Raw genomic sequence first — 57,114 nt, forward strand, 5'->3', positions numbered from 1 at the left:
TGAATAAATAAAAAACGGGGCTCCGAAAAGCCCCGCAAAAATACAATTTTTTAGTGAAATTATTAATCCCTTCCGCCAAGAAACAGTGACAGGTAATAGAGCAATGTAGCCAGGGAACCCAATGCCGCCACAACATAGGTCATTGCCGCCCATTTCAGCGCATCCTTTGCCATACCATATTCCTGTGTATTTACAATGTTGCGATCCTGTATCCAGGCCAGGGCGCGCTTGCTTGCATCAAATTCTACCGGCAGCGTAACGAACGCAAACAGGGTAAATATTCCATAACAGGCGACAAAAACTATCAGTGCTACGTTAATTCCAAATGCGCCAAGAAATGCGCTGCCGAAAAGCATAATGAAAAAGACTACATTGATAATCTTCGCACTCGCATTCTGAATAGGCACCATTGCCGACCGAAACTGAAGCATGCTGTAGGCGGTTGCATGCTGAACTGCATGACCGCATTCGTGGGCAGCAATAGCTGCGGCTGCCGCACTCCGACCGTGATACACCTCATCACTCAGGTTTACTGTTTTGTTCGCTGGATTATAGTGATCGGTAAGCTTACCTTTCACAGAAATCACCTCTACATCGTGTATCCCATTATCGGCGAGCATCAATTTGGCGATCTCTGCTCCTGACAAATCCTTTTCCAGGTGTATTTTGCTGTATTTTTTGAATTTACTTTTCAGACGGTAACTGATCGCCATACTGGCAATCCCGAAAACTATAAAAATGATCCACAACATATTCTGTTCAATTTATGGTTCTTATTCTTTCAATAATAGAAGTGGAAGAATATCCTTCCGTAAAAGGAAGCGTCTTCACCTCGCCTCCTGCTGCTATAACAATATCCGCACCAACTATATTTTCTGTCAAATAGTCATCTCCCTTAACCAAAATGTCAGGTTTAACCCGTTTGATCAGGTCATACGGGGTATCTTCATCAAACAGGATCACCGCATCCACAAATTCAAGTGATGCGAGTAGTCTTGTGCGGGAATAGGCATCATTAATTGGCCTGTTAGATCCTTTCAGTCGCCGTACAGAGTCATCGGTATTCACACCAATAATCAGATGATCACCAAGTTGACGTGCGGCTTCAAGGTAATCAAGATGGCCCACGTGCATGATATCGAAGCAACCATTCGTAAATACGATCTTTTCATGGTCGCCTTTCCATTGCCTGATCAATTGGTCCGCCTCCCCGGTGGTAAGAATTTTATGGCTGGTGGACATTGGGTTATTTTTTCATTAGCTGGCTTCCTATTAAAGATAATGCTCCCGTCACAATTATCACAACAGTTTGCCACGCATGAAAAATAAATGTAAATGCCCCCGCTTTGTTTTCCGGGATGGCATACAACATGATGAGACCCAGCGGCACCAGTACGTGGAAGCTTCCGGCCCCGCCTGGCAAAGGGATTGCCATCGCTATTCCCCCGATCACAAATATTGTAAGGGCTGCAAAAATACCCAGATGAGCTGTTTCCGGGAACGCCAGCATTACGAAATACATCATCAGATAATATAATACCCAGATCGCTACCGAATACAGTATGAACAGGAACCGGCTCTCAAGTCTGAAAACACTCATTACGCCACTTTTCATTCCTCGCAGCACCCTTCTGGCATGTGAAACCATACGGAGTGCAAAATAACGACGGGTCCTGAAGATGTAGCGAATAATAAAATAAATAGCAATCAGGAAGATAACAGCTCCTGCGGCTATCATATAAGGGAAATTGCTTCCACCCTCACCCGAATTTGACAACTCACGAATCTCTTCGGAACGGAAGAAATACATGAGTGTATCAAGTTCAACCACGAACGCCACGGCGATCAGGGTGATCAGAAAAAACAAATCGATCACGCGCTCGGCTACAACTGTACCCAGCGAAACATCAACAGGCGTCTTGTTCAGACGGTATAGATTGTAGCAACGCGACACTTCGCCGCCTCTCGGTATGACCAGGTTAATGAAATATCCCACCATGACCGACATAAAACCCTGCAGAAGCGTAAAGCGATGTCCCATGGGGAACAACAGCAATTTCCACCGTTCAGCGCGGATCGCATGGCTCAGAAGAGCCGCGACGGCAGAAAGAAGAAGAAACGGCTTGTCGGCCTTCCCCCATACAGATACAATGTAATCCCACCGGCTCTCGCCCTCGGCAACGTCGATATTTGTGTAGGAAAGCCATAACAGAAAACCCGTTATGGCCAGCATCAGGATATACTTTAGTGAATTCTTAATCCTTGGGTTCATACAGGATTATTGAAGAAGCTGATTGTTTTCGTCCGGAAAGATAATACTTGGTTTGAATTTTTTTGCTTCTTCGAAGTCCATAGACGCATAGGAAATAATAATTATAATGTCGCCCACCTGCGTTCTTCTTGCCGCGGGACCATTCATACAAATCTCACCACTTCCCCGTTTCCCCTTGATAACATAGGTTTCAAGACGCTCACCGTTATTCACATTCACGATCTGCACTTTCTCTCCGGGAATAAGATTGGCCGCATCTATCAGATCCTCATCAATCGTAATACTCCCGACGTAATGCAGTTCCGCCTGCGTTACCTTCACCCTGTGGATCTTGGATTTTAATACTTCAATATACATTTTATTATTCCTTCTCAATTAAAATGTTGTCGATCAACCGAACAGGACCAACATTTCCTGCCACACATAGCGCAACCGACTTTCGCTCAAAATGGTTCATCAGCGGCGTCAATGTTTCTGCATCAACTATTTCAAAATACTCAGGGACAATACCATGATCCTCAAGCCATTGCATATTATCCCTTCGGATCTCGTCCAAATTTTTGCCTTCCAGAACCGCGGATGCACCCCGCTTTAATGCTGCGTACAGCGCTGTGGCTGTTTGCCGTTCCTGTGGATTCAGCCTTGTATTCCTGCTGGACATCGCAAGACCATCCTCCTCGCGGATGATGGGTTCACACATCAAATCAACCTGAAAGGACATATCCGTTACCAGTTGCCTGATAATGGCAAACTGCTGCAGGTCCTTCTGGCCGAAATAAGCCCTGTCCGGAGACAGGATATGGAATAATTTCGAAACGACCAATCCTACCCCGTTAAAATGTCCCGGCCGGAATTTACCCTCCATAACCTCTTCAAGCTCGCCAAAATTCAACCTGATCCTCGGATTATCCCGGTACATTTCATTTTCTTCTGGCAAGAAAACAGCATCACAGCCTTCTTGTTCAAGAATGGCAAGATCCTGCTCCCACTGCCTGGGATATGCTGCGAGGTCTTCCTGATTATTAAATTGTGTGGGGTTTACGAAAATACTGCAAACAGAGATGTCGTTATCTCGTTTACAGGCATTCAGCAATGAAACATGGCCCTTGTGTAACGCCCCCATTGTAGGAACCAACCCAATGCTCCTGTGCTTAAAACGCTGCGTTTGCAGGTATTCCTGAATAGGCTCAATCTGATTAAAAACCTCCATGAGGAACGGGACAATTGCCGGTAAAATGGATGCAAAAGTAGGTTTTTCAAAATACAATATGCGGATTACCGGCGAAAATTTTGTATTTTTGTGTCTTGTTTAAGGCAAATCAAACCCCCGTTAATATGTCAAAACTTCGTATTCTTTATGTAGCCAGCGAAATTAATCCCTTTCTTAAAACTTCCGAAGTAGCTGAATTCGTGAGAAAATTGCCCCAGGCAATGCAGGAAAAAGGAATGGAGATCAGAATTCTAGTGCCGCGATTCGGATTAATCAACGAACGCAAGAACCGGTTGCATGAAGTGGTGCGTCTATCGGGAATCAATATTGCTATTGGTGAGGAAGAAAAACCACTTGTTATCAAGGTTGCCTCGATTCCCAATGCAAAACTTCAGGTTTATTTCATCGACAATGAAGATTATTTCCACAGGAAGTCCGTCTTCCATGATAAAGAAAATAACTTCTATGCCGACAACGATGAGCGCGCTATCTTCTTCTGTAAGGGTGTGATCGAGACCGTTCGAAAACTGGGATGGGCTCCCGACATCGTACACTGTAACGACTGGATGACAAGTCTGATTCCGTTGTATCTGAAGACGACCTATAAAAATGATCCGTTATTCAAAAACACAAAGACTGTTTTCACCGTATATGATACACCGTTTAAGCATAAATTCAGCACAGACCTGCTGGATAAGGTGCGCATGATGGATATCGAAGAAAGCATGCTTCAGAACCTGAAGACTGCAGATTATATGGGATTCATCAAACTGGGTATGGAGTTCTCAGACGCCGTTATTAAGGCCGAGGACAATTCTACCCTGAACGGTACGTTTGAAGAAATGACCGAACAAAAGAAGTTTGAAGTAATTGAAAACGACGACAACATTACCGACTCTTATTACAACTTATATAATGAACTTGCGGGCTAGATTACTGGGACTGATGCTTTTATCAGTCCCTCTATTTTTTTCGTGCAGAGAGGAAGAAAATACCATTGGATTACCCCCTGAAAATAATCTGGGGATTTTTTTTGTAGAAATACCTTTACGCGATTACGTATCGCAGGTATGGGTTGATGATATCTCTTCCCGCGCCAGGGATGCAATGCTTGTCGGCAGTTACACCGACGAGAACTTCGGTTTTATTAAAGCGGAACACTTCTCGGAAGTATTATTGCCGGAAGTTAATCCCGGGAAACGGTTCCAGGCAGACGCCTCCTTCGATTCGCTCGTACTTGAGATGCGGATTAACGGCGTGACTGGCAACCAGATGCTGTTCACCGAGCAGGGTATTGAAGTTTACCAGCTGGCCGATACAATTCAGGCATTTGAAAAAAATTATTTCAATTATTCCACACAGGAAGTGGGCCTGAAACTTGGGGAAAAAACATTTTTTGTTTATCCCGATTCCGTCAACCTGAATTTCAGCGATACAAATCTGCCTGATTCATCAGATGAACGATCCCTTTATGACACCAACGGAGACTACATCTATATGACCAGGGTAACGCTGGATCCTGCATTTGGCGAACAGTTTTTCCAGGAAATGAAGACAGACACAACCAGTTCTTCCAAGTTTTCCAGCAGTACCGATTTTGCAGCCTACTTCAAGGGCCTCAACCTTCGAAGTCCGCAGACCAACAGCGCTATTCTGCGGTATTCACCTTTCGATGGCAGAACCCGCATGGTAGTTTATTATTCCCAGGTGGAAGATGACACCCTGCGACAGAAATCAGTAAAATTTGCCTTCAGCCGCACGATTAACTACAACAACATTGCTCCCAACCGTGATCAGGGCTGGATGGGATCCGATTTTGATGAGATTAATTCATTCTATGAGCAAATTCAGCTCGACACAGGCTATGCATATGTTCAGGCGGGCACAAACCTTTTCCTGAGTATGGATATGACGCCTTTCAAATTATTTGCAGATACGGTTGCCAATCCCATTATACAAAGTGCCGTCCTTCTTTTTGAAGATATAGCCGGCGAACAGGATGACGAAGGAACGGCCCTCGAACTTCCGAATTTTCTCTCTTTCCGGATCACCACCAAAGACAGCCTTGAAGCAGGCTATTATGACGTAATACCGGAAGTTTTTTCCGAATTCCCGCGGTCTAATGTGGAATATAATGAAGACATCAACGGTTACAGGGTGGAGATTCCGTTATATTTACAATCGGTATTAACCGGACGAAATAAATTTGATCAGGTGATCATTACCGTGTCTGATATTGATCCGGCTTCCGGGCAAATACGGGCAGAAAACCGTTCCTTTAAACGGTTTATTGCCGATAAGGATAACATGAAGATTCGATTGTATTATACCATTCCTGACGCAAATACAGAGTAAATTATGTGTGGAATCGTTGCATATGTAGGCCAGAAGCCTGCCCATGAAGTAATTATAAAGGGCCTGAAAAGGCTGGAATACCGCGGATATGACAGTGCCGGAATAGCACTTATGAACGGCGGTCTCAATATCTACAAGAAAAAGGGACGTGTAAACGAACTCGAAAATTACCTGAAGGATAAAAATCTTGACAGTACGATCGGGATCGGACATACCCGATGGGCGACACACGGTGAACCAAATGATGTAAACGCACACCCTCACTATTCCTACAGCAAGAATCTGGCGATTATCCATAATGGCATCATCGAGAACTATTCAGCGCTGCGTCAGGAACTGATCAATAAGGGACATACCTTCCTGAGTGAAACGGATTCAGAAGTTTTTATACATTTTATCGAAGATATCCAGATCAATAACGACTGTACCCTTGAAGAGGCTGTCAGACTGGCACTTACCAAAGTAGTTGGGGCTTATGCCATCGTCATTATGTCGAAGGACAACCCGGACATGCTCATCGCAGCCCGCAAAGGAAGTCCGCTTGTTATCGGGGTGGGAAAAAATGAGTTTTTTCTGGCTTCGGATGCTACTCCCATTGTAGAATATACAAATGAGGTAGTCTATCTCAACGACCTGGAAATCGCTGTCATAGATAACAATGAACTGAATATCCGTACGATCCAGGATATTCCGATGACACCCTACATCCATACACTTGATATGGAGCTTGAGGCGATTGAAAAAGGAGGATACGAGCATTTCATGCTGAAAGAAATCTTTGAGCAACCCCGTTCTATCGGCGATTGTATGCGTGGACGCCTTGATGCCAATAATGGCAGGTTAGTATTGGGAGGTATCCGGGAATATGCGAATAAACTCATCAATGCCGACAGGATCATCATTGTGGCTTGTGGAACCTCCTGGCATGCCGGACTCGTTGCGGAGTATTTCTTTGAAGAATTTTGCCGCATACCGGTTGAGGTGGAATATGCCTCAGAATTCAGATACCGAAACCCTGTAATAAAAGAAGGGGACGTCGTAATTGCCATTTCCCAGTCGGGCGAAACCGCTGATACACTGGCAGCCATTGAGCTGGCTAAATCCAAAGGTGCCATCATCTTTGGTGTGTGTAATGTGGTGGGATCATCCATTGCAAGAACAAGTCATGAAGGTGCCTATACGCATGCGGGCCCTGAAATTGGCGTTGCCAGCACAAAAGCTTTCACCGCACAACTGACGGTACTGAATATGATTGCACTTCGAGTAGCACACTCCAAGGGCACAATCACTGAAAGCCGCTATCATGAACTTCTCGTGGAGCTGGAAAATATTCCGTCTAAAGTTGAACAGGCGCTGAAGCTTGATGCGCAAATTGAACATATTTCCAACGAGTTTAAAGACTCAAAAAACTTCCTGTACCTGGGAAGAGGATATAACTTCCCGGTAGCTCTTGAAGGTGCGTTGAAGTTGAAGGAGATCTCATACATTCATGCCGAAGGATATCCGGCAGCTGAAATGAAACACGGTCCGATCGCACTCATCGACGAAGAAATGCCGGTGGTTTTCATCGCTACACGTGACAGTTCCTATGATAAGGTCGTTTCCAACATTCAGGAGGTGAAGGCCCGTAAAGGAAGGGTAATCGCGATCGTAACCGAGGGTGATGCGCTCATTCCACAAATGGCTGAGTTTGTCATCGAGGTGCCACGCACCGATGAGGCGCTCATGCCAATGGTTTCTGTAATTCCGTTGCAGCTTTTATCCTATCACATCGCGGTAATGCGCGGATGCAATGTGGATCAGCCCAGAAACCTGGCCAAGTCGGTTACGGTAGAATAACCTGACAAAAACGAAGAGTATTTCCAGCGACTCAGGTCATTTCCGGAAATGGTTTATGGACTATATTCCTTCCGAAAACGATTTGAATCAGTTTAAAAATCCTTTGTCCTTGCACTACGGAGAAACGTCCAAAGCGGGATGATTGTCCAAAGGATAAGGGCTATTAAGGAAGCACCCAATCCGAGGTTTGTTCCCATAAAAGACTTAAAAACTGCACCGGTATAACCCAGTAATGCTGAAATATCAAGCTTCAGAAGAATCAGGATTCGTGAAAGATCGATAGGATTCAAGATAGTAGCTGTAAGCGAGAACACATCCAGAGGATAGTCCTCAAACAACACAAGCGTAAGAAGGAAGAGTCCATCATATACAACTGCCATAAATAACCAGAGCAATATGGCATAGCCAAATCCTTTAATCCTGTTTTCATTGGCCAGTGCAATATTAAAGGCAAGACCGGTAAAAATGGCCGTGAGGAATGATCCTGTAATGATCAGCAATACAAAATCAAATATGGCGCTACTTTTAAACACCCCATATGCGATAAAGGGAATGCCAAGACCTGCGAACAGGCTCAAAATTAAAGATCCTGTAACGCCAAAATACTGACCCAAAAAAATTGCACGCCGTCGGAGCGGTTGGGCAAGTAGTAATTCTGTGAATTCCCTTGCATTATATAAATACATTACGCCGAATATAGTAGCAATGAGCGGGATCAAAATAATGATCACATTCATCAGGGTAATAATCCCCTTTGTCAAATCATTATTTAGGAAGAGAAGAACAAAACCAAGCAAAAAATAAAACAAGAGATAAACATACGTCCACCTGCTTCTTATAAGATCAAAAAAAGTATACTTCAGAATTTTAAACATGACGGCCCGAGGTTATTGCAGCGATTGCATGTTCAAGATCAGCCTGATTTGTTTTCTGAAGTAATTCAGACAAGCTCCCTTTAAAATAGATATCTCCTTCCAGCAGATAAATTAACTCATCTGCCATTTCCTCAACGAATTGCAGGATATGGGTCGTGACAATGATAGTCTTTCCTGTTTCTCTTTTTACACGGATAATGTCTTTCAGTTCCAGCAAGGCTGCCGGATCAAGGCCAGAAGTTGGCTCATCCAATATCAGAATTGGATTATCGAACATGAATGTAAGTAAAAGGTTAACCTTTTGTTTGGTGCCTCCGGATAACTTGTCCAGTTTTTTGTCCAAAAAAGGTTCAAGTTTAAGTCGCCTGATAAGACTTTGCTCATCACTTTTCTGGCAACGAATATCCTTGATCATTCGGATAAGTTCCAAGACACGGATATTACCAGGGAAATTCGCGATTTGGGAAAGGTAATTTATTTCACTCCTGTACAACCACTGATGACTCACAGGCGATCCTGAAACGGTAATTTGCCCTTTATCTGGAATAACCAATCCCAGTACACTTTTAATTAGTGTGGTCTTACCCGAGCCATTCGGACCTAATATTGCATAAATTTTACCATCAGGGATTTTGAGTTCAATTCCATTTAACACGTCATTATCCCCAAAGCGTTTATATAGTCCCTCGATTACTATCATTGTATTTTCTTCATTCTTGGCCTGGGATCAATAAGATCATCGGGCGTAAAAACTGGTGATACCCTTTCAGAGAAATCGATGATGTCCATGAATAAACTTCTCAATAGAATCAGGGTTTCAGGTGTGCGGCTTACAACATATGAAAAAAGCTTTACCGGACGGTATGGAACATCTCCTACTCCATCCTTATCCAGGTCATATCCCGCATAACTGCTCCAGTAGTTGCCTTCGAAGCTATTGTCATTCATATTGGTATTGTAAGACAGGTCAAATGAATTGTTCAGAAAGTTATTACCGGAAAAAACATTGGAATAACATGCTCCCAAAACCTTCACTGCCCATCCATTGCTGATAAACTGATTCGACCGGTAATTGATGCGGTTTGAGCCCTCAATATTTATCCCAATTGTATTTTCGCTGAAAATATTGTCATGAATTTCGGCATCATTAATCTCCTTTAATAACATTCCGTAGGAAGCTGTACCCCAATTTTTCCGAAAGGTATTATGGGTCATAACAATCCGCCGTGAAAACATAACGGCTACACCCGCACCGTTATTTTCAAAAATATTTTCGTTATAAACATTATCATTGGAGAACATAAAATGCAGTCCATATCTCAAATTGTCATGACTATAATTATTTTCTATACGAATTGAATCTGAAAATTCAAGATAGATACCGTCCCTTGTTTTCTCCAAACGATTATCTGAAACAAGTATATTTTTTGAATACCATAACTGAATGCCATTTCCAGAATTATATTCATCCACTGCACTCCCCTTGATAGAATTGCCGCGCACAATTCCATGAGCTGATTTTTCCAGGTATATTCCAAAGAACAGGTTTTCAAAAATATTGTCCGAAATAACAAAATCGCGGCTTCCCACCACCCGTAACGCAGCATAATCAGTAGTGTAACTAACACCAACATTTCGTATCAGCAGGCTTTGAATAGACACGCCATCAGCCGTAACACGAAAGATCTCACCCTGTTTCATGCCATCAACGACCGGATAATCCTCGCCGATGATTGTCAGAGGCTTATCTACGATGATATTGAACTCTTTATAATTTCCCGCCTTAATCAAAATTGTATCTGACGGATTGGCAAGTTGGATTGCTGCATTGATCGAGGTGATTTCACAACTTCCACAAACAGTCAATCCTTGAGCGTACAAATTGCAATAGAAGGCAAGGAAAACAACTGCACCGATGATGAATGAACGTCTCATAATATGCCTCCTGACCGTGTACTGTAACCCAGAATAACAAAAAGCACTGATAAAATTGTAATCATGAGGATATGAAGTGCCAGTGGTTTGATGGAACGTTTCGGGATCAGAAAGAAGCGGGCATGAATCGCCAGCATCAATGTGAAAATAATGAGTAAATATTTCAAAAGCAGATGTTTCGTGTAATGCCGGGAAAAATCAAAAGATAGAATATCAGGTGAATAAATAGTTGTCATATAAATGCCGGTGGCAATCAGGATCAACAGGGAAGGGATACCAATCTTCTCATATCTGCTTTCAAAACTTTCAATGACGCTGAAATCGTTTTTCTTCCAGGCTGCCGGTAAAAATGCCATCGTGAGCACCAGATGGCCACCGGTCCAGATGGTTGCAGAAAGGATATGCAATATTATAATCAGCCTCATACCTCGGTTATCTGACAATTAAAAACTTTGCATTTTCCAGCGCCCTTACTGAATGTTTAACATTTGGGTGAAATGATATTGACTGCTGAGGCATCAGTCTGAAAACCCGGTCTTCAATTTTGAAATCGATCAAGCCTTGAATCACCACGAGTGTCGCCTGAACCGGACTCACATGTTCCGGGAAGTCACTTCCTTTTTCAAGAGAAATACTGAGTATTTCAAATCTGTCAGTTTTAATCAGATGTTGAATATTCAGACCATCAATTATCTGATCAGTGATCAAATTGTTTACATTATTCATCATTTCAATCAAATCTGTTTTGAAGTTCATTCCATCCAAAAAGAGTACCGCCAAGCTCATCCCTGGTCTTTTGCGCTTCTTCATTACTATGAAAAGCGGTGAGATTTTTACCCATTGGACTGGGTATCCCTTCGCTGATCAGAAATGTTGCGGAACTGACGTCATAAAGAACACCCGGATTATCAAATGCACTTACCAGAAATAATGCCCCGTCATGATAATTTCCTGAATTGATTTGATTGATCATGCACTCAACCGCGTCAAAGTTGAATGCCTTTCCTTTATCATTTACGAGCTGTGCAGAATGATGCTGATCTACAATCGTCATGCGACAATAGTGACAATGATCAACGCCATAATTAATCTGCTTGGGCTCTACAGAACATGCGCTTATCAGAACGCAAACAAATACAGGCAAAAGAAATCTATCGTTCATTGGATCTCAAATGATTGTTACTCTTCATTTTTCTTTTGATTTCCAACCGACATAAGTTGCAAGGAGCGAAAGGATCATTCCGGAGAACATCATCCATGCACCCGTGGCCGGAAGCGATGTTACATCAAAATTCAACATCTTTGTATGCCCAAGAATTGGTGGTTTATAGGTCATCGGTGTACCATCCGGATTAGTAAGCTTCATAATGGCGTCTGGATCGAGATTTGTTCCATAATCAATCATCCATTTATTGAAGTCATAGATACCCAGAGACCCTAACACAATCATTAGTATAAACCACCCAAGGAACCATTGATATCCCACTTTCCCCAGATACCCCATTATTCCAATCAGTACCCCAAAGCCAATCATTGTGCCAATGATTAATGGAAATGTTTTGAATTCCCACATTTCTTCTGCCTTTGGAAGCTTTTGCATTCCGATATAGTGATTCAATCCATCGATATTCTGGATATCAAATTCACTGGCACCACGAATCCCATCGATATGTATGTTCATACCCAACGGATCGGGATATTGAGGAGCTCCGAGCATTATTTGCCATAACGGGTACACATATAATCCAAGAACAAGGAGTGCTCCGAAAATCATAATTACGCTTGCCTTTTTCATTGCTCTTTCATCTCACATTTTTAAGAGGGAGACGCGATAATTAATATCAGCAGTTCTCCCTCTGTGCCTAATTATGAATTATTCTCCTAATGACCAGGATAACTCTATTGATGCATTTGCAGGTGAAACGCGAACATATCCCTGCATCTCCTGGTGTAGCGCAGAACAAAAATCTGTACAATAGAATGGCCATACTCCGACATATTTGGGTTCCCAAACAATTGTCTTGGTTTGTCCGGGCATGACAAGAATCTCCGATGTATTAGCACCAAGTACAGCAAAGCCATGCGGTACATCGAAATCCTGCTCGTGGTTGGTAACATGGAAGTATACCCGATCTCCAACTTTAATCCCTTCAATATTGTCAGGAGTAAAGTGACTTCTTATGGTTGTCATATAAATATGAACGTCTTTGCCATCCCTCTCAACACGTGCATCTGCGGCTGTTTTTGTAGCAAATGGGTGGTTATTTTCATCCAATCTGTAAAACTTTTTAGAATTGGGACGAAGCAAATCTGCCGGACATCCAGCAGCATAGTGTGGTTCACCATGTGTGGGGAAGTCATACAGAAGTTCCATTTTTTCTCCTGAAATATCGTATATCTGGGCAGAGTGCTCCATTTCAGGGCCTGTTGGAAGATACCTGTCTTTGGTGATTTTATTCATCGCCACAACATACTTACCAAACGGCTTTCGGGAATTTCCCCCGGGAATCATTAAATGTCCCACAGAATAAAAAGTAGGTTTGCGGTCAACAACTTCCCATGTGCCTATCTTCCATTTAACCACTTCTGAAGATATGAAAAAGGTAGTATAGGCATTGCCTTCAGCATCAAACTCTGTATGCAGCGGACCAAGACCTCCACTTTTCACTGTACCAGCGAGAACCTCTTCAAATTTGAGAATAGGAATTCCATATGCATCGCCGTCAAATTTACCCGCATCAATGGCTGCTATCATTTTATCAAAAGAATGCACCGTAAGATCTGCAGAAAGTTTACCTGCTCCAATTATATATTGCCCTGAAGGATCAACATCACATCCATGGGGCGATTTAGGTGTGGGAAGGAAGAATACTGCGCCGGGAACGTCTGCTGGATTTACAGTTAGTACCTCATTAATCATAGTGGAGGTTGCGGAGTGTTTATCTTCATCGTAAACATTATGGGCATAATTGGCTGGCATCATTGTTCCACCGCCATTATTAACATACTCTTCGATCTTCTTCCAGTTAATGGCAGCAATGAAATCCTTATCATTTTGTGAAGAGTTAACTTCCATCAGGCTATTGGCTTCTTCTGTGTTATAGGTGGTGAAGAAGAACCAGCCATGCGATTTGCCCCTGCCAGGATGCGAAAGGTCATAATTGAATCCTGGCATGAGAATTTGAAACTTAATTTCGAGATTCCCATGTTCGGGTCCTACTGATATGAATGTCAATGCACCCTTGAAATTTCCTTTATATTCGCTGATCTCCATATCGCGTTGAGGTACAGGAACTGAAAACCGTGTGCCTGCCACAACATATTCGGTATTTTCTGTTATAAAAGAAGAGCTGTGATTACCGGCACTATTAGGAATCTCGATGATTTCCTCAGTTTCAAATGTGCTCAGACTAACACGGGCAATACGCGGTGTATTATTTCCATTTACGAATATCCAGCGACCATCCAGTTCACCGTTGGTCTGGGAAATGTCAGGGTGGTGCAAATCATCCCAAGGAACAGGTCCGTGTGATGTATTAAGCATGGGTCTTGTTTCTTCTGAATAGCCGTAACCTGAAGTTGGAAACTGTGAAAAAACAGGTATTTCCTTGAACATTCTCCCGGAAGGAAGTCCGTAAACCGTGAGATTCCCGCTGTACCCACCGGATAAAAACGCATAGAATTCATCCTGCTCGCCTGGAGCAACATAGACTTTCTCGGCAGCACTCGAAAGCAGCGCACCGCTCTTCGAACTTCCGTTCTGATTGCAGCTGGTTATCCCAATAATGCTTATCAGCATCATAAAGGACAATATGTAATACAATATTTGCTTTTTCATTGGTATAGATCTTTTGGTTAAGGATGAAAATTATTGAGGAGGAAGTATGACCTTATCTACGACATGGATGATCCCGTTGCTCGCAGGTATGCTTGCTATGATCTTGGCACCCCCCACATAGACGTCATCGCCATCAACGTCGACTGATACGCTCTGGTCGTTGGCCTGTCCCAGCTTTTTAAATTTTTTGAGAAACTCTTTATCATAATTGCCGGGAGTAACATGATATTTTAAGATGTTGGCAAGTGCGTCCTTATTCTCTGGTTTAAGCAGGCTTTCAACCGTTCCTTCCGGAAGTGCATCAAATGCCGCATTTGTAGGGGCAAATACCATAAGGGGACCGGCATTCACGAGTGCATTTTCTAAGTCGGCAGCCTGAACAGCGGCAACAAGTGTGGAATGATCGGCCGATTTAACGGCAATGTTCAGAATATTTGGTGCCGACGCCTCATCGGAAATAAATGCCTGGCCCTGCTCCTTGCCAACCTCGACTCCAGCGGACCGATTATCCTCAACTTCTGTTGAGGATGGATTTGAACATCCAATAATGAACAAGACATTAAGTAGTATTAATGCTGTGATTAAATGATTGTAGGTTTTCATAATAGGTCAATTTAATGTTCTGAAATATTCTAGAACTGCCCGTGCCTGTTCCTCCGTTAGGTTTTGATTGGCCATTGGCGATCCATTAAACTCAGCCAAAAGGGCTCTGGCAAGAGGGTCTTCCTGAACCATCAATTCAGGAGCCAGAATCATATTCATTACCCATTCCGGACTTCTTCGATCCAGAATTCCATTTGGCGGCGGACCTATGAATGTCTGGCCGATCTTGTGGCAGGCCGTACACATTTGATTGTAAATCTTCTCTCCTTCTGCAGCCAAATCCATATCGATTTCAGCATTAATTACAACACTTTCGACAGGTCCCACACCTTTATTGGAAAGATCAATTTGCTCAGAAGCTTTGACAGAGGCGGAAGATGTGTTATCCTTGTTTGGGGTAGAAAGGGATTGCGGAACATCATCCTTGTCGGTTTTTGAACCGCAACTTTGTGCAACCAACCCCATGATTAATAAAACGATTATCCAATGCTTTTTCATAACGGCTTTTTGTAAGTACAGGACAAATCTAATTGGCCGCTGATTGAAAAAATATGATCTTAATCATATAAAAAGATATTTATATCCTTTATTATTGTTAATAAGCTTTTACAGTATCAGATGTTTTCAAAAACAACTAAATATGCTATCAAAGCCGTGATTTATCTCGGCATGTATTCAAGCGCAAAAAAGAAAATTCTAACCCGGGATATGTACAAGGAAGTGAAAGTATCTGAATCATACCTGGCAAAAATCCTTCAGGACATGGCCCGCCACGGCATTATATCTTCCACCAAAGGAAAAAATGGAGGTTTCTATTTGGATGAATCAAATTATCAAAGTACCCTGCTGGATATTGTTCGTGTAACCGAAGGCAACCAGTCGGTTGATTCCTGTGTTTTGGGGATTAGCCAATGTAACCTGAAGAAACCTTGTCCGCTCCATGACAAGGTCGGTATATACAAAACTGAATTTAATCAAATGCTGCAAGAAACAAGGATTCAGGAACTGGTTACTACCATCCCGGAAGATTACTGGGAATTCCCAAAATAAACTGTCGCTGGTCTGCTATAAACTCCAATAGTTCAACCGGTTCAGCCCAGAAACCTGGCCAAGTCGATTACAGTAGAATAGTCGGGAACTAAATGAAAGGCCTCAGAGTTTTTAAAAAAAACACTGATGAATGCCGCAATCATTTTTGGTGGAGTCGCCCTTTTTTTCCTTTGGTACAATCTTTTTGTGAGTATACGGATTGTTGACTACCTCAGGAAAAACGAACAGAACGCGACCTTATTTAATTCGGGATTTTTTGTAAAGGGAAAAATATTTAAATACCTGCCGATTTACAAGGAAGTTTCTTTTAACAAAGAAGGTAAGGTGGGCAACCTCTACCAGCAGTTCATAATTTCATTTCTCGGTATAATGCTGTTTCTGCTCCTGGGAATTATTTCAGTTATCTTATAAAAGAAGCGAGTTCAATTCTCATTTTTTAAATATTCCTTTTTCAGAAGCGGACAAATCTTATAGCGTTCATCCCTGGTATCTTCATACATCGCTTCCAGTAACTCATAAACATGCTGAATTCCGATTCTTTCAGCCCACTCGAACGGCCCGTAAGGGTAACCTGTTCCCAGCTTCATCCCGAGATCAATATCTTCCCTTGATGCAGTTCCTTCCTGAACGGTGTAGTATGCCTCATTAATGATCATACAGATCACACGCGGCGTAACCATACCAACCCGGTCATCTACGCGCACAAATCGTATGGGTAAATCCGCGATACCCGCGGGTAATTCATTCTCCAGTGTAGTAACTTCCCAGATGTCACGATCCAGAAATCCCGGCAACCCATTGAAGCCAATCACTGATGAGGGCAATTCTCCCAGCAGAAATGATATTTCGTGAAGTGAGCTCTTCACAGCATTTATAAAATATAATCCGGCATCAACGCCCTCGAGCAATTCAGAAATATTGTCAATGGATTCTTCGGCGGTAAAATCAAAAACGCAGTCAAACTGATTGTTATATTCCAGGAGTTCAATGCCCTCCACATGGGTAAAATGATGATCATTCCCCAATTTTTTCCTAAGTTCATCAAAAAGTGACTGGTCTCCGATTACTAAAAACTGCATACTTCGTAGATTAGAAAACAAAAATCCATTAATTATCCGACATATGAAAACTATCGTGCAAACACCCGACGCACCCGCCCCCATAGGCCCGTACAGTCAGGCCGTTAAAAGTGGCTCCACCCTCTACGTTTCGGGACAAATAGCTATTGATCCGGCTTCCGGAGAGCTCATTAATGATTCAATCGAGAATGAAACCCGGCAGGTAATGAAAAATCTTGGGGCTATCTTATCCGAGGCCGGTATGAATTTTTCGCATGTCGTTAAATGTTCGATTTTCGTTACCGACATGAATAATTTCGCAAAAGTTAACGCCGTTTATGGAGAGTTTTTTACGTCTAACCCTCCGGCACGTGAAACTGTTGAGGTAAGTGCATTACCTAAATTTGTGAATGTAGAAATATCCTGTATTGCCATTTCGTAAGTAATGACACTCATCCCCTACAAATCAGAAACCGTTGTTTCCACCTTACCTCCGCAGGAAGTACTGCTGAGGCTGCAACTGGCAACGATGCCCGCTGTGGAGCGACAAAAAAGTAAGGGGGCGGCATTCCAGGGTCTTATTGCCGATGATCATTTCCGGATATCACAAAGTCTTTCGCACCCGAATAATTATGTGCCATTGATCGAGGGCCAGCTTGACCAGACACGCCATGGTACGATCATATTTCTGCGATATAAGTTATTCTTCAGTTCAGCAATGTTCCTGGTCTTCTGGACGATGATTACGGGTGCCGCAGGTGCATTCCTGCTCTTTACAAAACAGAATTATGAATATGCGGCACTGGCTTTTGCCATGGGCCTGCTCAACTATGTGATCGTCATGATGAATTTTAAAAAACAGGTTCATATTTCTCATAACTTATTAATGGAGAAACTCAATATAGACTGATGTCAGCTATCATGGTTCTTCAACTTTTCGTACTTTTGCGGCCCTAAAACAATGGATCGTATGGAGAAAGAAGTTCGTGTAAGATTTGCCCCCAGCCCGACCGGCGCATTGCACATTGGCGGGATCAGAACCGCGCTGTATAATTATCTTTTCGCCCGGAAGCACAACGGCAAAATGATCCTTCGAATTGAGGATACAGATCAAAACCGATATGTCCCGGGCGCAGAGGAATATATCCTGGAAGCACTGAAATGGGCCGGAATTGAATACGACGAAGGCCCGGTAATCGGAGGCCCATACGGTCCGTACCGTCAATCGGAACGTAAAGATATCTATGCAAAATATGCGCAGTATCTGCTGGACCACGGACATGCCTATTACGCTTTTGATACCCCGGAGGAACTGGACGCCATGCGGGAACGCCTGAAGGAAAGTCGTGTCGCATCCCTTCAGTATAATTCCATCACCCGGATGCAGATGAAAAATTCCATTACGCTGTCTGACGATGAAGTGAAAGAACGGCTGGCATCCGGTGAACCCTATGTGATCCGTCTCAAAGTGCCGCGTAAGGAAGAAGTTCGTCTTCATGATTTGGTTCGTGGGTGGGTAATGGTACATTCTTCCGCTATTGATGACAAGGTATTAATGAAATCAGACGGAATGCCTACCTATCACCTGGCAAATGTCGTAGATGATCATTTGATGAAAATCACGCATGTGATACGGGGTGAAGAATGGCTGCCGAGTGCACCGCTCCATGTTCTCCTATACCGGTTCCTGGGCTGGGAAGATACGATGCCTCAATTTGCCCATCTGCCTCTGTTGCTTAAACCCGATGGTAACGGCAAACTTAGCAAGCGGGATGGTGACAAGCATGGATTCCCTGTTTTCCCGATCTCCGGAAGTTTTCCGGATAAGGATGGGAATGCAGAAATCTATCATGGATTCCGTGAAGCTGGCTATATTCCACAGGCCTTCATTAATTTTCTGGCCTTCCTGGGATGGAATCCCGGTACAGAACAGGAAATTTTCAGCATAAAGGAGTTGATTGATAATTTCAGTATAGAACGTATCAATAAATCCGGCGCGAAATTCGATATCGACAAGGCACGCTGGTTCAACCAGCAGTATCTCAATAACATGAGTGCCGCTGACCTGGCTGTTTACCTGAAGCACGACCTCGATGCAAATGGTATTGCGTATGGAGAGATCGACCTCGGGAAAGTATGCGAAATACTTAAGGGGCGTATTACGTATCCTTCGGATCTGTGGAAAGAAAGTAAATTTCTGTTTACAACCCCGCATGAGTGGGATGAACAGGTGGTTCAGAAAAAATGGAATCCGCTGGCTGTTGAATTCCTTACCGGTCTTCGGGAAAGAATCCTGGCCCTGGATTCCTTAACGGCGGAGTCGGCAAAAGAAACACTGGACAACCTTCTTGAAGAAAAAGGCGTTAAATTAGGACAGGTGATGCAGGCTCTCAGGCTGGCTGTAACAGGAAGCGGAACAGGACCAGATCTGATGAAAATCCTGGAAATTCTGGGTAAGGAAGAAACTGCACTCCGTTTGAATAATGCCATAGAAAAATTACCGGTTGCTGCCGGCTGATAAGATGAAAAAGAAGAAGTCAACCAAACCCGAAAAGAAAAAGCCCTCCGTGAATAAGGAGTTGGAAGGATTTGACATCCGGATCGATTCCTTTGGAGAAATTCAATCCAGTTTTAATATCGATAAGATCAATGAATTCCTGAACAGAAATGTTGAGGATAAGAAACTTGCGAACAGGGAAGATATTGACGAAATTAAAAAGGGTACATCAAAAGACGAGGAGGAATGAGATCCCATGAAATTGATTACCGTATCATAGGTGAGAGCATCCAGATTGTAGAAGTGGAGCTTGATCCGGGAGAAACGGTTATAGCAGAAGCTGGAGCCATGCTGTACATGGAAGACGGCATTCAATTCGACACCAAGATGGGTGATGGAAGTGCCGCGGCACAGGATTTTCTCGGAAAACTCATCCAGGTTGGAACGCGTGTACTCACAGGTGAATCCATTTTCATGACACACTTCACAAACCTGGGTTCCAAACGTGCACGCCTGGGATTTTCGGCACCGTACCCGGGCACAATCGTTCCCATCAATCTGGCACAGGCACAAGGCAATGAACTCATCGTTCAAAAAGACGGGTTTCTCTGCGCCGCGCTTGGAACACAACTCACAATTACACTTAACAAGCGAATCGGAACAGGCCTTGTGGGTGGCGAAGGTTTCATCCTTCAAAAACTGAGCGGCGACGGAATGGCATTCGTACATGCCGGAGGAACCCTGATTGAACGGCAGCTCAATAATGAATCTTTGCGTATTGATACCGGGTGTATTGTGGCTTACGAATCATCACTGGATTTTGATATCATTCAATCCGGCGGATTGAGATCTATGATATTTGGTGGTGAAGGAATATTTCTGGCTTCCATTCGTGGAACCGGACGTGTTTGGCTCCAATCCATGCCGATACGGAAACTCATTCAGGCCCTCGCACCCTATGGCAAGAACCGGCGTAAGGAATCGGGTTCGATTCTCGGAGATTTTCTGGAACCATAGTTACAACAGGAAAGGAATAATGGCGGCAACCTCCTCCCGGTATTTCTCATAGGCTTTTCCGTACCGCAGAATAAGTTTTCGTTCTTCAAGGCGGATACCTATCAACAGGTAAATCCAAACACAGGCAACACTGATGAGTGTGGCTGCTCTCGGGTCAAACAGAAAAAATCCCAGCGTGATAAGTATCGTTCCCGAATACAATGGGTGGCGCACCCAGGCATTGATGCCGGAAGTAACCAATCCCTGATCCGGCTCTTCAGTCAGTCCGAGAAAAGCACGGGCTGAATAATTCCTGAATGCGGCATTGATGATAAGTACCCCACCGCCAGCTAAAAACAACGATATATATTTCAGAAAATCCGAGCGACCAAATAAGCGGTCACCCCCTATCCATGCATTGTAGAAAAGTAATAGCAGGAGCGCAACCGTCGAAAAAGCGGAATAGAGTAGTCGATAGTTCCTGGCGGAACCCGGAAATTTGCTTTTTACTTTATCTGTGGCCAGAAAACTATGCAGAAAGAAGTACATAATCCAGGCAGCTATTAGGAGGGCATAAGACATAATTCAACTATTTCCCGGCGGTCAAATAATCCCTGAGGATGTTTATATTTGTCCGAATCGATACGAACCTACACAATAGTTATGAAAATTGGGATCATCAGGGAGGGAAAAAAGCCCATTGACCGTCGCGTTCCGATCAATCCGGAACAGGCCGCGAAAATCAATAAAATGTTCAAGGATGTGAGCGTGGTATGTCAAACAAGCAAGATCCGTTGCTATACAGATGATGAATACCGTAATGCAGGGATCCCTGTAGTTGATTCCGTTGAGGACTGTGATGTGCTGATGGGAGTAAAAGAGGTGCCGGTAAATGAACTGATCGCCGGCAAAACTTATTTTTTCTTTTCCCATACCATCAAGGAGCAATCGTATAACCGCGGTCTCCTCAGAAAAATACTGGAGAAGAAAATCCGCCTGATCGATTATGAAACGCTCACCAATGAAAATGGACAGCGCGTTGTTGCATTTGGCAGATATGCTGGTCTTGTGGGCGCATATAATGCCCTTTACACCTATGGAGAGCGGTATAATCGCTTTCACTTGCGGCGGGCCCATGAATGTTTTGACCTTGAGGACCTGCTTGGTGAATTGAAAAAAGTAACACTGCCACTAACCAAAATTGTCCTTACAGGCGGAGGTCGTGTTTCAAAGGGAGCCATGGAGATTCTCGATGCCATTCCCATCCGAAAAGTGACACCCGATCATTTTCTGAACGAGACTTATCGCGAACCTGTTTACACACAGCTTAATACACGCGACTACAATGTACACCGGGATGGAAAATCTTTTGTAAGAAGCGAGTTCTATCGTAATCCGGAGCAGTTCGAAGGAAATTTTCTGCCGTTTGCAAAAGAAGCAGATATACTCATTGCAGGTGCCTTTTGGGATCCAAGGGCTCCCGTTCTTTTTACCCGTGAGGACATGCTGTCAAAGTCTTTCCGTCTTCGCGTGATCGCAGATATCACCTGTGATATCGAAGGGTCAATCCCTTCCACAAAAAAACCAAGCACCATTGATGATCCCGTTTATGACTATGATCCTACAGGTGATGAGGTAAACCCTCCTTACAGTGATGAAGGAAACATATCGGTTATGGCCGTGGATAACCTGCCCTGTGAGCTTCCCAGAAATGCTTCTGAAGATTTTGGCAATGAAATACTGAACCACGTTCTTCCATCGTTGTTAGGAAAGAAGGATAAAGGAATGATCACCCGGGCAACCATTACTGATAATGGCGAACTAACCGAACGGTATTCCTATCTGTCCGGTTACGTTCAGGGAAAGTGAGCGTATAAACTGTCGTTCATGCAACAGGTGTTAATAAATACGAGCCCGCTAATTCATCGTTCAAAAAAATTCGCTGAAGAATTTCTCGGATCGTTGAATGATGAATTTTCATATCATAATCTGGATCATACGATTCAGGTGGTGAATGCTGTTGAGGAAATCAGCAGGAAATCTCAGCTCAACCCGCTTGAATTTGAGAACGTCATCATTGCAGCGTGGTTTCATGATACCGGCTATCAGGTTGATGTGAATCGTCATGAAATTGAAAGTGCCCGTATCATGCGTGAGCAGCTAAATTCCTGGGACGTATCGGAGGAAAGGATCCGGCAAATTGAACAGATCATACTGTCAACGCAAATGCCGCAGGCACCAAAAACCCTGCCTGCTAAAATTCTGTGCGATGCCGATCTTTATCATCTCGCCGATCCTGAATTTCTGAAGAAATCAGAAAGCCTCAGAAAGGAGATTAACCTAACCTGTAATAAGAAAATAAACCAGAAAGAATGGACGCGCATGACATGCGAGTTTATCGACAGCCATTGCTACTTCACTGAATACGGAAGAAAGGTACTTGCGCCCCGCAAAGAGATCATACTCTCCCGGATAAAAAACAAACTGAGAAGACTTGCAGGTGGATAATTTGAGGTTGTTTTTTCTCGACATACCAAAATAAAAAAGGCCCCATTCACATGGAGCCTTTTTTTTATTTTAGTTTATACCTAGCGGGCATTTCCGAAGATATATCGGATACCCAGCTGCATCTGCCAACGTGAGCTGCGGAAACCGTTATCGATAATATCATTGTCCCATGGATCTTCCCCACGAATAATATCATCGTTCACAGTAAACTCAGGTGTAGTATTGTCAATATCAATATCATTCTCCAACGAGTACAGGGAATAGGTATTGAATCCGAGTGATCTTCTTCGGCCCCAATCCTGATTCAGCATATTGGTGAAGTTGAAAATATCAACTGAGAACTGAAGCGTGTTACGCTTGCCGTTGTTCATATCGATGTAAAAATTCTGCAGGAACCTAAGGTCAATGATGGCCTCAAATGGAGTTCTGTCAGTATTTCGATCAATATATCCACCACGATAGTCATCCAGCGCTTTTCTGTCGCTAATAAAGCTGTCAAGGATCTCCCACTGCTCAGCGGCCGTATAGGTTTGCCCGTCAACTGTTGTTTCAACGAGGTTGATCTGACCTGCGTTGGCAGGAACATATGCCAGTTCGTTAAAATCAAAACCTCCATCGTTAATAAAGTCATTGTTAAATGCTCCTACCACATAGGTGAAAGGCTGTCCTGACTGTCCGTTGAATATGACAGAGATTTCACTGCCAAGGAAACCGGCATAGTCCTTCTTGTAGCTAACAGAGGCCAGCAAACGATGGCCTGCTGCAAACTGTGAACGCATAGGATCTCCCTCAACGTTTCTGCCGTTCTGGTTAAAGTATCCTCTCCACTGTGAGTTATTCTGTGATGATGTTCCATCAAAAATAGTGTAAGAATCACCGTATGAATAGCTCATCGTAGCACTTAACCCGTTTCTGAAAGGCTTTGTCAGTGAGGCTACAATGTTATAGGAATAACCTCCATTATCAGTATTCGACGCCAGGAAGATGCCGGTATATTTATCATCAATTCGGTCATCATCGTCAAAAATCGGACGGTTATCCGCTCCTCCTGTAAGATTAGCCTCTGAAGGCTTCAGGTTCAGGTTCTGATAGCGCAGGTAGTTAATGTGCTTCGAATAGATACCTTCCAATGTACCGATAATGCCACCTGGCAATTTCTGGTCAACAGCAAGGTTTAGCTTCATTATCTGGGGAAGTTTAAAATCCGCCGCAAACAAATCTATCTGTCCCGAAGGAATCACATTGTTCGGATCGATATCACCCGGCCACTGATTCTGTACATCCGGATTGAAAGGTTCATTGTTGTTTCGGCCTCCACCAATGTTCAGACCGTAGTTATTATAGGCACCGCCCTGCCATACGAGTGGAATACGGCTTGTGAAAATACCGATACCACCACGTACCTGCGTGGTCATATCACCTGAAACATCCCAGTTAAATCCAACCCGGGGGGAGAATAATAACTGTGTCTTGATGAATGATCCGGTTTCTGCTCCCATCATGTCGTATCCAAAGCTTTCGATCAATGGAATTGTATTCTGGTTGAAATCCTGGTTTACAGGAACATCATCCAGGAATATCGGGAAGTCCATACGGATACCTGCAGTAAGTCGGAAATTGTTGGTGAGCTGCATCTGATCCTGGATGTAAAAACCCATAAGAACCTGCTTGAATGCTGCAATAGCCGAAGATCCGTCACCGGCAATATTGTCTACCTGAGAATAGCTTCGTTCGATGCGGCTTGAGATTGGGTTACCCTGAGGATCGAGATCATTCAGGAACTGATCCACACCACCGAAGAAACGGTAACTGCCGTAGTTCTCACGGATAAACAGGTTACCTACGTTATAATATTCAAAGTTCACTCCAAAGAGAAATGTATGCTTGCCTTTGAACCATTCAAATTCATTGTTCACCGTGATGATATCCTGGTTGAGGATGTTCGCAGTAGAAAAACGCTCTGCGCCAAGCTCAATGCTACCGTCACCATCTGAAATACGGATGGTTGGGAAATCATCACCAAAAGGATCGCGGTCATCACGAACGATGGTCGCTCCAATGGTTAACTTGTTGGAGAAGTTATTACCAAAAGTACTTGAAAGCTCAAGCGCGGTGGAGTTAGTATTTGAAATAAAATACTCCGATCCGTTAAGGAATCCAATAAACCTCGGACTCGAGTTACGGGCTTCCAGGTTCTCCGCTCTTACGTAGCTGTGTCGAAGTGAAAGCTTGTGATTATTGCTGATGTTCCAGTCTAACTTTGCCAGGAATTTTTCACTGTCCAGCGTACGGGCATTATTTTCAAATCCTCCCGGATCATAGCCATACGTAGTCCTGACAAAATCGGCCAGCTGCTGCAATTGCTGAGGTGTTGCATCACCGCCGTATGTAGCCACGTTAAAAGGCTGGGGAGTTTCATCACGCTGGAATTCACCGTTTACAAAAAAGAACAGCTTATCCTTGATGATCGGACCTCCCAGGCGCATTCCATAGGTCTTGGCTGTAAAGGGCGCCAGTTTTGTGCGATCGATGTTTTCCCTGTCGGTAGGGGTCTTTCCGGCAAAATTTTCATTCCTCCAGAAGTAGTATGCAGATCCTTCAAAGTCGTTGGTTCCGCTACGGGTAACCGCGTTGATGGCACCACCGGCAAAACCACTCTGACGGACATCAAAAGGCGCCACAGCTACCTGGAATTGCTCAATCGCATCAATACTGATCGGCTGAACACCTGTCTGACCACCGTTGGTTCCGCTTCCCGCAAGTCCAAAAACGTCATTGTTTACCGCACCATCCACATAAATGGTGTTGAAACGGTTGTTCTGGCCAGCAATGGAAATGGTAAAACCGTCATTATTCTCCTGAATATTGGCCAAAGGGTTTAGGCGAACAAAATCTCCAATTGAACGGGTAACAGTTGGAGCTGAATTAATAGCCTGCTCGTCTATTACAGTTTCCTGACCGGTTCGGTTTCCGTCGAAGATGTCATTTCTGTTGGCTACCACAACGACTTCACCGAGCTCGGTAACACCTTCACTAAGGGTAACATTGATAGCGAAAGTCTGGCCAAGTGTAAGGTAGACGTCGTTTCTCTCAAAGGACTGAAATCCTACAAAGGATACAGTTACTTTGTAGGGTCCCCCAACACGCATGTTGGGAATACGGAAAAATCCGCTTACATCGGTCACATTACCATAGGTAGAGCCTGATGGCGTGTGCACTGCAACAATTGTTGCTCCGGGCAATGCTTCTCCATTTTCATCAGTCACCTTTCCGTTCATCGCAGAGGTAGTTACACCCTGTGATTGTACGGAGAAAGTAACAAGAAGAAAAAGAAGACTCAGAATTGAGTAATTGAGTAAAAATTTCTTCATACTAAATCTTTTTTGTTTGGGTTAGTTTGTTTTGCCGGAAGAACCGGTTTGTTAAAAGATGATGCAAAGGTAAAACGTTCAGTGAATTATCCTTGTACTTACATTTTAACTTACTGCAAATTAAACAGGTTGGAATTTAACTTACAGGTAATACCCCATCTTTTTACGGCGGAGAAGTTAGTTAATTATTCTTATTTTTACAGCCTTTCAACCGGATAAACATGTATCATTTAAGATCATTAATTCTATTTTTCCTTATCTCCTGTGCAGGAACGCTATTTGCACAAGTAAACCTCTCCTACTATCTGCCGGAGGAAACGTTTGATTCTGATATTCCGGCACCTGCCGATGTGATCGGTCATGAGGTCGGGGAATGGCATATAACACATGATAAATTAGTGCAATACATGTATGCCCTCGCCGCCAAATCTGATCGGATCACGATCATGGAAACGGGTCGAACCTTCGAAGGAAGACCATTACTTTTACTTACCATCACTGATCCTTCAAACCATGCCCAACTGGAGGACATCAGGACCCGGCATCTTGAACTTTCAGATCCGGAAAAAAGTAAAAATCTTAATCTGGCAGATATGCCCGCGGTTATTTATATGGGTTTCAGTATCCACGGTAATGAGCCCAGCGGCAGCAACGCTTCCCTACTTGCAGCCTATTATTTTGCCGCATCTACCAATCCCCAAATAAAGGAAGCGTTAAAAAATACCGTGATTTTGTTTGATCCAAGTTTCAATCCTGACGGTTTGCAGCGATTTGCAGCCTGGGTAAATTCGCGTAAATCCCAGGTACTTTCATCAAACCCTGAAAACCAGGAACAAAATGAACCGTGGCCCCGTGGCCGCACGAATCATTACTGGTTCGATCTAAACCGGGACTGGCTGCCTGTACAGTTACCGGAGTCTCAGGCGCGGTTAAAAACTTTTCACAACTGGAAGCCCAACGTGCTAACCGATCATCACGAAATGGGCACAAATTCAACTTTCTTCTTTCAGCCCGGAATCCCCTCACGGAATAACCCGTTAACTCCGGCAAGAACATTTGAGCTTACCGAGGAAATTGGAAAATATCATGCGGCGGCCCTCGACAGCATCGGATCGCTATATTTCACAAAGGAAAATTACGACGACTTTTATTACGGAAAGGGCTCTACCTATCCGGATATCAATGGAGGTATCGGGATTTTATTTGAGCAGGCCAGTTCGCGTGGTCATCTGCAGGAAAGTGACAACGGGCTGTTGTCGTTCCCGTTTACCATACGAAATCAGTTGAATACCGCGTTGTCGACACTGCGCGCTGTAAATGCACTCCGCGTTGATCTTCTCGAGCATCAGCGTGACTTCTATTCTTCCGCACTTTCGGGGTCTTCTGCAGAAAATGCTTATCTGGCAAGTTCTTCAGATCCATGGATCGTTTATCATTTTGCCAGGCTACTTGAGACACATCAAATAAAATATAGTGTAAGTACCAGCCGTCAAAAGATAAATGGCACGGATTACAACCCCGGGGAAACACTTCTCATCCCAACGAATCAGCCCCAATACAGGCTTATCAAATCAATTTTTGAGCGTCGCACCTCATTTACTGACAGCCTGTTCTATGATATATCGGCGTGGAATATGCCGATGGCGTTCAATATGGACTATCAAACTGTGAGTACAAAAGAAATGGGCAAAATATCCGCTGGGGAATCAAAGAAGGCAGAACCTCCCACTGGGCGGGTGACCGGTGGAAAGGCGGGTTACGCATATGCATTTGACTGGAATAATTACTATGCACCGGCATTATTATACCATCTGCTGGATAAGAACCTGCGCCTTAAAGTTGCCACCGAACCGTTTAACGGATCTGAGGGCAGTCAGTTTTCAAGGGGCACACTCATTTTGCCACTTGGAAATCAGTCTCTCTCATCCGATTCAATTCATGCCATAGTTGAACGCGCTGTATCTGAATACGGCGTTACAGCCTACGCGCTGAACAGCGGCCTCGATCTTGAAGGAAAAAGCCTGGGAAGTCCGTCCTTTAAATCCCTGGAATCACCCCGTGTGGCACTTTTGGTGGGAGACGGCGTTAATTCCTATGAAGCCGGGGAGGTCTGGCACCTGTTTGACGAACGGATGAAAATACCCCTTACGCTCCTCCCGACAGACCGTGTTGGACGTTCAGATTTATCCCGTTATTCAACAATTATTATGGTAAACGGAAGTTATGGATCACTGGGTGACCGCGGCAAGGATCAACTAAGGAGCTGGGTGCAGCAGGGCGGCGTGTTAATTGCCGTAAAAAATGCCGTTTCAGCCATGAATGGAATGGGACTGGGTAATTTTAAATTCCGGAGTATTTCAAACTCCGATTCAAGCAAGCAGCGAAGCTATTCCGACCTGTCTGCTGAAAGAGGAGCTGAGGAATTGGGAGGTGCCATCTTTGAAGCCCGTATTGACACCACGCATCCGTTATTTTATGGGTATAACAAAGAAAGAATCGCAATATTTAAAAACGACAAACTGTTCCTTGAACCGTCGACGAACGGATTTGCCAATCCCATTATTTATACGAAAAATCCCCTATTAAGTGGGTATATTTCGAAGAGCAGCCTTGAAGGTCTGCAGGGATCATCGGCTATTGGAGTGGGCAGTTCCGGCCAGGGCAGGATCATTGCTCTGACCAATGATCTTAATTTCCGTGCATTCTGGCTGGGCACAAACCGGATTTTTATGAATGCTGTATTTTTTGGAGGAATGATCAATAGTGGCGCAACGCGTTAAGGTAAATTGATGCGTCGGGTTGGATCGATCCGCCGTTTATCGTATTTTCACTTAACATTGAAGTGGCACAGTTTCTGCAAAAGAGTTTGGTGTAGATGAATAAAGTTATGAAAATGAGGCTATTTATATTGTTTCTGCCGCTCTTGTGGTGTATTCCCATGTCTTCAATGGCACAGGGCGACATCATTAATGAAGTGAAAGAATCGATTAAAGCAGGGAGCTCAAAAGAACTTTCAAAATATTTGAACAGCAGTGTGGATGTTACCATGAACGGTGATATGGCAACCTACAGCAAAACACAGGCTGAATTCATTCTGCGGGATTTTTTCAAGGAAAACCCGCCGTCGAGCTTCACCATCGTGCATCAGGGTGCTTCAAAAGGGGGCCTTCCCTATGCTATCGGCCAGTATCTCAGCGGAAACAACACGTTCCGCGTGTGGATGCGTATCAAAAATGAAGGCAGCAAATATCTGATCCACGAAATTTCATTCATTCGGGAGTAGTCCGTCTTTTTTATCGGATACAAACCGCTTTTTTCCGTACTTTTGTCGCATGCTTCCTTCCTACGTGACCAGCGATCATATCAGGGAATTTCTTGACTACGCATTCAGAGAAGATGTGGGTGACGGAGACCATTCTACGCTGGCAGCAATTCCCGAATCAAGTCGGGATCATGCCTCACTTCTAATGAAGGATGACGGAATTATCGCAGGAATTGAAGCTGCTGCACAGATCATCCAATTTTATGATCCGCGGCTCATCATGCATCCGCTAGTAAAAGATGGTGACCCGGTAAAATACGGTGATGTCCTTTTTACCCTTGAAGGTCCTGCACGATCCCTGTTGACGGTCGAGCGGATCATTCTGAATTGCATGCAGCGCATGTCGGGTATTGCCACAAAAACCAACCACCTTAACAGCCTGATCAGCCACACCGGAGCGAAACTGCTTGATACCCGTAAGACCACACCTAATTTCAGGATCATGGAAAAATGGGCCGTTTTCATAGGCGGGGGTGTGAACCATCGGTTTGGTCTTTATGACATGATTATGCTCAAGGATAATCATATTGATTATGCCGGGGGTATTGAAAAAGCCATTGCTGCCACGCACGAGTACCTTTCAAAAACAGGACGAAAGTTGCGTATTGAAATTGAAACCCGTAATCTGGAGGAGGTAGCACAGGTGCTCAAAATTGGCGGAGTGGACCGAATCATGCTGGACAACATGTCAATTAGCGAAATGACTAAAGCAGTGGAACTCATCGGCAACCGAATGGAGACGGAGGCCAGTGGTGGCATTACAGAAAAAACAATTGCAGCAGTTGCAGAAACCGGAGTGAATTTTATTTCGGTAGGTGCATTAACGCACTCGGTGCGCAGTCTTGATATGAGCCTTAAAGCGACAGAAAGTATTGAAAAATAGAAATATCATATATATCCTGCTTGAGGTCTTGGTATTAACCCTCATATTTGTATCCTTCTTTTATCATTGTGCCTAAATTCGATCAAAAATGATTGTTAAAACCCGAAAATATAAACTCGAGAGCAAAACCTATATTAAGCTGGCCCTTTTAAATATATTCCGCCAGCAGTGGTGGGTATTGCTTATTGCATTAGCCATTTGCCTTGGTTATTTCTGGATTCCAAATTCATGGTGGTTCATTGGAGCCGGAATTGCACTGGTTCTTTATATACTTTTTTGGGTAATTCAGTTTGCCGGTGTTACGCAGCTCGACCAGACCAAAATGCTCTTCGAAAAACTGGGATATGAAATAAACAGTCAGCAAATCCTGATCAAACTTAACGAGCGACAGGGTATGCCATTGAAATGGGAACAGATAAAAAGAGCCAGTGAGGGCAAGGATTATTATCTCCTGGTGGTGAATAAGGCACAGCTCATTCATCTTCCCTTCAGAATATTCAAATCAGATAATGAGCGCAAGTTTGTTGGTTCTATCCTGAAAAGAAAAGGTTTTATAAAAGAATAATGCTTGAAAAAAGAGCTGACAGACCAGGAAATTCTCGAGAAGGCCGCCTCATTTTGCGCCTACCAGGAGCGGTCTGAACGTGATCTCAAAAACCGGCTTTACAAATGGGACGTCACCGGTGAAAAAGCCGAGGCAATCATTGCCCAGCTGAAAGAGGAGAATTTTCTGGATAATAAACGATTTGCGCTTGCCTATGTACGAGGCAGGTTTAAACTGAAAAAATGGGGACGGATCAAGATTCGTTACGGACTCATACAGCATGGAATTGATGCTGAAATCATCCATGAGGCCCTTCAGCAGCTCGATGATGACCAATATATTGAAACACTCTCCTCACTGCTTGAAGCGCGCATGAAACGCATTCAGAATCCCGGGTACAAGGAAAAGTCAAGCGCTTTTCATTATCTTTCATCAAAGGGTTATGAAGGAGATCTCATCGCTGATTGCTGGGACAAGCAATATCCTGATTATTAATTCTGCGACATATTGGTCCTTTCACGGATGAAATAAGTACGGATTTTTAAAATTCATATATATTTATCATTCCAAAGACTCATTATGATCCATACTTCAAAAGAACTGCTAGGTCAGCTTTTCGACCTTCTCGGGCATGTCCCCGTGAACAGATATAATGAACCGCTGGATGTATTGAGTAATGCCACCTTGGGGCAGCACCTTCGCCATACGCTGGAATTCTATCAGTGCCTTCTTGAGCAATATGAAACCGGGATAATCAATTATGATCTGCGTAAGCATGACCCGACACTGGAGAGTGATGTGCATACCGCACGGAAAAAGATATTGCAACTGAAAGGACTTCTCTCATCGGAACTATCTGATCGACCTTTAATATTGCAATTTTCTTACAAAGATTCTGCCCCCGATTACGATGAGGTACATACAACATTCTATCGTGAACTTATTTACGTTGTAGAACACACCGTACATCATATGGCTTTGATAAAAGTCGGACTTCGGGTACTGATGCCCTCTTATGACGCTCCTGTTTCATTTGGCGTTGCTGCCAGCACCCTTCGATACCGCAAAGAAGGTAAATTACGGGAAGCGCATTGACACATGGACTGGAAGACCTTTCGAATCCGCCTGATGAAATGGGAATACTGGCCGTTCACAGTTGCCTATCTGCCCATATTTATCTACTGGATCTGGCTGTCACTGAAAGCTCGCTCATTGCTCTATTTTACCGCATCAAATCCCGGCATCAGGAATGGTGGTATGCTGGGTGAGTCGAAAAGTGAAATTCTGAAGCAAATCCCAAATAAATATATCCCCGCCTCTATTCTTATTGAATCCGATGTATCCAACGAGGAGATTCTTACCAGGATGAAGGATGCAGGTCTGGCATTTCCGGTAATCTTCAAGCCGGATATGGGCGAACGTGGAAAAGGAGTCCATAAAATCACACACCCGGAGGAAATTGATATGTACCGCAAGGAGATCAGGACTTCCTTTATCATACAGGAATTTGTCGATCTGCCTGTTGAACTTGGGGTTTTCTATTCGCGAATTCCGGGGGGCAGCAAAGGAAAAATATCTTCTGTGGTACTGAAGGAAATGCTTTTTGTTACCGGAGATGGAGTCTCCACCCTGGAAGAGCTTGTGCAACAAAATGACCGGGCATACCTCCAAAAGAAAACGCTTATGACCCGGTGGGCTCCCAAATGGAAAGACGTTATTCCAAAAGACAAAAAATTTATTCTTGAGACGGTTGGCAATCATTGCCGGGGCACAAAATTCCTGAATGGTAATTTTCTGATCACTGGAAAACTAACAGAAATATTCGATAGCCTGTCCGATGAAATTCCCGGCTTCAATTTTGGCCGATTTGATTTGCGGACCCGTTCCTTTGCACATCTGGAAAGAGGGGAATTTAAAATAATGGAACTTAATGGAGCAGGTTCAGAACCTGCACATATTTATGATCCTGCTGTAACGGTAACTGATGCGTACCGATCACTTTTCTGGCATTGGAAAACACTCTATCGGATTTCCAGAGAGAATCATAAAAACGGAATTCCTTATCTTTCCTTGCGGGACGGCATCAGGGAGTACAGGAACGTCCTCAAAAACCAACAGTTAAAACATTCGTGACACAAACCCTAATTGTCGCTTTCATCGTCAGCTTCTTCGGATCAATTCCTCCTGGCGCGATTAATCTGAGCGTCCTTCAGCTTAGCGTGGAGGGAAGATCAGATGCGGCCGTCCGGTTTACCCTGGCCGCAGCTCTGATTGAAATACCATATGCCCTGATCGCCATTAAATTTCAGGCACTCCTGGAAAGATCCCCTTGGCTCACTGACAACTTCAAACTTATTGCGGCTATCGTATTGTTCATTCTTGGCATCAGCAGTTTGCTGACTCACCGTAAACAAAGCACGAATAAAGTCTTGCAAAGCGGCTTCAGAAAAGGAATTCTCGTAAGCATATTCAACCCGATGGCGATCCCATTCTGGATAGCGGTTACCGCTTACCTTGTGCAACATGAATGGGTGGATTTAAACCAGGCTGGCGGGGAGTTAGCCTATATCGGCGGACTTGCCCTTGGTACCCTTAGCCTACTTTTTGGCTTGATTGTTTTGGGGAAAAGACTCGTGCCCTACTTCCGGAACAGTGAAATGTTAAAACGTGTCCCCGGAATCGCGTTTATACTTCTGGGCTTGTATTCCCTTGCTGAATATTTTCACTTCCTCTGAGTTGCCGGCCCGATCTGAACATCCATGGAGAACTGAATCACTACCGCTCGTCCACTGATCTTCTCCAGCATTGGTTTCAGAATCAACTCTGCATTGGTGCGCGTCTGAGATAATATTCCTGAACTCAGGGCAGCACTACGTATCTCATCTTCCGCTTGTTTATAAGCTTCCTGGATGAATGCCCGCTCGTCCTTGAGCCAATTGGTTTCGAGGTTATAGATACGTGTTTTATCCATATCCAGCTTATAGTAGCAGATCTCGGGTGAAGGTAGCTTCACATAAAGGGTATCATTTTCAACACGAACATCACTTTCCTCGAGTTTTGTAAGATCTACACAACCCACGGCCTGCCCGGTGCTGATTAAGGCTATTTTCTGATCTGGACCCAATTTGAACAAATTGAAGTAGGTTTCGCTGATTTGTGTTAACTCGGTTATCTCCTTGAAATTATATTTTACCAGTTCCATTTTTCCCAATGCCTCGATTTCCTGAAGAACCGCCGTGCGATTGATAACCAGTTCAGGTTCCTGTTTCGCGTCAGTTCGGGCAAGAAGGAGAAGAATGGCCAGTAAGACCACTGCTATCCATGGAATTAATCGAAATATGCTCTTCATGATTTACAGCAATTGCATATGAAATTAAGGATATTGATTGATGATTCGATTAAATGAATGAAAAATGTCTGTTTCGGTGTAACTTTTACCCGATGATCTGGAAAATTCATATCGATACCGGAGGCACCTTCACCGACTGCATTGCCACCGATCCGGACGGGCGCTTTCACCGCATGAAAATCCTGAGTCATAGCAGCCTGCGCGGCCAGCTCGAATACTTAATTGATACATGTACCTATCAATTCGATATGGCCATTCCGGTGCAGAAAGATATTTTTAAAGGATATATGTTCAGATATCTCGACCGGTCTGAAGAAACAGAAATTGTCTCGGTCGACCCGGTAAAAAAAATACTCAAAACCAGTACTCCGCTTAAACGCAATTTTGGTGCCTTTGAAATTGCAAGTCCGGAAGAAGTACCGCTCTTTGCTGCACGCTTATTCACTGCCACTGGTCTGGATGAAGACCTCCCTCCAATCCATCTGAGACTTGGAACAACGCGGGGGACGAACGCATTGCTTGAAAAAAAAGGATCTCCTGTTGCGCTAATCGTAAGCAGGGGGTTTGGTGATATTCTTGCCATAGGAAATCAACAGCGGCCCAACCTGTTTTCTCTCAATATCTTAACCAAAGATCCATTGTACCAGGAAGTCCTGGAAATAGATTCGAGAATGGATGCTGCAGGTAACATATTATGTCCCATTAGTCAGACAGAACTCGAAAAAATCGCTTCTAATCTGATCCATAGCCCTTTTCCTCCCGGTGATATAAGTGTGGCCATTTGTCTGATGCATAGCTACCGGAATCCGGAACACGAGCAACAGATTAAGGAATTTCTCACTGAAAAGGGCTTCAGGCATATCACCTGTTCATCAGACATTTCACGTTCGGCCAAATATCTCGACCGGACGGAAACGACCGTCGTGAATGCATACCTGAAACCGATAATGGATTCGTACCTCTCAAATCTGGATAAGGCGGTATCTGCGGAATTCTATCTGATGACAAGTGCAGGATTGCTTACAGATCGCAAAAATTTTCATCCAAAAGACAGTCTTCTCAGCGGGCCTGCTGGTGGAGTGACCGGTGCAGTAGCCATCGCCAGGGATGAACAGGAAGATCAGATCCTTTCTTTTGATATGGGTGGGACAAGCACGGATGTTTCACTCTTTTCAGGAGATTACTCCTATACCTATTTCACGCGTGTTGGTGATGCCAGGATTCAGTCGGCAGCACTATCGATTGATACCATTGCAGCGGGCGGAGGTTCGATCTGTACGTTTGATGGAAAAATGCTGCATGTAGGTCCCGAAAGCGCCGGTGCCTATCCCGGTCCGGCCTGTTATGGTGCTGGCGGACCCCTTACGATTACAGATGTCAACCTCTTGAGTGGACGATTAATTGCTGAGGCATTTTCGATTCCAATTGATGCAGAGGCAGCTCAACATGCACTTCGGGCAATCGGGATTTCCGGTCAGACTGAAATTGACCTGATGCATGCATTTCAGGTCATAGCCAATGAACGGATGGCAGAAACCATCCGAAAAGTTGCTTTGCAGAAAGGGCAGGATCCCGGAAAAGCAACACTCGTTTCATTCGGGGGTGCAGGGGGTCAGCACGCCTGCGATATTTCTGAACTACTGGAGATAGAAAACATTCTCGTTCCCTATGATGCGGGATTACTGAGTGCTTACGGAATATCAACTTCAGAGATTGCGCGATTCTCAATGCAGGAAATATACATGCCTTTGGATTCCGTTCGGGATGAACTTCCTGATATGATCAATACTATCAGGGAAGTCGCCTGTAACGAACTTCTCCAACTTGGGCATGATAAAGCTGAGATCTACATCCGGCAAACTTACTGTTATATTCGCTTTATTGGTCAGGAAACCTCCATTGAAGTGCCTTACGAAGCACCGGAATATCTTGATGAGGCGTTTAAGAAAGCCTATGAAGCACTTTACGGACATTGGTTGGAGAGTCAGCAACTAGAGTTGGTCTCGGTGAAGGTAATAGCCGCCATTGCTGCCGAAAGTGAACAGATAGCCAGTCGTACCTTTGAAACATACCGGCCTGAACCCTTCGGCTATGGAAAGTCACTTCATGACGGGGAATGGCTTGATAGCCAGCATCACATATGGGAAGATCTTCACCCCGGGGCAGAGATCGATGGACCAGCTGTAGTGATAAGCAACAATAACACTGTATTCGTTAAAAAAGAATGGCGATTTTCCCTGAATGAGCGAAACACGGCAAAACTTTCATCGCATTCCATTGCCAAACCCTCCGACAAAACGCTCCATGAGAGCGCAAATATCAGGCTATTTCTAAATCGGTTTTCATCGGTGGCGGAAGAAATGGGAGCTATTCTTGAACGGACTTCATTCTCCGTTAATATCAAGGAGCGGTTTGATTTTTCCTGTGCACTGCTGGATAGGGATTGCCGGCTGATTGTAAATGCTCCGCATATTCCCGTTCACCTCGGCAGTTTGAGCATGTGCGTAAAAGCCGTATCAGATAAAATCACGATGCGCGAGGGAGATATTGTAGTCACCAATCATCCGGCGTACGGCGGATCCCACCTGCCCGATGTGACTCTCATTGCACCGGTATTTCATTCAGGCCAACTGGTGGGTTATGTAGCAAACCGGGCCCACCATGCCGAAATTGGCGGAAAATCCCCGGGGTCCATGCCACCACATGCCACCAGGCTGATTGAGGAAGGAGTGATTATTGAACCTTTCAAATTAGTGGATAACGGAATCCCTCAATGGGAGCAGGTTGAACATGTTCTGAAATCCGCCCGATTTCCGAGCCGTTCGATCGATGAAAATCTTGCGGATTTGCGTGGAGGAGTGGCCTCCATACATTCCGGGATAACCGGCATAGGGACTTTGTGTAAAAATTTTGGTGTTGACCAGGTTCTCCATTATATGGCCGCTCTTACGGATTATGTTGCGGGAAAATTCAGGATAAAGCGGCATGAACTTCCATTCAACACCTACGGTGCAGAGGAATTTCTGGATGACGGACAAAGATTGGTTGTCACCATCCGTCATAGCGAGGATAAAATGTCCTTTGATTTCACCGGTACGGGCCCCCGTCATACCGGAAACCTGAATGCCACTCCGGCAATTGTGAACAGTGTGGTTCTGTATGTTCTGCGGTTGTTGCTGGATGAGGATCTTCCGTTGAACGACGGATTGCTCGAAGACGTTGAAATATGTATTCCCGAATGCCTGCTGAATCCTGATTTATCCGGATCTATGGAAGAATTGCCAGCCGTTGTTGGCGGAAATACCGAGGTAAGTCAGCGACTTACTGATACAATTCTAAAGGCATTTGAAATGGCTGCCTGCAGCCAGGGGACGATGAATAACCTTATTTTCGGTAATGAACGCTTTGGATTTTACGAAACCATTTGCGGTGGAACGGGAGCGGGAGACGGCTACCATGGTCATGATGCAATCCATCAGCACATGACCAATACCAGAATTACTGATCCGGAAATTATGGAATTACGTTATCCGGTAATGGTTGAGGAGTTCTCCATCCGCAGGGGTTCCGGAGGTCAGGGCCGGTGGCATGGCGGTGACGGAGTAATTCGAAAGATCAGGTTTTTAGAAAATGTACTTGTTTCCATTCTTGCACAGCATAGAAAGGAACAGCCATATGGATTACAGGGTGGGATGCCTGGCAAGACGGGTGCACAACAGATTCGGAAATCCGACGGCAGGATTCTATCCCTGGTTGGAAATGATCAAGTTGAATGCACCAAGGGTGATACGGTTGAAATATTCACCCCTGGTGGAGGTGGCTTTGGTTATCCAGGGTAAGAACAGACATTTGGTCTGTGATATCCAGGGTTAAGGGCAGACCAAACGGTAAAGCCAGGTTGAGATTTTCATGACCTATAGGAAAGTTAAGGGCAACCGGAAAATCTCCATGGAAATAGGACATAAGAATATCTTCGACCGACTTGCCAAAGGGGATTTGGGTATCTTTCATGTCACTGAACTGTCCGACAATCACACCTTTCAGCCGGTCAAATTTACCCGCTCTTCGAAGCTGATTCATCATTCTGTCGATTTTGTACAAATACTCATCAATTTCTTCAATGAACAGAATCCTTCCATCGGTATGAATTTCAGACTTTGTGCCGAGGCTTTCCGCCAAAAGCGAAAGATTGCCTCCTATTACGGTAGCTGTAACCCGGCCTGGCCGGTTTCCGGGTACTGAGGGGATCTTATAATGCAGCTTACCGCTAAAAAGAAACTGATGAAGGCTCCTTAGTGATTCACCTACGTTATCATATCCATATTGGGCAGGCATAAGTCCATGAATACTTGCTACGTTCGCATGATCAAGGGCGAGATGTACAGCTGTGATATCACTGAAACCAATGATCCATTTTGGGTGCTTATGAAGAATATCCAGTTCTACCTGATCGATGATCCGCGTAAGACCATAGCCACCGCGAGCGCAGAATATGGCTTTCACAGCGGGGTCTGCCAGTGCCTGCCGCCATTCCTCGAGTCGTTGCTCATCAGTTCCGGCAAAGTAGCCGTCCTCGGCCCACAAACTGATGCCTTCTCTTGCATCAAGCCCCCAGGAACGGAATATTTCCCACGATGCTTCCATCTGTTCAGAAAATATCTTCCGGGAAGGGCTGATTACCATAATTTCATCGCCTTCCTTCAGCAATGGCGGGTAAAGTGTCATGATTCTAAAGATAGCAGACTTTGGCAAAAAATACTCGTGTGTTCAGCATTTCAGAATATGGTTCCCATCCAGCCATTGACTACTGACTACCTGCCTGCAGGCAGGCCTGCCCTCCGGGAGGCGGGCTGACTATAAAAAAAGGCTGCCCTTTCGGAGCAGCCCATTTTCAAATTCATTTGATTTAATTATTCAGCCGGTGTTGAAGGGGTGATTCCCATGTTTTTCAGCACCAGGTCAGACACATCATATTGCTCATCGGCATAGAGAACAACATCGATACCTCCTACCTGTCCGTTCAGCACGTAGGTATATCCATTCGCTTTTGCGACAGCTTCGATGGAATCACCGATCTTCACATAAAGCGGCTGCATGAGGTCGCTCGTCTTCTTCTGAATAGTTGACTGAGCATCCTGCTGCAGTTTCTGGATACGCTGTTCCAGTTGAGCAAGTTCAGTCTCTTTCTCCTGACGGATGGCATCTACCATGGTGGACGCACCCTGCTGATAGGCCTGCAGCTTCTGCTGATATTCCTGATATTTTGCCTGTAACTGATTCTGAAGCTGCGTGTTCAAAGACTGCAGTTCGGATTCAACTTGTTTCGTTTCCGGCATTTCAGAAAGAATGTAATCAACATCCGCATACCCAATTTTTACATTTTGCGCCTGAAGCGTTACTCCCGCCATCAGGAAACAAGTCATTAAGGCTAGTACAAATTTCTGTTTCATTTTATTAAAGTTAATCGTCAATTACTATTTTATGGTGTCAGATGGATCTCCCAATCCAAGTTCATCTAAAACAAAGTCAGTATAATCATGGCGTGGGTCTGTATATACCATCACCAGATCTCGTGACTTATCAAACATTACCGCCAGTTGTTGTTCCTTACTCACGATTTCAATCGCATCAAAGATCTTATCCAACAACGGTTTCAGCAATTCCTGCTGCTTTAGAAAAAGCAGGCCCTCAAAACCAAAAACTTTCTTTTGGTACTCTTTTAGAGCGACTTCCTTTTCCTTTATCTCAACGAGACGTTCTTCCTTCATATCGTCGGTAAGAAGTACTTCCTCCGCCTTGAGTTCCGAATACATTTCGTCAATTTCCTTTGACATGCCAATAATTTCTTCCTGCCATCCCAAAGAAAGCTTATCAATTTCACTTTGTACCTCGCGATACTCGGGCAATTGATTCAGAATATAGTTGGTATCTACATACCCGAATTTCTGCCCGTATAAAGGTACTATCGAAAATAGTGCCAAAATGAAAACACATACGTTTTTCATGTTATCGAATTTGTTGTCCGATGGTAAACTGGAACAAAGCTCCCTGTGTTTCGGTCCTTCCCGGAAGCACATCAAACCCATATCCCCAGCTGATTCCAATCAAACCGAACGCCGGCATGAATATCCGCGCCCCAAAACCGGCAGACCGGTAAAGGTCGAACGGATTAAATTTATTAAAAGTATTCCAGTTATTACCACCCTCGGCAAAAAGGAAACCATAAATAGTTGCCGCCTGTCCCGTTGTCACAGGATAACGTAATTCCACACCGAACTTATTGTATACCGTACCACCTTCAATGGTATTCTGTGTAAATTCAGAAACGGCAAGGCCATAATTCGGCGGTGTGATCACGTTATTATCATAGCCCCTGAGGCCAATAATATCCGTACCCAGCAGGAAGTTGTTACCTGACAATCCGTCACCACCCAGATAGAAACGTTCGAAAGGACCAACACCCACCGATTTATTGTAGGAGCCAATGAATCCAAAGTGCATTTTGGTTTCCAGCACAAGTTTTCCGATAACGGTCATATAAAACTTGGCATCGAACATCCATTTATGATATTCAATCCATTTGTAACGTTCCGAATTCTCGCGGTTTCTGATTTCCGCTGCATACTGAGAGCGAAGAAACAGATCTCCGGCATCCGGGAATTGCGCATCCACATCGCCGTACACATCTTCTATTTCAGCAGACGACAATTTCCAGTATTCATCGCTTTTGAACAGGGAGTATGGTGGCGTAAAGGATGCGCTCAGGCTAATAGATGACCCGCTTTTCGGATACATCGGATCATCAATACTGTTACGCGCCAGGGTAAAGTTCAGCGTAAAGCTATTGGCAGGCCCGTCTGAGAATCCAAGACCCCTCGTACCGTAGTTTTCCAGACTGTATTGCAGGTAAGACAATGAGTTGGTAAGCTGGAAATAGTTGTCGGGCCACTGAAGGCGTCTACCCAAGCCTACTGTTATCCCTTTTACACCCAGTTTGGCATTATACTCATTAAATGGAGGGAAAAATTCTCCACCCGCCGAATTATAATCCACAACACGCGCCCGCTGAACCGAATAGTTCAGACTGAGGGTAAATGAATTCGGCTTTCTACCGCCCAGCCATGGCTCCGTAAAGGAGAATGAATAATTCTGGAACTGCCGGCCGTTGGCCTGTGCACGTATCGCCAGTCGCTGACCGTCTCCAACGGGGATCGGTGTAAACTTCCCTTTCATCATATTACGAAGAGAGAAGTTATTTAAAACAAGGCCCAGCGTACCAATGAATCCAAATTGGGCCCCAAATCCTCCCGAAAGTTCTATCTGGTCACTTGATCGCTCTACAAGGTTCCATTCGATGTCAACGGTTCCATCCGCCGGATTGGGAATTGGGTTCGGACTGATCTGTTCCGGATCGAAATAACCTAAACTGGCAAGGGTCTGGTTTGTCCGGATAATGTCATAACGACTGAACTTACGTCCGGGAACGGTATACAATTCCCGTCGGATCACGTGATCCCTTGTGCGGTCATTTCCTTTGATGATGACATTCTTGATGGTTGCCTGCTCCCCTTCACTGATACGCATCTCAATATCGATACTGTCACCCTCAACCGCCACTTCTGTCGGATTGATACTGAAGAACAGATAGCCATTATCATAGTATAAACCGGAAATGTCCGGGCCCTTCGGGTTAAAGGTCAACTTGCGGTCGATCATTTCCCGGTTGTAGATATCCCCTTTATTAATTCCCAGTACATCATCAAGTGCGGCATCCGTATAGATATAATTACCTGTCCAGATGATATTTCTGAAGTAGTATCGGTTACCCTCCTCCACTCTCATAACAACATTGATCGTATTGTCATCTACAGCATAGATCGAATCTTCCACAATCTGTGCATCACGAAATCCCCTGGAATTATAATAGTCGATAACCAGCTTCTTATCATCCTCAAAATCCGATTTTATGAACTTGGATGAACGGAAAAAATTCAGCTTTATATTATCGTTGATGAATGCCTTCAGATCGCTTCCGGTGACGTCATAGCTTGAGTCGACAAACTCCACCATCTTCTTCGGGGAGACACCAGCCACTGTCTCGGCTGCTCTTTTAAATATGGAAACCCGTGCTTTTTCATGGGTTGATTTCATTTTCGACTTCAGCTTGGCATCCTCGATCTCATTGTTACCAATGAATTCAATTCGGTTGATACGAACTTTAGATTTCGTATCAATCACGATTCGAAGCTTCACACCATCTGTATTGATCGTATCCTCCTCCTGAATGACATTTACCTCTGTATTCAGGAATCCTTTATCAACAAAATAATTTTTCACCGTCATCTCGGTATTTCGAATCACGGCATCTGAAATAATCTTTCCCCTGATCAGGTTCAAATCTTCGCGAAGATCCGATTCCTTTGAGGTTTTGATCCCTTCGAATGTAAAGCCGGTTAGGCGGGGGCGTTCATTAAGAACGAGCGTGAGGAATATATTTTCACCTTCAATTTTGTCTATCCTCAGGGCAGCATCACCAATCAACCCGTAGGTCCAGAGTTTTCGGATCGCATTGCTTGCCTTGTCGCCGGGGACTTTTATTTTATCTCCGACTTTCAATCCGGTAAGTGAGATCAGGGCATTCTTGTCGAGTACGCGCAGCCCCTCCACTTCAATGCTGGCAATAGTATATTCCTGCGGCCGCGCATAATTTGCAACGCTGCTTTCTTCCCTGGGAGTGGGCTCCTGATTGTTTCGCTGTCTTCTGATCTGGGACTCCGCTTCTGTTACGAGCAGACAAACCAATATCACTAAAAATATCTTTCTCATCAATCAGGGTTTCACTTGTTCACTAATCCTACCAAATCTACGTTCTCGTTTCTGATACGCCAAGATTGCTTCATAAAGATCATTTTTTCGAAAGTCCGGCCACAACGTATCGGTAATATAGATCTCAGAGTATGCGATTTGCCAAAGAAGAAAATTGCTGATGCGCATTTCTCCACTGGTTCGGATCAGCAACTCGGGATCAGGTATTCCTTTCGTGGTAAGATATCCGGCAAACATTTCGGAATTTATTTCATCGCTTTTTATTATCCCTTTTTCTACGTCACGGGCAATTTTTCTTGCTGCTTGAGTAATCTCCCATCGCCCGCTATAGCTTAAAGCTAATACGAGGGTTAACCCGGTATTGTTTCGGGTCATTTCCATTGCTTCGTGAAGTTCATTCTGACAACGATTCGGGAGGCTCTCCGTCTCACCAATCGTTGTTAACTGAACATTATTATCCTGCAAGGTGGCAATCTCATTCTTAAGCGTGGAAACAAGCAATTGCATCAGTCCGTTGACCTCGTGCTTCGGCCGTCCCCAATTTTCGGTAGAAAAAGCATATAGTGTCAGATGAGAAATCCCGAGTTCCGCACACCCCTCTGTCACCTCACGCACAGCCGTAACCGCATTTTGATGACCAAAAATACGGGCAGCACCCTTTTTCTTGGCCCATCGGCCATTCCCATCCATTATGACAGCAATATGTCTAGGAAGGTTGGAAGGCGATATATTTTCTTTCAGATTTCCCACAAGGGTGCAAAATTAACCGGATTTAATGAATTTACCTGATATCGACAGGTGTTTTTACTTTCTGCGATATCTTTTCTGGTATGGACTAACCGGACAGGGGATTGTATAGAAGGAATAAGTAATTGAAAACCCGCCGTAATAGTAGAGATCATTATCGTATTTATTTCCGTATTGATAGTCTTTTGTCACTCCGTCACCATCGGAAACATTGTCCAGATAATCAAAAAATGTTTTTCGTGCACCTAGTTCAAAGCCGATATACCATTTCGGGTTAAGAATATATTTTACACCTGCGCCAAAGGGAATGGCTGGCTGAATATTACTGTAATCTTCCGGCTTATCTTCATTCCCGGCGATTCCAAAAATTGCCAGGCCTCCGAAAAAATAGGGAGTCCAGCGAATCGGGTAATTTTCCTGGCGCCATTCGAGGAAATGATACTCCAGCACGCCGGAAGCTTCAAATACAAAAATATCGAACGAGGCATCCCGCCTTTCTGCAAACGGATCTATAGGATAGTATTCATCCCATCCGACCATCTGTCCGGCTGTAATAGCTGCCCGAAAACTAAGCGCATCATTCATATTATAGCGAACAAAGCCGGTTGCCGCAGGGCGTGTGGTTTTTAAATGCAGACCGCGTTCCAGGTCACCGATATAATTAAACCCACCAATTCCCAGACCGATCTCATACCCCTGCGCATGCACGGAGACACCCAAAATCGTCATAATCAGGGTGAACGCTAATGCGCAACATGTTTTTCCTGCCTTATATTGCATATTATCTGAATTTGGCACGGAGGAATTTACCTCCTACCACAAATGATATCTTCAGTGAGGTAACGACGTAGATATCATTTTCATTATCATTACCCCTCACATTATCAGGAAATTCACTACCAAAACCAGAAATTACCTGGTAAGTATTGCCATCCCGCCCTGTAATGGTAGTAACTCTGCCTGAGATAAATGACTGAAAAGCTTCGTTATTCCGGCTGTCTCCGGATAAAGCATCGGTGGGTTCCAGGCTCCGATCATGCAGATAACGTGCAAGATCACTATCAAAAACACCGGGATCGACGTAGTTCTGACTAACATCATCCAGATAATCAAAAAATAAATATCGAACGCCTGTTTCAAAGGTAATGTCCATTACCTGGTTCAACCTGTAGCGAATTCCTATTCCAACCGGTATGGCAACCTGCCACTTTTTGTACGGTTCTATTCCGTGATTCGCATCGGTATCCAGTAGTGGAGCATATTGCCCCTCAGTCCCAATTTCCTGAAGATCCACCCATTCACCCGCTTCAGGTAGTCCGCTATTCTCCCCCACATACGCTTGTGGATTGTGATGCAGCACTGCAACCCCGGCATAAACGAATGGTGTGAATTGCACACGACTGATATATGTATTTTCATTTTTAAACAGGTCAAACATGGCCACGATGCTCAGTTCCTTGATCCTGTTTCTGAATTGCAGATTCCTTGCATACCGGAAAATTCCGTCTGAATCATTGGGGTCTGCCGATTCAAAATCATTCCCCCGGATGCCCCCGTAATTGAATGAGGTGCGTAGTGTGTAACGCGGTCCAAATCTGTGCCCCCAAAATAAACCAACCCCGGGTTGAATCAATGAAAAGTCGGTGCTGAACATCTTCGAGGAAGGCGCAAGGTCACCGAAATAATTCATGCCATTGACAGAGAGCCCGATATAATTATAGCGTCTTTCCTTGCCAAAACCTTTTTTCCGACCTTTATAACTGGAAATCTGCCGTCTGTTCTTCTTTATTTGACGACGGTTCAACTGGGAATACCCTTCATAGCTCATTCCCATGATAAGGAAAATCGAAAGAATTAAAACACTTAACTTTCTCATTTAAACATCGTTAAAAGTCAACCAGACTGACACAATTAGTAAAAGTATAATATAAAATGGTAAAGTAAAAAATTAATTTCTTGCGTCCAGACCCCAGTTCAACTTCTGCCTGAGAGTTCTGAAATAGCTGTATCCTTCAATTTTGACCAACTTTGCCTTGAAATCTTCCTTTCTGATAACCAGCTTAATGCTGTCATCCACGGTCTCGTATCGTGAATCCAGCGATACTAAAAAATGTTTACTACGGCCCTCAATAGTGAACGACAATTCAGCTTCATCAGGCACAACCATTGGCCGAACAGTGAGGTTATGCGGACTTACCGGAGTGATCACAAAATTATGGGATCCGGGGATCACAACCGGACCGCCGCAACTGATTGAATATCCCGTTGATCCGGTTGGGGTACTGATAATAATTCCGTCGGCCCAATAAGAATTCAGGAATTCACCATCAAGATAGGCATGAACAGTGATCATGCTTGACGTATCCTTTTTTAGAATGGCCACATCATTAAGGGCGAAATTCAGCCCGTTGAATAACTTTTCTGAGGCATCCAGATGCAAAAGCGTGCGCATATCATAGCCGTATTCACCGTTGCTGATCTTACTCATGGCCTCATCAAATTCTTCCCTTGCTGTTGTAGCGAGAAAACCAAGACGGCCGGTATTGATCCCAAGAATTGGTATTTCCTTATTACCCACATGAGTTACGGCTTCAAGTAATGTTCCGTCACCGCCAATGGAAAATACCATATCTGTATCGGCGGGAAGTTCGCGGTAGGAAGTGCCAGAGTGATAGTTTATTTTGTTTCGCTTCAGATCTGAAGTGAACTGTTTTGAAATGGTAAATTCCCATTGGAATTCTGTTAACCTGTCAAAAACATGCTGGATAAATCCGGAAATTTCCGAAGTGAATTCCTTCCCGTGAATGGCGATTTTCATCTGTTCTCAGTTAAATATCCAGATATTTCAATAACATATCGAGGCGATCTCTTTCCTCATCCTGAATATTTGTCTCCTGAAACCTCGCAATAATTTTATAGCCAAATCGCTCGAATGTCGCCACAATGTGATTCAGTTCGAGCCGGTTAATTTTAATCGTCACCTTTAACTTATTCGGGTCAAGCTCATCGATCTTCACGCTGCTGCTGAGTATTTTGGCGTTATTCTCCTCCACCAGCCGGCTCATTTGAGCCAGGCTGTAATCAATCTGATTTACAGATAGAACTATGATACCTCCTGGCAATTGCACCGCAGCACTTTGGGCAAATGCGGTGATCGTATCCTGCACTGTAATTGCCCCGATATAATTTTCAGCCTCATCAACCACACCTACGGTCTGAACATGATATTCTGAGGCCAGCTTAAGAACTTCATAAAAATGTGACCCGCCTTTTACCACACACTTCTGACCCATCAGCTCAAAATCACCAACAACCTTTTCAATGTCATTCTCTTCCAGGATCAGTTCTTCTGAAAGCAGACCAATAAATTTTCCCTGATCAATCACCGGAAGCTGGTTGCACCGCAATTCTTCCATCCAGATAATGGCTTTATGCGCATCATCCGTCATTTTCAATGGTGGAATCATGTGATTAATCAGTTCCTCGGCAGTCATGACGTTTCGTTCAGATATGCGTCCAAAATTTTGTTAAATTCTTCGGGCTGTTCCATCATCGGGGCATGACAACATTTATCGATGAAATGCAATTCTGAATTCGGTATCAGCCGATTGAATTCATGCGCTACTATGGGGGGTGTAATTGTATCGTTCAATCCCCAGACCAGCAAGGTGGGCTGTTGAATTCGATACAGTTCATCTGAAAGATTATTTCGTTGTGCCGATTTAGCTATGGCAACAATGCGCATACATTTCGGTATGCTTTTCAGCGTATTGAAAACCTCATCGACCAGCTCATCGGTTGCCACTGCAGGATCATAGAAAGTATATCCTACCCGCTCTTTAACGTATTCATAGCTTCCGCGTTTGGGAAATGAACCACCCATTGAATTTTCAAAAAGTCCGGAGCTTCCTGTAAGCACAATCCTTTTTACTTTCTCAGGATTATCCAATGTGTATAACAGGCCGACATGACCTCCCAGTGAATTCCCGATAAGTGTCATTTCAGAAAGCTGCATTTCATCCACAAATTCCCGAAGAAACACGGCAAGGCCTTCGAGACCCGCCTGCCTTATGGGAATATCGTAAATGGGTAGCATTGGAATGATAACCCTGTAATTCTTGCTGAAATGATTAACGACGCCTTCCCAGTTGCTGAGTGCCCCGAACAAACCATGCAAGAGTACAAGATTTTCACCCTTGCCCTCGTCAATGAATTTAAAGTCTTTCTTTTCTTTAAGTGTTAACGTCATTTTTTACGTCTTGCGGCCTGTGCAAAGTAAACAAAAAAGAATAATTATACGGTCATCGAGTAACATTCTACCCAATTTTGCAGTATTTGAATTCCGAAATCGGTCAGTATAGCTTCCGGATGGAACTGAACTCCATGAATCATTAATTCAATATGCCTGAGAGCCATTATTTCACCATTCTCTGATCGGGCGGTAATCTCAAGTTCCGATGGAAGATTTTCAAGGATCAGTGAATTATATCTGACCACGGAAAAATCTGAAGGGAGTCCTCTGAACAATATATCGGACGTATCTGCATTGATCCTGCAAACTTTGCCATGCATTGGCTTTTCTGCCCTGATCAGCTGTCCTCCATAATACTCACCAATCGCCTGGTGCCCGAGGCAGATTCCGAGAACCGGAATCCGGCCTGCATAGAAGTCCAAAACCCGCATCAGGTGTCCTGCCCGGGCCGGAATTTCCGGACCCGGACTGATCACCAGTGCCTCATATTCTCCCTCAATTAGTTGCCCAAAATCCTCATCATTCCGGCGTACCTGGCATTCCTTACCCAATTGACCAAAATAATCAACAAGATTGTACGTGAATGAGTCATAGTTGTCCAACAGCAGGATCATATGCCGATTTCAGATCGCAGGGAATCAAACAAATCATTGGCAAACGGCAAAACCACCGCGATCCATGACATTAACTCCTCACTCATGGGGCGCAGGTAGGGATATAGCAAAGATCCTTCGGTCCATGTCTCGGGAAGAGATATGCCGAATGTATCGAGTACCCAGAGCACCACACTTACGCCAAGCGCAAATTTAAATAGGGCCAGAACTGCTCCGGCAAGCTTATCCACAGCCCCGAGAGGAGTAGCATGAACCACGCTTTTAAGCGCTTTGCCAACCCATTTTGTAAGAATAAGTACAACAATAAAAATTCCCACGAACGATATTAACGGAAGCCAGGCTCCGTCAAGGTTGAAATTGTCGCGCAGCAGTTCGATACCAACATGCAACAGCTTGAAAGCCGCCAGCAGGCCAATAATGAAAGCGAGAATACTGAAAAGCTCATGAAGAAACCCTTCGCGAAATCCGGAATATGCACCAACAATGAGGGGGACGAGAAGGACGATATCTAAAACGGACATTAGTGCTGCGTTAATTTCTGTTTTACGAGATCTGCGATGGCCTTGCCATCTGCCTTACCTGCAAGCTGCTTTGTTGCCATTCCCATAACTTTGCCCATATCCTGCGGACCGGCAGCGCCGGAAGAGGAAATAATCGAGTCCAGCGCCTTACTCAATTCTTCACTGCTGAGCTGTTTCGGCAAATACCTTGAAATCACCTCAAATTCAAATTCTTCTTTTTCAGCAAGTTCGGGCCTGTTTTCCCTGATATAAATATCGGCTGATTCTCTGCGTTGCTTTGCCGCCTTGGTAAGCAATTTAAGTTCTGCATCTTCAGAAAGTGTCCCACCTGAACCCTTTTCCGTTTCTGCCAGCAGGATCATGGACTTGATACTTCGCAAGGCGGTAAGCTCTTCCTTTTTCTTCTGGCGCATAGCATCTTTAATATCCTGATCTATCTGTTCCTTTAATGTCATCTTAACTGATTTTAGTACCTTTACCAGGTAATTCATAAACATGGTTCGACTGAGTGTAAATATCAATAAAATCGCAACGCTTCGCAATGCGCGTGGAGGAAATAACCCCGATGTGGTTAATGTGGCTTTGGATTGTGAACGATTTGGAGCAGAGGGCATTACGGTTCACCCCCGGCCTGATGAACGCCACATCCGATATCAGGATGTAATTGACCTGTCATCAGTAGTAACAACCGAATTCAATATTGAAGGATATCCTGACGACCGGTTCATGCAACTGGTAAAAAAGGTAAAACCTCATCAGGCAACCCTGGTTCCGGATTCGCCCGATGTGCTTACTTCAAATGCAGGATGGAACACAAAGGAACATGGTTCCATGCTTTCCGATATCATCGCTGAACTTAAAAGTGAAGGAATCCGAACCTCTATCTTCCTTGACCCGGATGAATCTATGGTGTCTTCAGCAGTGAGCACAGGAACAGACCGCATTGAACTCTACACAGAGTCCTATGCCAGGAATTACGAAAATAACAGGGAAAAAGCCATAGAGCCATATATAAGAACGGCGGCGGCAGCACACAGTACGGGACTTGCCATCAATGCCGGACACGATCTCGACCTGGAAAACCTAGCTTATTTCACACAGCAAATTCCCTACCTGAGTGAAGTAAGTATTGGCCATGCGCTCATCTGCGATGCCCTTTATTTCGGTCTGGAAAATACGATTCAGTTGTATCTGAGAGCCTGCGGTCATTACCGCTAGGCAATCAGGAAGGATCCCTGCCGTCTTTATCTTCACTTACACTACCTAACCCGGATACATTGGACTGTACATTTTTAGGGTTTCCGCTGTAGCTAACTCCCCCAATTCCGCTAACATCGGCGAACAGGTCCTGGGTGACGTACACCTTGGCCCCACCTACACCGCTGATCGAAACGCGACAGCTCTTACTTTCAAGCTTATCTCCATCATATCCTCCGGCACCGCTCATGGAAATCGACTGCTCTTCCGCACTGCCCTGCAGTTTTACGGCGCCCGCCCCTGAAATATCCAGATCGAGCTTTCCCAGGTCAACGCGCATGTCGACCTCTCCGGCTCCCGACATGGATATTTTCAAATAATCACCATTCACAGTTTCATTAGCACGCAGTGAAGCAGCCCCGGAAACTTCAATAAGATCGACTGATTTGTAATTAATGATGATTTCAGAACGATCGGATGGCCTGATTTTTTTATCGGAACTGATTTTTAAAGACCGGCCGATCGTTTCTACCTGAATATGGTCCATAAGGTTCTCATCGGTAGTGATGACCACACCCGGATCATCGGATTGCTGAAGGGTAATCCTGAAGTTTCCAAGTAATTCGATTTCTTCAAAATCACTTGTTTCACGTGATTCTGTAATGATTTGACCGTTGCCGCGTTCACCCAGATCCAGGTTACAAGCGCTTAACATGATCAGGATACCCATTCCGGATATTGCTGAGATGCGTGATAAATAGTTCATTTTGATTTTTGTTGGTTGTTGTTACATTACTAATATAATCAATCGCTCCAACTATATTGGTAAAGTGTAGCAGTTCTGCTATTTTTGGCGACTTAATCAGCACCCGTTTTTATGCAAAGAGATAAACTAGTATTCGACCTTATCGCTCAGGAAAAGGAACGACAGGTATCAGGTATAGAATTGATCGCTTCGGAAAACTTCACATCGCCCCAGGTAATGGAAGCAATGGGAAGTGTTCTTACGAATAAATATGCCGAAGGATTACCTGGTAAACGCTACTATGGTGGATGCGAGATAGTGGATCAGGTAGAGGAGCTGGCTATCGAACGGGTGAAAGAACTATTTGGCGCTTCATGGGCAAACGTTCAGCCACACAGTGGTGCGCAGGCCAATGCCGCCGTAATGCTGGCTGTTCTCAACAAAGGAGATAAAATTCTGGGGTTTGACTTATCGCATGGCGGCCACCTGACACATGGTTCACCGGTGAACTTTTCAGGTAAACTTTACGAACCCATCTTTTACGGGGTTGAAAAAGATACAGGGCTTATCGACTTCGATGCAGTAATCGCTACTGCAAAGCGGGAAAAGCCCAAACTGATTATTTGCGGTGCGTCAGCGTACAGCCGCGATTGGGATTATAAGAAACTAAGAGAAGCGGCAGATGCAGTTGGCGCTTTGTTGCTGGCAGACATATCACATCCATCCGGCCTCATTGCTCGCGGCTTACTTAATGATCCGCTGGAATATTGTCATATTGTAACCAGCACAACACACAAGACGCTTCGTGGTCCACGTGGCGGTATGATCCTTGTAGGTGAGGATATCGATAACCCCTGGGGTCTTAAAACCCCCAAGGGTCAGCTCAGAAAATTATCTGCATTGCTCGATTCAGGCGTGTTCCCCGGAACACAGGGTGGTCCCCTGGAGCACGTTATCGCTGCAAAAGCCGTTGCTTTCCAGGAAGCACTTTCCGATGATTATCTTCATTACGTAGTTCAGGTTGCCAAAAATGCAAAGGCAATGGCCGACGCATTTATTCAGCGCGGATACAGTGTGATTTCCGGGGGCACTGACAATCACATGATGCTGATCGACCTTCGATCCAAAGGGATCACCGGAAAGATCGCCGAAGCGAGCCTCGGTCAGGCGCATATCACAATCAACAAGAATATGGTGCCTTTCGACACGGAAAGTCCGTTCGTTACCTCCGGTATGCGCGTTGGAACTGCCGCCATCACAACCAGAGGAATGAAGGAATCGGATATGGAAAAGGTGGTAGCTTTAATCGACCGGGTTCTTGAAAACCATTCCGACGAGGCAGTACTCAAAAAGGTAAGCGAGGAAGTCAATCATTGGATGCACGAGTTTCCCCTATATAAATAGAAAGTGGCAAAAGCACTCGATCAACCGCAGGAAGAGAAGGAGATGTCCTTTCTCGACCATCTGGAAGAACTCAGATGGCACCTTATTCGTGCGTTAATCGCAATCATGACCATATCCATCGTGGTTTTTATGGCCAAGGACTTTGTATGGGATACAGTGATTTTTGGCCCGGCACAAACTGATTTTCTAACCTGGCGAATGTTATGCAAAGTGGGCGATCTGATAAACTCACAGGCACTTTGTATTGATGATATACCATTCATGATCCAGAGCCGAAAGATGACCGGGCAGTTCACTATGCACATCACATCTTCATTTGTGATCGGTCTGATCGTATCTTTCCCCTATGTTTTCTGGGAAATATGGCGTTTTATAAGTCCGGGCCTCTATTCCAAGGAACGGCAGTTATCACGGGGAGCAGTGTTCTTTGTAACACTCCTGTTTATGATGGGTGTATCATTCGGTTATTTTGTAATGGCACCCCTGGCAGTCAACTTCCTGGCCAATTACCAGGTAAGTTCGCTGGTACAGAATGAGTTCGATATTACCTCCTATGTTTCTACCGTAAGCATGTTGGTTCTTGGCAGCGGAATTTTATTTCAGTTGCCGATTGTTGTATATTTCCTCACGAAGGTCGGGCTGGTTAATCCGCAACTAATGCGGGCTTACCGAAAACATGCAATTGTCGTGATCCTCATCCTGGGTGCTCTTTTAACTCCCCCGGATCCGCTCAGTCAGATATTGATTGCTATACCGCTATTCGGATTGTACCAGTTCAGTATATTCATTTCAGGGCGGGTAATTAAGAGACAGGCTCGTGAATTAAAAAATGAACAAGAAGAAGTAAAAGAATCATGATGACGTTAGCGATTGGTGGCGATCACGCCGGTTATGAATTCAAGAGTGCCATAATTGAATACCTGAATGAAAAAGGTATTCAAACAAAGGACTTTGGTACATATTCAGCTGATTCAACAGATTATCCGGATTTTGCTCATCCTGTATCACTTGCTGTTCAAAACAAGGAATTTCCGTTGGGTATTTTGATTTGCGGAAGCGGTAACGGGGTATGCATGACTGCCAATAAACATCAGGGAATCCGGGCGGCGCTATGCTGGAATGTTGAGCTTAGTGAGCTGGCAAGAAAGCATAATAATGCCAACATACTTTGTCTGCCTGCCCGTTTCATCTCTATTCATCTGGCCAGGAAGATCGTAGACGCATTCCTCGCCACGAATTTTGAAGGCGGTCGTCATGAAAGAAGGGTAAGTAAAATCGGCTGCTAGTTTTAGTTCCTACTGTATAATATCCCATCGGAAGATCTGTATTCACGAAAGGCTGGAATTTTAGAAACCAGTTCGGGCATGATTTTCTCCTGATCAATGATCACCTGGGGCATGTCATTTGAAAATCCCCGGCCAATGATACTCAGGTTATCATAATAATTCAGCTCATTGAATACCTTTTGGGAAAGTGACCATTCCAGGAAAGGTGTTGCTGGCCTGGCATTCAAGTATGGAGCCATATCCGGACCCAGAACCAGGATCTTTTTATTATTGATCTGCTCGTTGAAGTTGGTTTCTTTAACGATATAGTTCCCGGAATCCACCAGATCCCTGGTAAAGAAAAATCCAAAGAACGTACCAAGATTGAAGAATACCGGAGAAATAATGAAAATTATGAATACGATCTCTGCCAGCCATTTTTTACGAATATTCAGAAAATACTGACTGATATAATAGGACACAGGTGGGACAAAAATGATCAGATTCGCGGGTACAACCACACGGACAAGAAAAATGTAAACAATACCGAAGCCCGCCCAAAGCAACATGAATTGTGAGAGGTTGGCCTGAAAGACAGTGAACCGGCCGCGTTGAACAACAGAAAAAAGGCCAAGAAAGAAAAACAAGACCGGCACTGAGAAAATGATCAGAAGTGCGGTCCAGTTAAAATAGGATGTATCTCCAACACCCAGTGTTGGATAGACATAGTGCAGGACGAAATCGTTCAGGCGTCCTGTTACCATGAAATAGGCAGCAGTCAGGCCAAGCGGCAGAAAAAACCCGTAGACGAGGAGCAGATATCGCCGCAGGATTGTGCCGCTAAAAAACACGAATGCCAGGATAATGAAAGGAAGAAAAATTATGTAGGGCAGGTAAAACAGCGACGCAACCCCTACATGAATTCCAATATTCAGGATCATCTCATCGCGTTTTGCCTTAAACTCGAGATGGCTCAGAACATTATTGAGTGCGAGTAAAATGAATGTCAACCCAAGAATTGATGGCGAAAGGGAATATTGATCGAAAAACCAGGACATCAGCAGCGCATAAATGAGGCCCGGCACATAGGTGTTTTCGTCAAAAGCCTTATTGATTAGAAGGATTTTATTGAAAATAAAACTCTGGAAGAAGATAATGAGCAGTGAAATTATTTGTAAGGCAAGCTGAGACCTGCCTGCTATGAGGTCGATCACTCCATAAAAAACCGCTGAAAGTGGGCCCAGACGTGTCCAGATCTCATCGTATAAACGGTTACCCTCACTAAATTTTTCCCCTACCAGCAGGTAATCCAACTCAGGATAGGTAAGAGTACCATCTGCAAGCATGACAGGCAGACGAATGATCAAAAGCACCAAGAATATAACTATGAGACGATAGGGATCGTTAATTCGGAAAAACCTGAGCAATTCTTTATCTTTTAAATTCTTCTGTGCGGGAAAGATACAAATGTATTTTGAAATGGTTTCCCCACTATTTGAATTACAGGCGGAAAAATAAAGTAAATAATAGGATATTTGCACTGATGAACGAGAGTAAGCGGCAACAGAAATTTTCAAAACTGATTCAAAAAGATCTCAGTGAAATTTTTCATAAAGACAAACACGGGATTTTTGGATCTGCGCTGGTCACGATTGCGGCGGTAAAAATGACCCCGGATCTGAGTGTGGCACGTGTATACCTGAGTATGTTTCTCGACGATAAGGAGAAAATGCTGGATAAGATTACCGATCACAAAAGTGAGATCCGAAGAGACCTTGGAAACAAAATTGCGAAGCAGGTGCGTATTGTACCGGACCTGGAGTTCTACATTGATGAAATTGAGGAACGGGCTGCGAGGATCGATAAGATCATTTCAGAACTGAACATTCCACCCGCAGAAGAAGACGAAGATTGAATTTACCCCTGTTCATAGCACGTAAATATTTCCTTTCGAAGCGGAAACGAAACTTCATAAATATCATATCGGGTATTTCCATGTTGATCGTGGCAGTATGTACCGCGGCACTGATCATTGTTCTTTCGGTATTTAACGGACTGGAAGATCTGCTGCGATCGCTATATAATACGTTCGATCCTCAGATCAAGGTAGAAGCGACCATGGGCAAGTCATTTCACTACACCCCCACACTAGCCGATTCCATACAGATGGTTGAGGGGGTTGATATTGTGACAGAGGTTATTGAAGACTACGCCTATGTTAAATACCGAGATGCAGACATGGTAGTTACCATTAAGGGCGTCAGTGATAACTTTCTGGAACAAAAAAGGATTGATTCGGCCATTGTGATGGGCGAACTGCGATTTCATGACGGGCCAGTAAATTATGCCATCATAGGCCGTGGGGTAAAAATGGCGCTATCCATCACCCCGGGTTCAGACATTTATCCTTTACAGGTTCATTATATCAAGGACGTGAAGTCCACATCCCTTGACCCTAGTAATCTCTACAGCCGCAAAAGTATCCTGGCAGGCAGTGTTTTTGCTATTGAAAAGAATTACGATGATAACTACGTATTTGTACCTCTGGAATTTGCCAGGGAGCTGCTGGATTATGAGGACAGGCGAACCTCTCTTGAGATTAAGGTAGCAGAAGGTACCGACATAGATGTTGTAAAGGAACGTTTGAGCTCGTTGCTCGGCGATCGTTTCAGTGTACAAAATAATGAGGAACAGCATCAGGATCTGTACAAGCTGTTAAACCTCGAGAAGGTATTTGTATTTATCGCATTTTCCTTTATCCTGGGTGTTGGTTCAATCAATATCTTTTTTGCCCTTTCGATGCTGGCAATAGACAAAAAGAAAGACATCTCTGTTCTGTATGCCATGGGTGCCAATGACAGACTTATCCGGCGCATCTTTATTCTTGAAGGTGTAATCATCAGCCTTGGCGGTGCGTTGATCGGAATGCTTGCCGGTGCGGGCATCTGTTGGTTACAGCAAAATTACGGAATAGTGTCGATGGGAATGGAAACGTCTGTACTGGAAAATTACCCGGTGAAGATGAAAGCGATTGATTT

61 protein-coding genes (1 of these 61 running past the window's edge) are annotated in these 57,114 nt (G+C 44.3%); 27 read left to right on the forward strand and 34 right to left on the reverse strand.

Annotated elements, in window-relative coordinates; translation table 11 throughout:
* Window positions 1-62: 62 nt before the first annotated feature.
* From LDX50_RS05845 to panC, 5 genes are read right to left on the reverse strand one after another with little or no spacing between them, the layout of a single operon-like run.
* The gene (locus LDX50_RS05845) at window positions 63-752 is read right to left on the reverse strand and encodes a zinc metallopeptidase (RefSeq protein WP_225697472.1); all 690 of its coding nucleotides are present in this window, start codon (window positions 750-752) and stop codon (window positions 63-65) included.
* A gap of 7 nt (window positions 753-759) precedes the next feature.
* Window positions 760-1,242 carry a D-glycero-beta-D-manno-heptose 1-phosphate adenylyltransferase gene (gene rfaE2, locus LDX50_RS05850; protein ID WP_225697473.1) on the reverse strand — a complete coding sequence of 161 codons (483 nt, stop codon included), beginning with the start codon at window positions 1,240-1,242 and terminating at the stop codon, window positions 760-762.
* Window positions 1,243-1,246: 4 nt separating this feature from the next.
* Window positions 1,247-2,272: a lysylphosphatidylglycerol synthase transmembrane domain-containing protein gene (locus LDX50_RS05855; protein WP_225697474.1), complete on the reverse strand. Its 1,026-nt coding sequence runs from the start codon at window positions 2,270-2,272 to the stop codon at window positions 1,247-1,249.
* A 6-nt stretch (window positions 2,273-2,278) separates the two neighbouring features.
* Window positions 2,279-2,629 (reverse strand): aspartate 1-decarboxylase, encoded by a 351-nt coding sequence (panD, locus tag LDX50_RS05860; protein WP_225697475.1) that lies wholly within the window; start codon window positions 2,627-2,629, stop codon window positions 2,279-2,281.
* Between the two features lie 4 nt (window positions 2,630-2,633).
* Entirely contained in the window at window positions 2,634-3,482 is an 849-nt protein-coding gene (gene panC, locus LDX50_RS05865) for a pantoate--beta-alanine ligase (RefSeq protein WP_225697476.1), read from the reverse strand.
* A gap of 125 nt (window positions 3,483-3,607) precedes the next feature.
* Between panC and LDX50_RS05870 the strand changes: the two genes are divergently transcribed.
* The 3 genes from LDX50_RS05870 to glmS are packed head-to-tail and all read left to right on the forward strand — an operon-like array spanning window position 3,608 to window position 7,676.
* Entirely contained in the window at window positions 3,608-4,414 is an 807-nt protein-coding gene (locus LDX50_RS05870; protein WP_225697477.1) for a glycogen/starch synthase, read from the forward strand.
* A complete protein-coding gene (locus LDX50_RS05875) occupies window positions 4,404-5,837 on the forward strand; it encodes a DUF4270 family protein (RefSeq protein WP_225697478.1) in 1,434 nt (477 codons plus the stop codon). The genes LDX50_RS05870 and LDX50_RS05875 overlap by 11 nt, the downstream gene beginning before the upstream one ends.
* 3 nt (window positions 5,838-5,840) lie before the next feature.
* Entirely contained in the window at window positions 5,841-7,676 is a 1,836-nt protein-coding gene (glmS, locus tag LDX50_RS05880; protein ID WP_225697479.1) for a glutamine--fructose-6-phosphate transaminase (isomerizing), read from the forward strand.
* A gap of 92 nt (window positions 7,677-7,768) precedes the next feature.
* Here glmS and LDX50_RS05885 read toward each other — a convergent pair whose 3' ends face one another.
* The 10 genes from LDX50_RS05885 to LDX50_RS05930 all read right to left on the reverse strand — a co-directional run bounded on the left by LDX50_RS05885 (window position 7,769) and on the right by LDX50_RS05930 (window position 15,425).
* Window positions 7,769-8,551, reverse strand: a complete 783-nt coding sequence (locus tag LDX50_RS05885) for an ABC transporter permease (protein ID WP_225697480.1) — start codon at window positions 8,549-8,551, stop codon at window positions 7,769-7,771.
* Window positions 8,544-9,251 carry an ABC transporter ATP-binding protein gene (locus tag LDX50_RS05890; RefSeq protein ID WP_225697481.1) on the reverse strand — a complete coding sequence of 236 codons (708 nt, stop codon included), beginning with the start codon at window positions 9,249-9,251 and terminating at the stop codon, window positions 8,544-8,546. Before LDX50_RS05890 ends, LDX50_RS05885 begins: the two co-directional genes overlap by 8 nt.
* Window positions 9,248-10,486 carry a nitrous oxide reductase family maturation protein NosD gene (locus LDX50_RS05895; protein WP_225697482.1) on the reverse strand — a complete coding sequence of 413 codons (1,239 nt, stop codon included), beginning with the start codon at window positions 10,484-10,486 and terminating at the stop codon, window positions 9,248-9,250. The genes LDX50_RS05890 and LDX50_RS05895 overlap by 4 nt, the downstream gene beginning before the upstream one ends.
* Window positions 10,483-10,911 (reverse strand): CopD family protein, encoded by a 429-nt coding sequence (locus LDX50_RS05900; RefSeq protein WP_225697483.1) that lies wholly within the window; start codon window positions 10,909-10,911, stop codon window positions 10,483-10,485. The genes LDX50_RS05895 and LDX50_RS05900 overlap by 4 nt, the downstream gene beginning before the upstream one ends.
* Window positions 10,912-10,918: 7 nt before the next feature.
* Entirely contained in the window at window positions 10,919-11,215 is a 297-nt protein-coding gene (locus tag LDX50_RS05905; protein ID WP_225697484.1) for a cupin domain-containing protein, read from the reverse strand.
* A gap of 1 nt (window position 11,216) precedes the next feature.
* Window positions 11,217-11,648 carry a nitrous oxide reductase accessory protein NosL gene (locus tag LDX50_RS05910; RefSeq protein ID WP_225697485.1) on the reverse strand — a complete coding sequence of 144 codons (432 nt, stop codon included), beginning with the start codon at window positions 11,646-11,648 and terminating at the stop codon, window positions 11,217-11,219.
* A 24-nt stretch (window positions 11,649-11,672) separates the two neighbouring features.
* Complete coding sequence (locus LDX50_RS05915) at window positions 11,673-12,281, reverse strand: hypothetical protein (protein ID WP_225697486.1); 609 nt, start codon at window positions 12,279-12,281, stop codon at window positions 11,673-11,675.
* A 78-nt stretch (window positions 12,282-12,359) separates the two neighbouring features.
* Window positions 12,360-14,324 carry a Sec-dependent nitrous-oxide reductase gene (gene nosZ / locus LDX50_RS05920; RefSeq protein ID WP_225697487.1) on the reverse strand — a complete coding sequence of 655 codons (1,965 nt, stop codon included), beginning with the start codon at window positions 14,322-14,324 and terminating at the stop codon, window positions 12,360-12,362.
* Window positions 14,325-14,354: 30 nt separating this feature from the next.
* On the reverse strand, window positions 14,355-14,927 hold the full coding sequence (locus tag LDX50_RS05925) for a fasciclin domain-containing protein (protein ID WP_225697488.1): 573 nt from the start codon (window positions 14,925-14,927) through the stop codon (window positions 14,355-14,357).
* 6 nt (window positions 14,928-14,933) lie between these two features.
* Entirely contained in the window at window positions 14,934-15,425 is a 492-nt protein-coding gene (locus LDX50_RS05930; RefSeq protein WP_225697489.1) for a c-type cytochrome, read from the reverse strand.
* A gap of 120 nt (window positions 15,426-15,545) precedes the next feature.
* Here LDX50_RS05930 and LDX50_RS05935 point away from each other — a divergent pair, with 120 nt between their 5' ends.
* Together LDX50_RS05935 and LDX50_RS05940 are read left to right on the forward strand one after the other, a co-directional pair.
* Window positions 15,546-15,977, forward strand: coding sequence for an RrF2 family transcriptional regulator (locus LDX50_RS05935; RefSeq protein WP_225697490.1), 432 nt, complete (start codon window positions 15,546-15,548; stop codon window positions 15,975-15,977).
* A 126-nt stretch (window positions 15,978-16,103) separates the two neighbouring features.
* The gene (locus LDX50_RS05940) at window positions 16,104-16,388 is read left to right on the forward strand and encodes a hypothetical protein (protein ID WP_225697491.1); all 285 of its coding nucleotides are present in this window, start codon (window positions 16,104-16,106) and stop codon (window positions 16,386-16,388) included.
* Window positions 16,389-16,399: 11 nt separating this feature from the next.
* Here LDX50_RS05940 and LDX50_RS05945 read toward each other — a convergent pair whose 3' ends face one another.
* On the reverse strand, window positions 16,400-17,056 hold the full coding sequence (locus tag LDX50_RS05945; RefSeq protein ID WP_225697492.1) for a 3-hydroxyacyl-CoA dehydrogenase family protein: 657 nt from the start codon (window positions 17,054-17,056) through the stop codon (window positions 16,400-16,402).
* A 43-nt stretch (window positions 17,057-17,099) separates the two neighbouring features.
* On the opposite strand from LDX50_RS05945, the gene LDX50_RS05950 reads away from it, so the two are divergent.
* The 5 genes from LDX50_RS05950 to LDX50_RS05970 are packed head-to-tail and all read left to right on the forward strand — an operon-like array spanning window position 17,100 to window position 20,549.
* Window positions 17,100-17,477, forward strand: a complete 378-nt coding sequence (locus tag LDX50_RS05950; RefSeq protein WP_225697493.1) for a RidA family protein — start codon at window positions 17,100-17,102, stop codon at window positions 17,475-17,477.
* Between the two features lie 3 nt (window positions 17,478-17,480).
* Window positions 17,481-17,945 (forward strand): hypothetical protein, encoded by a 465-nt coding sequence (locus LDX50_RS05955; RefSeq protein ID WP_225697494.1) that lies wholly within the window; start codon window positions 17,481-17,483, stop codon window positions 17,943-17,945.
* A gap of 60 nt (window positions 17,946-18,005) precedes the next feature.
* A complete protein-coding gene (gltX, locus tag LDX50_RS05960) occupies window positions 18,006-19,553 on the forward strand; it encodes a glutamate--tRNA ligase (RefSeq protein WP_225697495.1) in 1,548 nt (515 codons plus the stop codon).
* Window positions 19,554-19,557: 4 nt separating this feature from the next.
* Window positions 19,558-19,782 (forward strand): hypothetical protein, encoded by a 225-nt coding sequence (locus LDX50_RS05965; protein ID WP_225697496.1) that lies wholly within the window; start codon window positions 19,558-19,560, stop codon window positions 19,780-19,782.
* On the forward strand, window positions 19,779-20,549 hold the full coding sequence (locus LDX50_RS05970; protein ID WP_225697497.1) for a TIGR00266 family protein: 771 nt from the start codon (window positions 19,779-19,781) through the stop codon (window positions 20,547-20,549). The genes LDX50_RS05965 and LDX50_RS05970 overlap by 4 nt, the downstream gene beginning before the upstream one ends.
* Here the strand turns inward: LDX50_RS05970 and LDX50_RS05975 are convergent, their stop codons facing one another.
* On the reverse strand, window positions 20,550-21,110 hold the full coding sequence (locus tag LDX50_RS05975; RefSeq protein WP_225697498.1) for a methyltransferase family protein: 561 nt from the start codon (window positions 21,108-21,110) through the stop codon (window positions 20,550-20,552).
* An 81-nt stretch (window positions 21,111-21,191) separates the two neighbouring features.
* Between LDX50_RS05975 and LDX50_RS05980 the strand changes: the two genes are divergently transcribed.
* Both LDX50_RS05980 and LDX50_RS05985 read left to right on the forward strand, forming a co-directional pair.
* Window positions 21,192-22,397: an NAD(P)-dependent oxidoreductase gene (locus LDX50_RS05980; protein WP_225697499.1), complete on the forward strand. Its 1,206-nt coding sequence runs from the start codon at window positions 21,192-21,194 to the stop codon at window positions 22,395-22,397.
* A gap of 18 nt (window positions 22,398-22,415) precedes the next feature.
* The gene (locus LDX50_RS05985; RefSeq protein WP_225697500.1) at window positions 22,416-23,036 is read left to right on the forward strand and encodes an HD domain-containing protein; all 621 of its coding nucleotides are present in this window, start codon (window positions 22,416-22,418) and stop codon (window positions 23,034-23,036) included.
* Window positions 23,037-23,116: 80 nt separating this feature from the next.
* Here LDX50_RS05985 and LDX50_RS05990 read toward each other — a convergent pair whose 3' ends face one another.
* A complete protein-coding gene (locus LDX50_RS05990; protein ID WP_225697501.1) occupies window positions 23,117-26,407 on the reverse strand; it encodes a TonB-dependent receptor in 3,291 nt (1,096 codons plus the stop codon).
* A 221-nt stretch (window positions 26,408-26,628) separates the two neighbouring features.
* Between LDX50_RS05990 and LDX50_RS05995 the strand changes: the two genes are divergently transcribed.
* The 8 genes from LDX50_RS05995 (at window position 26,629) to LDX50_RS06030 (ending at window position 33,891) form a co-directional block, all read left to right on the forward strand.
* Window positions 26,629-29,187 (forward strand): M14 metallopeptidase family protein, encoded by a 2,559-nt coding sequence (locus tag LDX50_RS05995; protein WP_225697502.1) that lies wholly within the window; start codon window positions 26,629-26,631, stop codon window positions 29,185-29,187.
* Window positions 29,188-29,300: 113 nt separating this feature from the next.
* Window positions 29,301-29,690, forward strand: a complete 390-nt coding sequence (locus LDX50_RS06000; RefSeq protein ID WP_225697503.1) for a DUF4783 domain-containing protein — start codon at window positions 29,301-29,303, stop codon at window positions 29,688-29,690.
* 49 nt (window positions 29,691-29,739) lie between these two features.
* A complete protein-coding gene (nadC, locus tag LDX50_RS06005; RefSeq protein WP_225697504.1) occupies window positions 29,740-30,612 on the forward strand; it encodes a carboxylating nicotinate-nucleotide diphosphorylase in 873 nt (290 codons plus the stop codon).
* Between the two features lie 88 nt (window positions 30,613-30,700).
* On the forward strand, window positions 30,701-31,177 hold the full coding sequence (locus tag LDX50_RS06010) for a YcxB family protein (protein ID WP_225697505.1): 477 nt from the start codon (window positions 30,701-30,703) through the stop codon (window positions 31,175-31,177).
* A gap of 3 nt (window positions 31,178-31,180) precedes the next feature.
* A complete protein-coding gene (locus tag LDX50_RS06015; protein WP_225697506.1) occupies window positions 31,181-31,651 on the forward strand; it encodes a regulatory protein RecX in 471 nt (156 codons plus the stop codon).
* Between the two features lie 84 nt (window positions 31,652-31,735).
* On the forward strand, window positions 31,736-32,251 hold the full coding sequence (locus LDX50_RS06020) for a hypothetical protein (RefSeq protein WP_225697507.1): 516 nt from the start codon (window positions 31,736-31,738) through the stop codon (window positions 32,249-32,251).
* A gap of 3 nt (window positions 32,252-32,254) precedes the next feature.
* Complete coding sequence (locus tag LDX50_RS06025) at window positions 32,255-33,289, forward strand: ATP-grasp domain-containing protein (RefSeq protein ID WP_225697508.1); 1,035 nt, start codon at window positions 32,255-32,257, stop codon at window positions 33,287-33,289.
* Entirely contained in the window at window positions 33,286-33,891 is a 606-nt protein-coding gene (locus tag LDX50_RS06030; RefSeq protein WP_225697509.1) for a LysE family translocator, read from the forward strand. The genes LDX50_RS06025 and LDX50_RS06030 overlap by 4 nt, the downstream gene beginning before the upstream one ends.
* On the opposite strand, the gene LDX50_RS06035 is transcribed toward LDX50_RS06030, so the two are convergent.
* Complete coding sequence (locus LDX50_RS06035; RefSeq protein WP_225697510.1) at window positions 33,879-34,505, reverse strand: DUF4230 domain-containing protein; 627 nt, start codon at window positions 34,503-34,505, stop codon at window positions 33,879-33,881. The genes LDX50_RS06030 and LDX50_RS06035 overlap by 13 nt on opposite strands.
* A 92-nt stretch (window positions 34,506-34,597) precedes the next feature.
* On the opposite strand from LDX50_RS06035, the gene LDX50_RS06040 reads away from it, so the two are divergent.
* Entirely contained in the window at window positions 34,598-38,344 is a 3,747-nt protein-coding gene (locus tag LDX50_RS06040; protein ID WP_225697511.1) for a hydantoinase B/oxoprolinase family protein, read from the forward strand.
* On the opposite strand, the gene LDX50_RS06045 is transcribed toward LDX50_RS06040, so the two are convergent.
* The 13 genes from LDX50_RS06045 to LDX50_RS06105 all read right to left on the reverse strand — a co-directional run bounded on the left by LDX50_RS06045 (window position 38,307) and on the right by LDX50_RS06105 (window position 49,920).
* Window positions 38,307-39,230 carry a S66 peptidase family protein gene (locus tag LDX50_RS06045; protein WP_225697512.1) on the reverse strand — a complete coding sequence of 308 codons (924 nt, stop codon included), beginning with the start codon at window positions 39,228-39,230 and terminating at the stop codon, window positions 38,307-38,309. The two genes, LDX50_RS06040 and LDX50_RS06045, sit on opposite strands and share 38 nt — an antisense overlap.
* A gap of 185 nt (window positions 39,231-39,415) precedes the next feature.
* Window positions 39,416-39,955: an OmpH/Skp family outer membrane protein gene (locus LDX50_RS06050; RefSeq protein WP_225697513.1), complete on the reverse strand. Its 540-nt coding sequence runs from the start codon at window positions 39,953-39,955 to the stop codon at window positions 39,416-39,418.
* A gap of 24 nt (window positions 39,956-39,979) precedes the next feature.
* Window positions 39,980-40,510 carry an OmpH/Skp family outer membrane protein gene (locus tag LDX50_RS06055; RefSeq protein ID WP_225697514.1) on the reverse strand — a complete coding sequence of 177 codons (531 nt, stop codon included), beginning with the start codon at window positions 40,508-40,510 and terminating at the stop codon, window positions 39,980-39,982.
* A 1-nt stretch (window position 40,511) separates the two neighbouring features.
* Window positions 40,512-43,331, reverse strand: coding sequence for a BamA/OMP85 family outer membrane protein (locus LDX50_RS06060; protein ID WP_225697515.1), 2,820 nt, complete (start codon window positions 43,329-43,331; stop codon window positions 40,512-40,514).
* Window positions 43,332-43,334: 3 nt separating this feature from the next.
* On the reverse strand, window positions 43,335-44,072 hold the full coding sequence (locus LDX50_RS06065) for an isoprenyl transferase (protein ID WP_225697583.1): 738 nt from the start codon (window positions 44,070-44,072) through the stop codon (window positions 43,335-43,337).
* A gap of 63 nt (window positions 44,073-44,135) precedes the next feature.
* Window positions 44,136-44,858 (reverse strand): type IX secretion system protein PorG, encoded by a 723-nt coding sequence (porG, locus tag LDX50_RS06070; RefSeq protein WP_225697516.1) that lies wholly within the window; start codon window positions 44,856-44,858, stop codon window positions 44,136-44,138.
* 1 nt (window position 44,859) lies between these two features.
* Complete coding sequence (locus tag LDX50_RS06075; RefSeq protein WP_225697517.1) at window positions 44,860-45,954, reverse strand: DUF6089 family protein; 1,095 nt, start codon at window positions 45,952-45,954, stop codon at window positions 44,860-44,862.
* 72 nt (window positions 45,955-46,026) lie between these two features.
* Window positions 46,027-46,896: an NAD kinase gene (locus LDX50_RS06080; protein WP_225697518.1), complete on the reverse strand. Its 870-nt coding sequence runs from the start codon at window positions 46,894-46,896 to the stop codon at window positions 46,027-46,029.
* A 10-nt stretch (window positions 46,897-46,906) separates the two neighbouring features.
* On the reverse strand, window positions 46,907-47,572 hold the full coding sequence (locus LDX50_RS06085; protein WP_225697519.1) for a CBS domain-containing protein: 666 nt from the start codon (window positions 47,570-47,572) through the stop codon (window positions 46,907-46,909).
* Window positions 47,569-48,327 carry an alpha/beta fold hydrolase gene (locus LDX50_RS06090; RefSeq protein WP_225697520.1) on the reverse strand — a complete coding sequence of 253 codons (759 nt, stop codon included), beginning with the start codon at window positions 48,325-48,327 and terminating at the stop codon, window positions 47,569-47,571. The genes LDX50_RS06085 and LDX50_RS06090 overlap by 4 nt, the downstream gene beginning before the upstream one ends.
* A 44-nt stretch (window positions 48,328-48,371) precedes the next feature.
* Window positions 48,372-48,944 carry an anthranilate synthase component II gene (locus LDX50_RS06095; RefSeq protein ID WP_225697521.1) on the reverse strand — a complete coding sequence of 191 codons (573 nt, stop codon included), beginning with the start codon at window positions 48,942-48,944 and terminating at the stop codon, window positions 48,372-48,374.
* Entirely contained in the window at window positions 48,941-49,465 is a 525-nt protein-coding gene (locus tag LDX50_RS06100; RefSeq protein WP_225697522.1) for a CvpA family protein, read from the reverse strand. Before LDX50_RS06100 ends, LDX50_RS06095 begins: the two co-directional genes overlap by 4 nt.
* Window positions 49,465-49,920 carry a GatB/YqeY domain-containing protein gene (locus LDX50_RS06105; protein WP_225697523.1) on the reverse strand — a complete coding sequence of 152 codons (456 nt, stop codon included), beginning with the start codon at window positions 49,918-49,920 and terminating at the stop codon, window positions 49,465-49,467. The genes LDX50_RS06100 and LDX50_RS06105 overlap by 1 nt, the downstream gene beginning before the upstream one ends.
* A gap of 40 nt (window positions 49,921-49,960) precedes the next feature.
* Between LDX50_RS06105 and LDX50_RS06110 the strand changes: the two genes are divergently transcribed.
* On the forward strand, window positions 49,961-50,683 hold the full coding sequence (locus tag LDX50_RS06110; RefSeq protein WP_225697524.1) for a pyridoxine 5'-phosphate synthase: 723 nt from the start codon (window positions 49,961-49,963) through the stop codon (window positions 50,681-50,683).
* Window positions 50,684-50,687: 4 nt separating this feature from the next.
* Here the strand turns inward: LDX50_RS06110 and LDX50_RS06115 are convergent, their stop codons facing one another.
* Entirely contained in the window at window positions 50,688-51,428 is a 741-nt protein-coding gene (locus tag LDX50_RS06115) for a head GIN domain-containing protein (RefSeq protein WP_225697525.1), read from the reverse strand.
* A 111-nt stretch (window positions 51,429-51,539) separates the two neighbouring features.
* Between LDX50_RS06115 and glyA the strand changes: the two genes are divergently transcribed.
* Genes glyA through rpiB form a run of 3 tightly spaced genes read left to right on the forward strand, consistent with a single transcriptional unit; the run spans window position 51,540 to window position 54,097 of the window.
* On the forward strand, window positions 51,540-52,811 hold the full coding sequence (gene glyA, locus LDX50_RS06120) for a serine hydroxymethyltransferase (RefSeq protein WP_225697526.1): 1,272 nt from the start codon (window positions 51,540-51,542) through the stop codon (window positions 52,809-52,811).
* Window positions 52,812-52,814: 3 nt separating this feature from the next.
* A complete protein-coding gene (gene tatC / locus LDX50_RS06125) occupies window positions 52,815-53,669 on the forward strand; it encodes a twin-arginine translocase subunit TatC (RefSeq protein WP_338029996.1) in 855 nt (284 codons plus the stop codon).
* On the forward strand, window positions 53,666-54,097 hold the full coding sequence (gene rpiB / locus LDX50_RS06130; RefSeq protein WP_225697527.1) for a ribose 5-phosphate isomerase B: 432 nt from the start codon (window positions 53,666-53,668) through the stop codon (window positions 54,095-54,097). Before tatC ends, rpiB begins: the two co-directional genes overlap by 4 nt.
* A 2-nt stretch (window positions 54,098-54,099) precedes the next feature.
* On the opposite strand, the gene LDX50_RS06135 is transcribed toward rpiB, so the two are convergent.
* Window positions 54,100-55,443 (reverse strand): DUF6427 family protein, encoded by a 1,344-nt coding sequence (locus LDX50_RS06135; RefSeq protein WP_225697528.1) that lies wholly within the window; start codon window positions 55,441-55,443, stop codon window positions 54,100-54,102.
* 176 nt (window positions 55,444-55,619) lie between these two features.
* On the opposite strand from LDX50_RS06135, the gene LDX50_RS06140 reads away from it, so the two are divergent.
* Together LDX50_RS06140 and LDX50_RS06145 are read left to right on the forward strand one after the other, a co-directional pair.
* Window positions 55,620-55,991 (forward strand): ribosome-binding factor A, encoded by a 372-nt coding sequence (locus tag LDX50_RS06140; RefSeq protein ID WP_225697529.1) that lies wholly within the window; start codon window positions 55,620-55,622, stop codon window positions 55,989-55,991.
* Window positions 55,988-57,114 carry the 5' portion of an FtsX-like permease family protein gene (locus LDX50_RS06145; RefSeq protein WP_225697530.1) on the forward strand. The gene runs 97 nt beyond the window's last position, so 1,127 of the gene's 1,224 nt are visible here — the first part of the coding sequence; the start codon lies at window positions 55,988-55,990; its stop codon lies beyond the right edge, outside the window. Before LDX50_RS06140 ends, LDX50_RS06145 begins: the two co-directional genes overlap by 4 nt.

It is taken from the genome of Fulvivirga sedimenti (assembly GCF_020328055.1).

Bases quoted from the DNA above. Each gene is read 5' to 3' on its own strand.
- LDX50_RS06000 (WP_225697503.1), top strand. From the start codon at position 29,301: ATGAGGCTATTTATATTGTTTCTGCCGCTCTTGTGGTGTATTCCCATG.
- LDX50_RS05935 (WP_225697490.1), top strand. From the start codon at position 15,546: ATGTTTTCAAAAACAACTAAATATGCTATCAAAGCCGTGATTTATCTC.
- LDX50_RS05945 (WP_225697492.1), bottom strand. From the start codon at position 17,056: ATGCAGTTTTTAGTAATCGGAGACCAGTCACTTTTTGATGAACTTAGG.
- LDX50_RS06060 (WP_225697515.1), bottom strand. From the start codon at position 43,331: ATGAGAAAGATATTTTTAGTGATATTGGTTTGTCTGCTCGTAACAGAA.
- glmS (WP_225697479.1), top strand. From the start codon at position 5,841: ATGTGTGGAATCGTTGCATATGTAGGCCAGAAGCCTGCCCATGAAGTA.
- LDX50_RS06080 (WP_225697518.1), bottom strand. From the start codon at position 46,896: ATGAAAATCGCCATTCACGGGAAGGAATTCACTTCGGAAATTTCCGGA.
- panC (WP_225697476.1), bottom strand. From the start codon at position 3,482: ATGGAGGTTTTTAATCAGATTGAGCCTATTCAGGAATACCTGCAAACG.
- LDX50_RS05910 (WP_225697485.1), bottom strand. From the start codon at position 11,648: ATGAACGATAGATTTCTTTTGCCTGTATTTGTTTGCGTTCTGATAAGC.
- LDX50_RS06035 (WP_225697510.1), bottom strand. From the start codon at position 34,505: ATGAAGAGCATATTTCGATTAATTCCATGGATAGCAGTGGTCTTACTG.
- LDX50_RS05990 (WP_225697501.1), bottom strand. From the start codon at position 26,407: ATGAAGAAATTTTTACTCAATTACTCAATTCTGAGTCTTCTTTTTCTT.
- LDX50_RS05985 (WP_225697500.1), top strand. From the start codon at position 22,416: ATGCAACAGGTGTTAATAAATACGAGCCCGCTAATTCATCGTTCAAAA.
- LDX50_RS06025 (WP_225697508.1), top strand. From the start codon at position 32,255: ATGGACTGGAAGACCTTTCGAATCCGCCTGATGAAATGGGAATACTGG.
- rpiB (WP_225697527.1), top strand. From the start codon at position 53,666: ATGATGACGTTAGCGATTGGTGGCGATCACGCCGGTTATGAATTCAAG.
- LDX50_RS06045 (WP_225697512.1), bottom strand. From the start codon at position 39,230: ATGACACTTTACCCGCCATTGCTGAAGGAAGGCGATGAAATTATGGTA.
- LDX50_RS05925 (WP_225697488.1), bottom strand. From the start codon at position 14,927: ATGAAAACCTACAATCATTTAATCACAGCATTAATACTACTTAATGTC.
- porG (WP_225697516.1), bottom strand. From the start codon at position 44,858: ATGCAATATAAGGCAGGAAAAACATGTTGCGCATTAGCGTTCACCCTG.
- glyA (WP_225697526.1), top strand. From the start codon at position 51,540: ATGCAAAGAGATAAACTAGTATTCGACCTTATCGCTCAGGAAAAGGAA.
- LDX50_RS05955 (WP_225697494.1), top strand. From the start codon at position 17,481: ATGACACTCATCCCCTACAAATCAGAAACCGTTGTTTCCACCTTACCT.
- LDX50_RS06050 (WP_225697513.1), bottom strand. From the start codon at position 39,955: ATGAAACAGAAATTTGTACTAGCCTTAATGACTTGTTTCCTGATGGCG.
- LDX50_RS05895 (WP_225697482.1), bottom strand. From the start codon at position 10,486: ATGAGACGTTCATTCATCATCGGTGCAGTTGTTTTCCTTGCCTTCTAT.
- LDX50_RS06020 (WP_225697507.1), top strand. From the start codon at position 31,736: ATGATCCATACTTCAAAAGAACTGCTAGGTCAGCTTTTCGACCTTCTC.
- LDX50_RS05870 (WP_225697477.1), top strand. From the start codon at position 3,608: ATGTCAAAACTTCGTATTCTTTATGTAGCCAGCGAAATTAATCCCTTT.
- LDX50_RS06075 (WP_225697517.1), bottom strand. From the start codon at position 45,954: ATGAGAAAGTTAAGTGTTTTAATTCTTTCGATTTTCCTTATCATGGGA.
- LDX50_RS06090 (WP_225697520.1), bottom strand. From the start codon at position 48,327: ATGACGTTAACACTTAAAGAAAAGAAAGACTTTAAATTCATTGACGAG.
- gltX (WP_225697495.1), top strand. From the start codon at position 18,006: ATGGAGAAAGAAGTTCGTGTAAGATTTGCCCCCAGCCCGACCGGCGCA.
- LDX50_RS05900 (WP_225697483.1), bottom strand. From the start codon at position 10,911: ATGAGGCTGATTATAATATTGCATATCCTTTCTGCAACCATCTGGACC.
- LDX50_RS05890 (WP_225697481.1), bottom strand. From the start codon at position 9,251: ATGATAGTAATCGAGGGACTATATAAACGCTTTGGGGATAATGACGTG.
- LDX50_RS05885 (WP_225697480.1), bottom strand. From the start codon at position 8,551: ATGTTTAAAATTCTGAAGTATACTTTTTTTGATCTTATAAGAAGCAGG.
- LDX50_RS05970 (WP_225697497.1), top strand. From the start codon at position 19,779: ATGAGATCCCATGAAATTGATTACCGTATCATAGGTGAGAGCATCCAG.
- LDX50_RS06055 (WP_225697514.1), bottom strand. From the start codon at position 40,510: ATGAAAAACGTATGTGTTTTCATTTTGGCACTATTTTCGATAGTACCT.
- nosZ (WP_225697487.1), bottom strand. From the start codon at position 14,324: ATGAAAAAGCAAATATTGTATTACATATTGTCCTTTATGATGCTGATA.
- LDX50_RS05915 (WP_225697486.1), bottom strand. From the start codon at position 12,281: ATGAAAAAGGCAAGCGTAATTATGATTTTCGGAGCACTCCTTGTTCTT.
- LDX50_RS06095 (WP_225697521.1), bottom strand. From the start codon at position 48,944: ATGATCCTGCTGTTGGACAACTATGACTCATTCACGTACAATCTTGTT.
- LDX50_RS05855 (WP_225697474.1), bottom strand. From the start codon at position 2,272: ATGAACCCAAGGATTAAGAATTCACTAAAGTATATCCTGATGCTGGCC.
- LDX50_RS06085 (WP_225697519.1), bottom strand. From the start codon at position 47,572: ATGACTGCCGAGGAACTGATTAATCACATGATTCCACCATTGAAAATG.
- LDX50_RS05965 (WP_225697496.1), top strand. From the start codon at position 19,558: ATGAAAAAGAAGAAGTCAACCAAACCCGAAAAGAAAAAGCCCTCCGTG.
- LDX50_RS06105 (WP_225697523.1), bottom strand. From the start codon at position 49,920: ATGACATTAAAGGAACAGATAGATCAGGATATTAAAGATGCTATGCGC.
- LDX50_RS06100 (WP_225697522.1), bottom strand. From the start codon at position 49,465: ATGTCCGTTTTAGATATCGTCCTTCTCGTCCCCCTCATTGTTGGTGCA.
- LDX50_RS05845 (WP_225697472.1), bottom strand. From the start codon at position 752: ATGTTGTGGATCATTTTTATAGTTTTCGGGATTGCCAGTATGGCGATC.
- LDX50_RS05905 (WP_225697484.1), bottom strand. From the start codon at position 11,215: ATGATGAATAATGTAAACAATTTGATCACTGATCAGATAATTGATGGT.
- LDX50_RS06040 (WP_225697511.1), top strand. From the start codon at position 34,598: ATGATCTGGAAAATTCATATCGATACCGGAGGCACCTTCACCGACTGC.
- LDX50_RS05940 (WP_225697491.1), top strand. From the start codon at position 16,104: ATGAATGCCGCAATCATTTTTGGTGGAGTCGCCCTTTTTTTCCTTTGG.
- rfaE2 (WP_225697473.1), bottom strand. From the start codon at position 1,242: ATGTCCACCAGCCATAAAATTCTTACCACCGGGGAGGCGGACCAATTG.
- nadC (WP_225697504.1), top strand. From the start codon at position 29,740: ATGCTTCCTTCCTACGTGACCAGCGATCATATCAGGGAATTTCTTGAC.
- panD (WP_225697475.1), bottom strand. From the start codon at position 2,629: ATGTATATTGAAGTATTAAAATCCAAGATCCACAGGGTGAAGGTAACG.
- LDX50_RS05995 (WP_225697502.1), top strand. From the start codon at position 26,629: ATGTATCATTTAAGATCATTAATTCTATTTTTCCTTATCTCCTGTGCA.
- LDX50_RS06110 (WP_225697524.1), top strand. From the start codon at position 49,961: ATGGTTCGACTGAGTGTAAATATCAATAAAATCGCAACGCTTCGCAAT.
- LDX50_RS05950 (WP_225697493.1), top strand. From the start codon at position 17,100: ATGAAAACTATCGTGCAAACACCCGACGCACCCGCCCCCATAGGCCCG.
- LDX50_RS06140 (WP_225697529.1), top strand. From the start codon at position 55,620: ATGAACGAGAGTAAGCGGCAACAGAAATTTTCAAAACTGATTCAAAAA.
- LDX50_RS05930 (WP_225697489.1), bottom strand. From the start codon at position 15,425: ATGAAAAAGCATTGGATAATCGTTTTATTAATCATGGGGTTGGTTGCA.
- LDX50_RS05975 (WP_225697498.1), bottom strand. From the start codon at position 21,110: ATGTCTTATGCCCTCCTAATAGCTGCCTGGATTATGTACTTCTTTCTG.
- LDX50_RS06010 (WP_225697505.1), top strand. From the start codon at position 30,701: ATGATTGTTAAAACCCGAAAATATAAACTCGAGAGCAAAACCTATATT.
- LDX50_RS05980 (WP_225697499.1), top strand. From the start codon at position 21,192: ATGAAAATTGGGATCATCAGGGAGGGAAAAAAGCCCATTGACCGTCGC.
- LDX50_RS06115 (WP_225697525.1), bottom strand. From the start codon at position 51,428: ATGAACTATTTATCACGCATCTCAGCAATATCCGGAATGGGTATCCTG.